Here is a 57,201-nt window from a genome sequence, read left to right on the forward strand (position 1 = left end):
CGACAGCCACCGACTGCCGTCGTCGACGTCGAGGAGCGTGAGCGTCAGTTCGACGCGGCGCTCGGTTCCTTCGGCGGTCTTGAGGACGTACTCGAACTGGTGAGATTCGTCTGTCCGCGGTGTCTCGAGGGTCATCGACAGGGTGTCCCCGTCCGAGGGACCCCCGTCACTGATCACCTCGACGAAGGACGCGCCCTCGAGTTCGGCCGGTTCGTACCCGAACACGTCGGCGTACGCCCGATTGACGTCCTCGAATCGTTCGGTCTCGGGATCCACGATCGCGACGCCCTCGGTGAGTTCCTCGAAAACTCGCGTATAGAGAGAGGATTCAGACATCCAAGTAGCGGCATTTCGTACCGTCTCACCATATATCTGAATAAAACTATCTTGACATGCCTGGCGTGGTGATGCTTCTCCGTTCGTTTCCGGATCGGTTCTTCCACTACGAGATGGGTGACGCCGACCGCCGTCGTCGAGCCGTCGGCCTACGCCTCGGCGCCGTAGGTTTCCTCGAGATACGCGACGATGTCGTTACTTTCGGCCATTCCCTCGACGCCGTGGGCCTCGTCGACGATGACCGGAACGCCGGTCTGGCCGCTGACGGCCTCGACCTCGGTGCGCTCGTTGCGAGCCGCCGGAACCTGGACGATGTGGTACTCGAGGTTCAGGTCCTCGAGCTTGGTTCGGACTTTCGCACAGAACGGACAGCCGGGCAGTTCGTATAAGGTAATGTCTGTCATGTCTGAAAAACGGGGCTCGATCGAGAAGAAAGACGTGGTTGCGGCAGTCGATTACTCGTCAGCCGAGCATCCCACTCGTATAGACGTAGAAGTAGCCCACGAGCGCCAGCGCCATCAGCCACTGGCCGAGGCGCACGTCCTCGAGTTCGCCGGTGGCGGCCTTGATGATCGGGTACACGATGATCCCGGCAGCGAGGCCGTTCGCAATGGAGTACGTGAGTGGCATGATCGTGATCGTCAGCCCAGCCGACACCGCCCAGGCCGGGTCCTGCCACTCGACGTCGAGGACGCCCTCGAGCATGATGATGCCGACGACGACCAGTGCGATGAAGGAGGCGTAGGCGGGGATCAGCGCGATGAGCGGGATCAACACCAGCGTGGCGAGAAAGAGGAGGCCAACGACGAACGCGGTCATGCCCGTGCGACCGCCCTCCTCGACGCCCGTCGAGGACTCGATGAACGTCGTCACGGTCGAGGTGCCGACCATCGCCCCGACGGTGGTGCCGATCGCGTCGGCCATTAGCGGCTGGTCCATGTCCGGGAGGTTCCCGTCCTCGTCGAGGAAGCCGCCGAACTGGGAGACGCCGATGAGCGTCCCGGCGGTGTCGAAGAAGTCGACGAAGAAGAACGTGAAGACGACCAGCGTGAACGTCAGTGGGTCAACGTCCTGCAGGCCGTCGACGAACGCGAAGAGCAGGGGCGAGATGTCGTACTGCGGGGAGGTGACGACGGCGAACGTGAGGCCGCCATCTTCACCGACGAGCGCCTCCGGTAGCACTGTCGTGCCGGCGAGTCCGGTCAGGTAAACGAGCCAGCCGAGCCCGGTCGTGGCGACGATACCGACGATGATCGACCCCTTGATGGCTCGTGCCCAGAGCACGAACGTGAGCAACAGACCGAACAGCCCGAGCAGTGCCGCAGGATTCGTCGCGAGGCCGCCGAGGGCCACCGCCGTCTCGGGGTCGGCGACGACGATCGACATCTCCTGCAGGCCGATGAACAGCAGGAAGATACCGATACCGGCGCCGACGGCCATCTTGACTGGTTCAGGGAACAGTCGGATAACGTACTCTCGAGCGCCGATCGCGGTGATGGCGATGAAGATGATCCCCTCGACGAACACCGCCGCGAGCGCCGTCTCCCAGGGAATGCCCATGCCGAGGACGACGGTGTACGCGAAGAAGGCGTTCAGTCCCATCCCGGGCGCGAGGCCGAACGGCCGGTTGGCGTAGAACGCCATCACGAAGATGGCGACCGCCGAGGCGATGATCGTCCCGATGGCGATCATCTGGACGGTTGCGATGTCTCCGTATCCCGGAATGTCGATCGCATCGGCCAGAATGAACGGGTTGACGAGGATGATGTACGACATCGCGAGGAACGTCGTGATCCCCGCGACCGATTCGGTGCGCAGGTCCGTGTCGTGAGCCCGGAAGTCGAAGTACTCCGCGAGCGTGTCGGTTGCCCCCATGTTGGACGTTCGAGCATAGGTGAGGGGGGTCGCTTAAACCTTCCCGTCTCGATGTGACCACCTATACGCATACTTGCATACTCGAGCCGTCTCGCAGGCAGTCTTCACCATTACCTGTCACTGAAACTCAAACTCGAGGACACGTTCTATCGCTTGCCCGACACGCTCGCCCGACCGGACGCGTGCCGTGTCACGGACCAACATATTTCACCCCTGCCCGCGTACCGCTATCGCATGAAGTTCATCATCGTCGGGTACGGTCGGGTGGGCGCGCGAACGGCCCGCATTCTCGCGGAGGAGGGCCACGACGTCGTCATCCTGGACAACGACCAGAAACGTCTCGAGCGCGCCGACGGCGAGGGGTTCGACGGCGTGCAGGGAGACGGCGCCGACGAGGATGCACTGCTCGAGGCGGGCATCGAGACGGCCGACGCTATCGGCGCGATGACGCCCGATCTGAACGTCAACTTCGCGGCGTGTATGGTCGGCAAACACTACGGCTGTCGGACCGTCTTGCGGATCGACGAGGACTACCGGGAGGACATCTACGAGAAGTACGCCGCGGACGTCGACGAGATCATCTACCCCGAGCGACTCGGTGCCGCCGGCGCGAAGACCGCGCTCCTTGGTGGGGACTTCAACGTCGTCGCTGACCTGGCCCAGAACCTGCACCTGACCGTTCTCGAGATCGCCGAAGGGTCGCCGGCGGTCGGCAAGCGACTCAGCGAACTCGAGTTACCCGAAGGCTCGCGCATCTACGCCCACGGACGGGAGACGGAGTCGCTGACGATTCCGCTCCCGGGGACGGCGCTGGCCGCCGGTGACGAGGTAGCGGTGATCACCGAGACGGACGCCATCGAGCAGGTTCGGTCGACGTTGCTGGCTGAAACCTGAGTCGACGCCGAAAGAGGGGGTACGTGCAGGCACACACCGGGGAAGGATGGGAACTGATACCGTCAGGGTGGTGCGTGCCTCGAATGTACTTACTCACCGATCGGGCATAAAACTGAGTCAGACGGCCGTGTGACAGCGGTCAGACGCGTTCGCTACTCACTCGTCGACCCGAAACACGAGCACGTTCTGGTGGACCATCGACGGCACGAACGAGAACGGGTAGCCGTATACGTGGAGATCTTTCGATGGATCGTACCAGATCAGGTTCGCCGCGAGCGTCATCGGCGCTGCGTCCTGGATCGCTCGAGCGAGATCGGCGGCCAGGAACGCGTAGGATTGTTCGCGGTACATGTCGCCGATGAAGACGACGGCGTACCGGCCGGGCCTGAGGACCCTCGAGAATTGGGCGAATCGCTCGCCCATCTCGGCGAGCCAGTCGGCTTTCGACTGGCCGCTCGAGTCGGCGTGCTGTGCGTCACCTCCATCGTCGCTCCCACTCTTACTCTCACGGCCACCGACATCGTCGCCGCCACTGCCGTCGGCATCGGCGTTGACGGCGTCGACGTCGGCATCGAACGCCCCCAACTTACTCTCTCGAGTCGCCCGCCGGTTTCGCGTCTGCTCGCGCTCGTCCATATCCCAGTAAGGAACGTCGGTCAGGAGCAAATCGACCGAGTTCTCGGAGAGGTCCTGGACCAGGTCCGCACAGTCGCCCTCGCGGACGTCCTGGGCAGCCAGCGGCGCCTCACCGCGTTCCCGGCGCTCCTCGTTTTCCCGCTCGAGCGCCGTCTCGTAGACCTCGATCCACCGGGCGTTGCGCTCGAAGCCGATGGCCTCCCGCAGGCCGGTTCCCTCGTGTTCGCAGAGACTCGCACCCAGTAGCGTGCCGCCGACGCCCGCGAACGGGTCGAGGACGGTCTCGCCCGCCTTGCTGAACCGATCGACGAGGTCCGCACAGAGCCGCGGGGGTTTCTGGCCCCCGTGCTCGCTCCGCAGGTCGTGCTGGAGGTCCGGCGGATACGCCTCGGGGATCACCGACTTCGTAGCGAACTTCCACTCCCGACCGGTGAGGTCGTTGAGCCGGTTTCGCTCGTCGTAGATCCCCCGGCCCTCGAGGTAGGTCTGGTGGTCGGCCAGTTCGTCGGTGTTGACCACGTCGCCGTCCTCGACGGGGAGGGACTCCTCGCGCGCCCGCTCGGCGTCGAAGTCGCCATCGTCGTCGGTGAACAGGCGGCTCTGGCGGTGCCCGTTCTCGCCGCCTGCGTCGCCGTCGTCGGCCATACCTCGAGTCCTCACCGGTCGGGCATAAGCGCTTTCGCTCGCGGATCGGTGTCGGACCAGTGTCGACGCCGACGCTTATCCGGTCGGCAGTGGAAGGTCACCCGTGTCTTTGCTCGGACCTGCGGCGTCGACCCTCGTCGGTCTGGTCGCGCTCTGGCTGGGGGCGCGGTGGCTCGTCACCGCGGCCTCCCGACTCGCTCGAGCGGCGGGCATCCCACCGCTGATCGTCGGTCTCACCGTCGTCGCCTTCGGGACGTCGGCACCCGAGATCGTCGTGGGCGTCGAGGCGGCCCTCGAGGGACGCGGCGCCATCGCCGTCGGCAACGTGGTCGGATCGAACGCGTTCAACCTGGGCGCGATTCTGGGTACACTGGCGATCATCAGTCCGTTTCGCGTCGCCGACACCCTCGTCCGGCGAGACGCCGTCGCGATGGCGGCGGCGACCGGGGTCGGGATCGCGGTTCTGGTCAATCTGTACGTCTCGCGCACAGAGGGTCTCATTCTCCTCGCGTGTCTGGTCATCTATATGTCCTGGCTTGCCCGATCCGCACGCGGTTCCGACGTCGACGTTGGCGAAGCCGAGCGCTCGGGAACGAACCGCCATCCCGGGGTCGACGCGCTCGTCCTCGTCGTCGGCCTGGTCCTGGTCGGTCTCGGCGGCCGGTTGCTCGTTCAGGGCGCGGTCGAACTCGCTCGCGCCGGGGGCGTCTCGGAGTGGCTCATCGGCGTGACGGTGGTTGCAGGGGGAACCTCCCTCCCCGAAGCGGCAGCATCCGTCGTCGCGGCGCGGCGCGCCGAGGTCGGCATCGCGGCCGGGAACGTCGTCGGGTCGAATGTGTTCAACCTGCTGGGCGTGCTCGGCATCTCCGCGATGGCCGCACCGCTGGCCGTCGACCTGAGTGTTCGCTCGGGACTGTGGTGGCTCGCCGCGTTGACTGCCGTTTCGGCGGTCCTCCTGGCGACCGGTCGTCGGCTGACCCGTCTCGAGGGCGTCGCGCTCGTACTCTCGGTGGCGGGCTACTGGGTGCTGGCGGCGGGTTGAGTGGGGTTCGACTCGAGCCTCGGTGGCTCCTCGAGCCACTCGTCCATCGTCGTCGCTCGAGGTGACATTGGTGTTAGCGAGGGCCTTTGTGCGAGCGCCCCCTCTATTCGATTATGAACATGCTCGTCGACGGCGAGTGGCGAACCGACGCGTCCGAGACTACGAACGAGGAGGGGGCCTTCGAGCGCCAGACGACGACCTTCCGCGACGAGGTACGGGACGAGCCGGACGCCCGCTTCCAGCCCGAAGCCGGGCGCTACCACCTCTACGTCTCCTACGCGTGCCCGTGGGCCCACCGGACGCTCCTGGTGCGATCGCTGAAGGGTCTCGAGGACGCAATCTCCGTCTCGGTCGTCGACCCCTATCGCGCCGAGGACGGCTGGCAGTTCACGCCCGAGAAGGACGGGTGCACCGTCGACCACGTCCACGGGGCGGACTACCTCCGGGAACTCTACGTGCGCGCCGACCCGGACGCGACCTGTCGCGTCACGGTGCCGGTGCTCTGGGACACGAAGGAAGACACCATCGTCAACAACGAGTCCGAAGAGATCATCCGCATGCTCGATACCGAGTTCGACGACCTGGCGACCAAGGACGTCGACCTCTACCCCGAGGGCTACCGCGAGGAGGTCGACGAGATCATCGAGGCGATCTACGAGCCGATCAACAATGGCGTCTACCGGGCCGGGTTCGCGACGAAGCAGGAGCCGTACGAGGAGGCCGTCGACGACCTCTTCGATGCGCTCGCACACTGGGACGACGTGCTCGCCGAGCAGCGCTACCTCGCCGGTGATCGCCTGACCGAGGCCGACGTCTGCCTGTTCACGACCCTCGTGCGATTCGACCAAGTATACCACACGCACTTCATGTGTAACGTCAAGTTCATTCGCGAGTTCGAGAACCTCTGGCCGTACCTGCGCGACCTCTACCAGACGCCCGGTGTCGCAGAGACGGTCGAGATGGACCACATCAAAGAACACTACTACACGACCCACCCGGACGTGAACCCGCACGGTATCGTCGCCCGCGGCCCCGACCTCGAGTTCGAGACGCCACACGACCGGGACGCGCTCGCTGGAGAGCCACCCGCGGCGCTGGCGTCGTCGCTCGACTAACCTGTCCAGTTCGCGATCGTTTTACCCTCCATTCGAATCGGTCACCGACGATTCCGCGCTCGCCGATCCGAAACGCATCGTGACTACTCGTCCCTACTCGTCCTCGAACTCGAGCGCCGCCGAGTTGATGCAGTAGCGCTGGCCGGTGGGCTCGGGGCCGTCCTCGAAGATGTGCCCGAGGTGGCCGCCACAGTTGGCACACAGGACTTCGGTGCGGTGCATGCCGTGGCTGGTGTCGACGCGCGTCTCGACCACGTCGTCGTCGGCGTCGTAGAAACTCGGCCAGCCACACCCCGAGTGGTACTTCGTGTCGGACTCGAAGAGCGTGGCTCCACAGCCCGCACACGAGTAGGAGCCGTCCTCCTCGTGATCGACGTACTCGCCGGAGAACGGGCGCTCGGTCCCGGCCTCCCGGAGAACGCGGTACTGCTCGTCGGTCAGGCGCTCACGCCACTCCTCGTCGGTCAGCGCTCGCTCGTCGGATTCCTGGCTCATAGGTCCAGTAGGGGCGTCGGACTCAAGAGTCTGTCTGCGACGGTGCGACAGGTGACGCGCACTAGCGCCCCGTCATCACGTTCGTGCTCTCGCACTCCGGACACTGGGTCATCCGCCCGAGGCCGGGCACCTCCAGGCGAACCCACGCGTCGTCACCGCCGGGCGCTTCGAAGCCGCAGTTCAGGCAGCGCGAGTGTCGACCGGAGGGGGATTGCATCGCCATACTCGAGCTATGATAGATAATGGCATAGTCGTTTTCGCGACCTCGAGTGACTCTCTTCGCTCGTGATTGGTCCGCCGGCTACCGTCGGTTTATACTATAAATTATATAGTGAGACAGAAGACGCTCTTTGTCGGACCGAATCAGGCGTGACCTGGATAATCCCGCTCGAATCGGTCCTCGAGGTCGCCGTACTCGAACTGCACGAGGACGGGGCGTCCGTGGGGACAGGCGTAGGGGTTCTCGCAGTCGTCGAGCGCCTCGAGCAGGTCCAGGACGGATCCCTCAGAGAGCGAGGTGTTGCCGGTGATCGACGGATAGCAGGCCAGGTCGGCGAGGAAGTCGTCGGCCAGCGCGTCGACCGTCTCGGCGCCCGCCTCGCGGTCGCCGTCGAGGAACGAGGCAAGGATGTCCCGGAGCTGGGCCGGCTCGAGGGTCTTCTCGAGGACGGCGGGGACCGTCGTAACGGCGACTGTGCGGTCGTCGACGCGGTCGGCGGAAAAGCCCAGGCGCACGAGCGCGTCCCGGTAGTGCTCGAAGACCTCGGCCTCGACAGCAGTGAGCTCGAGTTCGACGGGCGAGGCGAGCGCCTGGGCCGTCGGATCGTCGGCGAACGCTCGCTGGAGGCGCTCGTAGTTGACGCGCTCGTCGGCGGCGTGCTGGTCGATCAGGACGAGTCCCTCGGGCGTCTCACAGACGACGTAGGTGTCCTTCAGCTGGCCGAGTACCCGCAGGGAGGGCAAGGAGTCGTACTCGAGCGCGTCGGTGGCCGTCCCGCCCGCTAGCGTCCGCTGGTCGGTCGACGGGGTGATCGAGCGCGACGGGTCGCTCGAGGCGGCGTGTCGGGATCGGTCTCTTGCGTCTGTCGTCTCCGTTGCGTCCGTCGCGTCCGACGTATCCGACGTTCGATTCGTCTGTTCGGATGCCCTCGAGGGATCGGAACGGCTCGCCTCCAGGTCGGACGAAGGAGTCGACGGCGACGTTTCTGGCCGACTCGAGGCGTTCGTTCGTGACCCGTCCGACGACTGCCCAGTTTCGGGTGCCTCTGGTGCCTTGGAGCCGTCTGCCTGGGTTGCGGATGCCTCGCTCGAGTTGTCCCGGCGGTCGACCGAACGCGAGCCGACGGCATCGCTCGAGACCGAGGAGTTCGACGGCTCCGAACCGCTCGACTCGCCTGCCTCGGTTTCGTTAGCCGTCCCCGCGAGCGTTCCGTCCTCGTACTCGTCGGGTCCGACTGTCGCCTCGTCGGGCGCCGAGCGCCCTCTCGGCGCTCGCGAGCGGAGTAACCCGTGCTCGAGCAGCGCGTCCTCCACGGCCGACTCGACCGCCCGGCGGACGGCGTCGTCGTCGTCGAACCGAACCTCGCGCTTGCGTGGGTGGACGTTCACGTCGACGGCGTCGCCGGGGACCTCGAGGAAGAGCACGACGAAGGGGTAGCGGTCCCCGCCGAGCTGGCCGCCGTAGGCGTCCATGACCCCCTCGCGGATGGCCTCGGAGGTGACCGCCCGACCGTTGACGTAGGTCGCGAGGTAATCCCGGCTGGCCCGGTTCGTCTCCGGGTGGGAGACGGTTCCCGAGACCGTCTCGAGCGGGCCGACCGGGAGCTCCTCGGCTTCGGCCTCGACGTCGATCATCGATCGGGCGACCTCCCGGCCGTAGACCGCGAGGATGGCGGCCTGCAGGTCGTCCTGGCCCGTCGTGGCGAACACCTCGCGCCCGTCGTGGGTGAGCGAGAGCGCCACGTCCGGGTTGGCGAGGGCGTAGCGGGTGACGATCTGGTTGACGTGGGCGAACTCTGTTGCGGTGGTCTTGAGGAACTTCCGTCGGGCGGGGGTGTTGTAGAAGAGGTCCTCGACGACGACGGTGGTTCCCTCCGGGCAGCCGGTCGGCTCGACGGCGACGACGTCGCCGCCCTCGTAGACGAGTTCGGTTCCCGTCGGGGATTCGTCGGCGGTTCCGTCGGCTCGAGGACGGGTCCGAATCGTCAGCTTCGACACCGAACCGATGGTGTGGAGCGCCTCCCCTCGAAAGCCCAGGCTCTCGACGCCGCTCTCGAGGTCCTCGAGGCCCGTGATCTTGCTCGTCGTGTGCTGGCGAACCGCCCGGCGGACGTCCGTCTCGGTCATCCCGCGGCCGTCGTCGCTGACCCGGATGGACTCGGTGCCGCCTTTCTCGATCGTCACCTCGATGCGGGTGGCGTCGGCGTCGAGGGCGTTCTCGACCAGTTCCTTGACCGCGCTGGCGGGCCGTTCGACGACCTCTCCGGCGGCGATCCGGGCGACGGTGTGCTCGTCGAGTTGGTGGATGGTCGGCTGACCGTCAGTCGATCGATCGTCCGGTACTCGGTCGTCTGCGTCGTCCGAGTCGTCGGTTGGATCGTCAGATGGGGTGTCGATTGTGTCGTCGGTCATGGATCAACCCTCGAGCAGCGCGTCGGTACGGTCGGTGATCGCCTCTCGGCCCGCCTCAGGAACGGTGACGAGCGGCGGACGAACCGCGCCGGAGGGGAGCCACCCACGGTGGTCGAGGGCGGCTTTGGTCGCGGGAGCGAATCCGTAGGTTCCGCACGCCTCGAACAGCCCAGAGATCGACGCCTGGAGCGCCTCTCCGCGCTCGGTTTCGGCGGTCTCGAGCACCTCGGCGTACGCCTCCGGCGCGACGTTCGAGAGCGCGTTCACGCCGCCGTCGGCGCCCATTCGGAGAGAAGGGACGAGCAACGTGTCGAATCCCTGCAGACACAGAAATTCTTCGGGCGTCCGGCGCATCGCCGCCAGGAAGTACTCGAAGTCGCCGCTCGAGTCCTTCAGGCCGACGACGTTTGCGTGACTGGCGACTGCCTCGAGCGTCTCGAGGGCGATGGGCTGGCCCGTACACGACGGGATGTTGTAGAGGACGAGCGGGAGTGGCGACCGGTCGGCCACCGCCTCGAAGAATCGGCGGTCACCAGCGGGGTCGTTCGCCGCGTGGAAGTACGGCGGAACGACCACCGCGACGTCGGCGCCGACCTCGGCGGCCGCTTCGGCGTACTCAACCGTCTCCGGGACGCTGGTCGCGGCGGCGCCGGCGAGCACCGGCACCTCGCCGTCGGCTCGCTCCACCGTGACCTCGACGACTCGACGCCGTTCGTTGGGCGAGAGGCTCGCGAACTCGCCGGTCGTCCCGCAGGGAAAGAGCCCGTCGATGCCGCCCTCGAGGAGCGCGTCGACGAGCGACCCCAGCGATTCTTCGTCGACCGATCCCGATTCGTCGAACGGCGTCACAATCGGGCACGTGACGCCCTCGAGTGCCTGCTGGAAAGTCATGTATGGTTGTTTCTGAGCGGACGCAAAAGGGTATCGACGGGAATTCGACTGGGTTCGTGACCCTCGCAGGTGCGTCGAACGATGGTCCTGTGTGAGCGATAATTCAACGCTTTTCGGCGTTCCTTCCGGAATTGTTCTCGGTGATGTCTGTTCGAATCGCCAGTATCTATTTATTTCCTGAACGTAGCTTTGCGGTATGGTTGCAACCAACACAGAAACAGCATCGAGTCGATCCCTCTGGAATCGGATCACGGCCATCGGTCCCGCGCTCATCCTGGCGGCCGTCGTCGTCGGACCGGGCAGTATCGCGCTGAGTACGATCGCCGGGAGCCTCTACGGCTACCAGCTACTGTGGGTGCCGATAATCGCGACGATCTTCATGATCACGTACACGTGGATGGCCGCACGGATTGGCCTCGCCACCGGGGAAACGCTCCTCGAGACCGCCCGAGAGAAGTACGGGAATGGCCTCGCGACGGTTGGCGGTGTCTTCGGCTTCCTCGCTATTCTCGCGTTTCAAGCCGGGAACAACGCGGGCATCGGATTCGCGACGAACGCGTTAGTCGGCTACGACGTCAGGCTCTGGGCCGCCGTGTTCTCCCTCGCGGCGATCGGTTTCATCTGGTTGCCGAACCTGTACGACAAGATCGAACTCCTCATCAAACTCGTCGTCGGGATCATGCTCGTCGCGTTCGTCGGGACGCTCGCCATCGTCGGGTTCGACGTTCCCGCGGCTGCCGGCGGTCTGATCCCGTCGGTCCCGAACGTCGACGCGCTCTTCCTCGCGCTCGGAATGGCGGCAACGACGTTCTCGATTGCTGCCGCGGCCTACCAGACGTATCTCGTCCGGGAGAAAGAGTGGGGCCCGGACCAGCTCGCCGAGAAGGGGTCGGATAGCATTCTCGGTATCGCCGTCCTCGGGCTCATCGTGACGGTCATTATGCTGACGAGCGCGAGCGTTATTCACGGCGAGACCGATCCAGTCTTCGATGCCGTCGGCATGGCCTCCCAGCTCGAGCCCGTCGCCGGTTCGGGCGCGTTCTACCTCTTTACGCTCGGCTTCTTCTTCGCCGCGCTCTCCTCGCTGGTCGTCAACGCGATCCTCGGAGCGACGCTTCTCGCCGACGGGTTCGGTCAGGATCCGACGATGGACGGCCGACCCGTCAAGACGTGGGCGACTCTTGCCGTTCTCTTCGGCCTCGCCGTCGTGATCGTGTACCAGGAAGACCCAATCCAACTCCTTCGGATAGCGCAGGCGGTTGCCGTGATCGCGTTCCCGATCCTCGGCTTCCTGATTCTCGGCATCGCGAACGACGAGGAGTTTATGGGCCCGTACACGAACGGGTTGATCGTCAACGTCCTCGGGATCGTCGGCTACCTTGCGATCATCGGTATCGTCCTCAACTATCTGCGCGAAGTGATCACGTTCCTCTAACCCACTGTCGACCAGGATCAATCACTCACGACCTGTTTTCACCCGCGAACGGGTTGCCTCGAACTGTCAGTGACCGCTATCGTTCACGTTCCGTACGAATGCTTGTATAGGTGGTGACCACCAACGATATCGCCATGCATTCGACCGACGACGAGGGTCATATCGATCCGGCGGTCAGTGACGCCATTGACGCACTCGCGAACGACCGCCGCCTCGAGATCCTGTTCGCGCTGGCCGACCGCGAGTGGGAGGTGCAGGAGAACGGGCACGTCATGTCGTTTACCGACCTGTACGACGCGGTCGACGTTGACAGCACGTCCCAGTTCTCCTACCACCTCAAGCACCTCGTCGGCCGATTCGTCGCCGAAATGGACGGTGGGTACCAACTCACGTACGCCGGCGATAAGATCGTTCGCGCCGTTCGGTCGGGCCTGTACGAGGCGACGTTGACGTTCGAGGCCGTCGACGTCGACGGCGTGTGCCCGTTCTGTCGAGAAGCCGCGCTCGTCGCGGACTCACTCGAGGAGCGGTTCGTCGTCCGGTGTACGGCGTGTGACTCGATGCTCCTGGCCGATGCCTTTCCGCGCAGTCAGGCGGCACACCGATCGCCGTCCGAAATCGCCGAGAGTTTCGGCTGCGGCATCTGGAGTACGGCCGTCGCGGTCGACGGTGGCGTCTGCCCAGAGTGTAACGGCGTTGTCGACGCCTCCGTCGACTCCCACGAGCGCGTCGGTCTGGTCGTGCACACGGTCGACCACACCTGTCGCGAGTGTCGCACGATGATCCACCTGCCGATAGAGGTGTTCGTCGCGCTCCACCCCGCAACCGCAGCGTTCCTCCACCGACACGGCATCTCGATTCTCGAGACGCCACTCTGGGAACTGTTCGGACACTTCACGTCCAAGAACTGGACGACCGATGTCCGATCGGCGTCGCCACTCGAGGCCCGATTCGAACTCTCGTGTGGTGACGAGACGCTCGTCCTCGAGATGGGCGACGACCTCGAGGTTACCCCGGTTGCGGATACCCCGGAGATTAGTCCGGAATCGAACAAATAAGTAAAAATTGATTCGAACACGAGGATCGAAAATGCACCACAACGTTGGTGAAACCTGCGTCACGCTTGCTCAAACGTATTTGAGTAGCATCGTTGTCAATATGTAAGAACTATAACAATACTTTTCACGTCTCGAGCGAAGGCGTACGTGATGAGCGCTATTACACACGATCGCGACCGGCGACTACCCTTCGGCGGAGGGCGCTAGCGTGGCCGCAATCGAACTCGACGGACTGACGAAACGCTTCGGCGACGTCCTGGCCGTCGACGACTTCGACCTGACGGTCGAGGAGGGCGAAATCTTCGGCTTCCTGGGCCCGAACGGAGCCGGCAAGTCGACGACAATCGACATCCTGCTCGACTTCACGCGACCAACCGACGGCACCGCAACGGTACTCGGTTACGACGCGCAGAAGGAGAGCCTCGCCGTCCGCCAGCGGACCGGCGTCTTGCCCGACGGCTACCACGTCTACGACCGCCTAACGGGCCGCCGGCACCTCGAGTTCGTCGTCGAGTTGAAGGCGGTCGACGAGGACGTCGACGCCTTGCTCGAGCGCGTGGGGCTCGCCGAGGCGGCCGACCGCAAGGCAGGCGGCTACTCGAAGGGAATGCGCCAGCGACTCGTGCTCGCCATGGCGCTCGTCGGTGATCCCGATCTGTTGATCCTCGACGAACCCTCCACCGGCCTCGACCCCAACGGTGCCAGGGAGATGCGCGAGATCATTCGCCGGGAGAACGAACGCGGGACGACGATCTTCTTCTCGAGTCACATCATGGAGCAGGTTGAAGCGATCTGCGACCGCGTCGCTATCATCAACCGCGGCCGACTGGTCGCAGTCGACACTGTGGAGGGGTTGCGCGACGCGACCGAGACGTCGACGACCCTGTCGATTTCGGTCTCGAACGTCGACGACGCGCTTCTCGAGACTGTCGCTGGGCTCGAGGGTGTCACCGACGTCGCGCTCAAGGAGGGGCGACTCCGGGTGGTTCTGTCCGGCGGGTCGAAGTTCGACGTGTTGAACACGCTCGACGACGCCGGCGCAGACGTCGGAGACTTCTCCGTCGACGAATCCTCGCTCGAGGATCTGTTCGTGCGGTACACGACCGAAGATCAGGAGGTGCGAGCATGAACACGAGGTGGGCTGCCGTCGCAAGGAAGGACTTCCAGGACGCCGTGCAGTCGCGGGCGCTGTGGGCCCTGCTCGCCGCGTTCGTGCTGTTCTCGTTGCTCACGACGTACGCCTACGTCGAACTCCCCGAGGCGTTCGGGGCGGCCGGCGACGTTTCGTTCGGCGGACTGGTGTTCTTCCTGGCGGGGATCTCCAGCCTGTTCGTCGCGCTGGCGGCGATCGTCGTCTGTTACAAGTCCGTCGCCGGGGAGCGCGAACTGGGCAGTATCAAACTCCTGCTCGCGCTTCCGGTCACCCGGCGAGACGTGTTCCTCGGCAAGGTGATCGGCCGGGCCGCCGTAATCGCGGCCACGCTCGGCGTTGGATTGCTCATCGGCCTCGGATTCGGCTCCGTGTTGCTCGGAACGGTCGAGCTCGTCCCGCTGGTGACGTTCGTGCTCGCCGCGGTGGTCTTCGCCGGCGTCTACGCGGCGATCGTCGTCGGCCTCTCGGCGACCACGTCGTCGACGTCGCGGGCGACGACGCTCGCGCTCGGCTTCTTCGTCGTGTTCGAACTGGCCTGGGACGTGGTGCCGCTCGCGCTCGTCTACGTCGCGAACGGCTTCTCGCTCCCCCAGCAGATGCCCGACTGGATGTTCATCGCGACTCAGATACCGCCCTCTGCGGCGTACTTCTCGGCGCTCGTCGCACTGCTACCGGGGGTCGCCGACGAGGCCAACGCCCAGACCCAGGCCGCCGGCTTCGATGTGGCCTACGCGACGCCGACGGTCGGGTTCGCCGTGCTCGCGTTCTGGGTAGTCGTTCCGCTGGCGATCGGTTACTACCGATTCGACGGAACGGACCTCTGATCGGGCCCGGATCCGGTCGTCCGGCCCACACCTCGAGCCGAGTTGACTCGCCGCTCGCTCCACTCGTTCGGCCCTTGCACCTATATCCTCGTAGTTTGTGTCTTCTGCTATGAACGATTCGTCAGAGCTGATTTCGGTTCTTCACGTCGACGACGACCCGCACTTTGCCGATCTAGCGTCGACGTTTCTGGAACGAACCGACCCGCAGCTCGACGTCGTTTCCGCGTCGAACCCACCGGACGGACTCCAGTTGCTCGCGGAGTCGCGAATCGATTGCGTGGTCTCCGACTACGACATGCCCCACACGAACGGAATCGAATTCCTCGAGCGGCTCCGACGCGACCACCCGGAGCTTCCCTTCATCCTCTACACGGGGAAGGGGAGCGAGGAGATCGCCAGCGACGCCATTTCCGCCGGTGTCACGGACTACCTGCAAAAAGAGCGCGGAACGAGTCAGTACGCCGTGCTGGCGAACCGCATTCGAAACGCCGTCGAACAATCTCGCGCGAAGCGAGCGACCAGGGAATCTCAGACGAAACTCACACAAATCGCGGCGAAAGCCGACGACGTCCTCTACATGTTTTCCGCAGACTGGACCGACCTCCTCTTCGTCAATTCCGCCTACGAGGACCTCTGGGGGGACTCGATCGAGGCGCTGGAGGCCGACCCGAAACGATTTCTCGAGCGGATTCACCCCGACGACCGAGATCGCGTTCGGGAGGTGATGCAGACCGTCTCCGAGGGGCGTTCCGAAACGATCGAGTACCGGGTTGTGGTCGACGGTGAACGACGCTGGGTTCGAGCCGACAGCAAACCCATCCTCGATTCGACCGGCGAACCCGATCGAATCGTCGGATTTGTTCGAAACATTACGGCACAGAAACGCCGCGAAGACCAGCTTCGCTCGAGTCGGGCGCGACTCGAAGCGCTGTTCGAGAACTCACCAGACATGATCGCGGTCCACGACGCCGAAGGCAGGATCCGTGACGTGAACGACCGATTCGCCGAAGCGCTGGGATACGCGGCGGCCGACCTCGTCGGCCTGCCAGTCTGGGAGATCGACACGACTGTCGAACCCGATCAGGCCCGGGCCTTCTGGTCGGGATTGCCGACGAACGACCCCCGTCGGTTCGAGGCGGAACTCCAGCGCCGAGACGGGACGACGTTTCCCGTCGAAGTCCACTTGATCCGACTGGATCTGGATGGAAAAGACCGATTCGTCGCGATGGATCGGGACATCTCGGATCAGAAGATCAGAGAGCGCGAACTGCTCCGGCAGAACGAACGATTGGACCGGTTCGCCAGCGTCGTCTCACACGACCTCCGCAACCCGTTACAGGTAGCCCAGGGGCGACTCGAGTTGCTCGGGGCGGACTGTGAGAGCGACCACCTGGCCGATCTGGACGCTGCACTCGAGCGCATGAACGCCCTGGTCGACGATTTACTCACACTCGCTCACGAGGGCGGCGCGGCCGTTGATCTCGAAGCAGTCGACCTGACCGATCTCGCCGAGGCCTGCTGGGCTACGGTGCGGACAGAGGCCGCGATACTCGACGCCGACTCGGCGCCTGCGGTACGCGCGAACCGACAGCAGCTTCGACAGCTCCTCGAAAACCTCTTCCGTAACGCGGTCGAGCACGGCGGCGATGCGGTTACCGTGACGGTTGGCGGGCTCGAGAACGGGTTCTACGTCGCGGACGACGGCCGTGGGATCCCTGACGGTGAACGAGAGAGTGTTTTCGAGTCGGGGTACTCGACGTCAACGGAGGGGACCGGGTACGGTCTGTCGATCGTCGACCGAATTGCCGACCTGCACGAGTGGGAGCGACGAGTCGTTGAATCGTCGGCCGGTGGCGTTCGTATCGACGTTTCGAACGTCGAGACGTGCTAGAGCGATCGAGGGCTCGAGTCGTATCGGACCGTCACCTGAGACTACTGAACCGGCCGAACACACGAGGCGTACTACCCTCGTGTCGGCCCGTGCTCACTCCTCGTTCTCGAGCCGTCGTTTCCACTCCTGGACCGTTGCCATCAGCTCGACGGGTGGCGTACTGTTCACGTCGAGCGATTCGAGGTCCTCGAGGACGGCCGCGGCGTCGGGGTCGGTTGCTGGCTCCGCGTCTGCGGTCGGCTCCGGGTCGCCGCCGTCAGCGTTCGCCGGTCCCCGAAAACTCCCGCTCGAGACGTCGAACACCGTCTGAACGGGCTCGCTCGAGCCCCCGCCCTTCGCTTCGATGGCCTTCTCCTCGCGCAGGCGCTCGAGGACGTCGCGGGCGCGGTCGACGACGGGAGCGGGAACGCCCGCGAGGTCCGCGACGTGAATCCCGTAGGAGCGATCGGTCGGGCCGTCGCGAACGGTTCGCAGGAAAGTCACGTCGCCGTCGCGCTCGTCGGCCGCGACGTGGACGTTCGCCACGCGGGGCAGGTGGTCGGCCAGCCCGGTCAGTTCGTGGTAGTGGGTCGCGAAGAGCGTCTTCGCCCGAATCTCGTTGTGGAGGTACTCGGTGGCCGCCCAAGCGATGGAGATGCCGTCGTAGGTGGCGGTTCCCCGCCCCACTTCGTCCAGGATGACGAGCGACTCATCGGTTGCGGCGTGCAGGATGTTCGAGAGTTCGCTCATCTCGACCATGAACGTCGAGCGCCCCTGGGCTAACTCGTCGAGGGCGCCGACACGGGTGAAGATGCCGTCGACCAGACCGATCTCGGCCTCTCGGGCAGGGACGAAACTGCCGATCTGAGCCAATAGGACGATGCAGGCGACCTGGCGCATGTACGTCGACTTCCCGGACATGTTGGGGCCGGTCACCACCAGAAAGCCGCGGTCGGAGTCCATCGCGACGTCGTTCGGAACGAACTCGGTCGTCTGCTCGACGACGGGGTGGCGACCCTGGGTGATCTCGAGGTCCTGCCCCCGGTGGAGCACGGGACGAACCCAGCCGTTCTCGGCGGCGTGACTCGCCAGGCTCGAGAGCGCGTCGACCGTCGCGAGCGTGCGTCCGACGTCCTGGAGGAGGGCTGCTCGCTCCGCGACGTCTTGGCGAAGCTGCTGGAACAGCTCGTACTCGAGGTCGCCGCGCTGTTCCTCGATCCTGAGGATTTCGCGTTCTTTGTCCTCGAGTTCGTCGGTCGTGAACCGTTTGGAGTTCTTGAGCTGTTTGATCTCCTCGTAGTGGTCGGGCACGCCGTCGGCCGCCGACCGCCCGACCTGAATGTAGTAGCCGTCGGTCTTGTTCCGGTCGACGGTGACGTGGCTGAGCCCGTGCTGGCGCTTCTCGCGGTCGGCCAGCGTGTCGAGCCACTGCTCGAGTTCGTCGTAGCGCTCGATAAGATCGTCGAGGTCGTCGTCGTAGCCCTTCTTCAACAACTCGCCCTGGCGCACCGTCGACGGCGGGTCCTCGGCCAGCGCGTCCGCCAGCGTCTCGCGGAGGTCGGCGGCCCGTTCGCGATCGACTCGATTCACGACGGTCGACAGCGGCGAGTCGGCCAGGTCGGGCGTCGACTCGACGACTTCGACCACCCGGGGAACCAGCGCGAGGGTGTCCCGCACCGCGAGCAGGTCCCGCGCGTCTGCGCTCCCGTGAGTCGCCCGCGAGGCCAGGCGCTCGAGGTCGTAGGCCCCCCCGAGCACGTCCTGGAGTTCGTCGCGGGCGAGCGCGGCGGTGGCGAGGGCGCCGACGCTCGCCTGTCGCTCCTCGAGCACCTCGAGCGAGCGTCGGGGGCGCTGGAGCCACTCCTTGAGCAACCGCCCCCCGGCACTGGTCTTCGTGTGGTCGATAGTCGAGAACAGGGAGCCGTCGCGGTCCCCGTGCATGGTCTCGGTCAGCTCGAGGTTGCGCTGGGTGGTCACGTCGAGGGTGACGTGGTCGTCCCCGCGGTGGGTCTGGAGGCGGGTCATCGACGCGAGCACGCCCGCGCCGGTCTCTTCGACGTAGGCGAGGATGGCGCCCGCAGCGGCGAGCGCGGATTCGGGGAGGTCGAGTCGGTCGACGGTCTCGGCCCCGAAGTGGTCGCGCACCCGGTGGGCCGCCCGTTTCGGGGCGAACGCCTCCGTCTCGTGGAGGGTGAGGCGGGCCTCGAGTCGGTCGCGGAGCTGTGCGAGGAAGTCGTCGTCGGTCCGCACGTCGGGGCCGGGCAGGACCTCGACGGGGGCGAAGCGATAGAGTTCGGTCATCGCCTCGTCGACGTCCTCGGCACCGGCGACGAGGAATCGGCCCGTCGTGACGTCTGCGAAGGCGAGGCCGTACGCGGTTCGGCTTTCGGCGCTGGAACTCGAGTCCGAGCCCTGGTCCGCGACCACCGCCGCGAGGTACTGCGCGTCGGCGTCACTCGTCTCCACGAACGTCCCCGGCGTCACCACGCGAACGATTTCGCGGGCGTGGCCGTCGTCAGTCTCGTACTGGTCGGCGACGGCGACGCGGTAACCGCGCTCGACGAGCGCCTTGAGGTACGGGGTGAGGTCGGCCAGCGGGACGCCCGCCATCGGGTACGACTGGCCCTGGGATGATTTGGAGGTCACCTTGAGCTCGAGTTCCTCGCCGACGAGTTCGGCGTCGTCGCCGAAGAACTCGTAGAAGTCGCCACACTGCATCGCCAGCACGTCCGCGTCGGTGTCGGCTTTCAGAGAGAGAAACTCGCCGACGATCCCCGTCGCCTCGGTCATACTGGCTCGAGCGTGTTCCGACGAGTAAAGTCCTCCGGGTTGGGGAAGGGCTCGAGAGCGGGCGGTCGAACGAGAGGCAGGCGAATCGTTAGACTCTCGGCTCGAGTCGTCCGAGACTCGCTCCGCCGTCGAAATCTCAAACTCCAAAAGATATAGTATTGGTCTCGCAGTGGAGGTCGACCCCCGCGCACGATGTCTTTCGATGGGCGCCTCGGTCCCAATCCCTGCCGACCCTGCCGATAACAACCAGTGGCAGCGTTCGCGTCGGAACCGCTCGAGCGATCCACACACCATCAAAACGTTTTTATTCCACTCGGCGATATCCAGAGGTACGATGGTAGGTGTCTACTTTACAGGGCCGTCCGCCCGTTTCTAATTCCCACCTACCGCTCGTTGTGTCGACACGAACGTCCCAGCGAGCGGCGCACACGACGCCCAGCGGTACGAGTACGGACGCGACGATGCGAATCCGCGTACCGTTTCCCCGAAGACACCGTCCGAACGCATCCACTCGATAGCGACACCCACATACAGATCCACCATGGCAAACTCAGAATCCGAATCCGAATCCGCACAGTCACCGATCAGCGTCGTCCTCCCCGACGGCTCCGAACTCGAGGTCTCCCCCGACGCCACCGTCGAGGACTGCGCCTACGAGATCGGGCCTGGCCTCGGCCGCGACACGGTCGCCGGCAAACTCGACGGCGAACTCGTCGCCAAGGAGGCCCCCGTCTACGACGAGGCGCGACTCGAGATTGTCACTGACCAGTCCGACGAGTACCTCGACGTCCTCCGTCACTCCGCGGCCCACTGTCTGGCCCAGGCTGTCGAGCGCCACTTCGACGACGTGAAACTCGCCATCGGCCCGCCAACGGAGGAGGGCTTCTACTACGACTTCGACGACCTCGAGGTCGACGAGAGCGACTTCTCGGCACTCGAGGCCGAGATCGAGGACATCATCGAGGCCGACTACGACATCGAGCGCGAGGAAGTCTCGGTCGCGGAGGCCGAGGACCGACTGGCCGACGAATCGTACAAACTCGAGTTGCTCGACGAATTGGCCGAAGAGGGCGAACAGGTTACCTTCTACAGCCAGGGCGAGTGGGAGGACCTCTGTGCCGGCCCGCACCTCGAGTCGACGGGCGAGATCGGCGTCGTCAAACTGCTCGAGATCGCGGGCGCCTACTGGCGCGGCAACGAGGAGAACCCGATGCAGACCCGGATCTACGGGACGGCCTTCGAGGACGAGTCCGATCTAGAGGACTACCTCGAGCGCCGTGAGGAGGCCAAAGAGCGCGATCACCGCAAAATCGGCAACGAGATGGACCTGTTCTCGATCCAGGACGTGACGGGTCCCGGGCTTCCCCTCTATCACCCGCCGGGGAAGACGATCCTGCGGGAACTCGAGGGCTTCGTCGAGGACCTGAACGAAGACGCGGGCTACGACTACGTCGAGACGCCCCACGTGTTCAAGACGGACCTCTGGCACAAGTCCGGCCACTACGAGAACTACGAGGACGACATGTTCATCTTCGACGTGGGCGACGACGAGTTCGGCCTGAAGCCGATGAACTGTCCTGGCCACGCCGCCATCTTCCAGGACCACTCCTGGAGTTACCGCGACCTGCCGATCCGGTACGCCGAGAACGGCAAAGTGTATCGGAAAGAACAGCGCGGCGAACTCTCCGGCCTCTCGCGAGTCTGGGCGTTCACGATCGACGACGGCCACCTGTTCGTCCGCCCCGATCAGATCGAGCGCGAGGTCGAGCAAATCATGGACGTCATCGACGAGGTACTCTCGACGTTCGACCTCGAGTACGAGGTCGCGCTCGCGACGCGCCCAGAGAAGAGCGTGGGGAGCGACGAGATCTGGGATAAAGCGGAGGCCCAACTCGAGTCCGTCCTCGAGAAACGAAACGTGGACTACGACCTCGAGGCCGGCGACGGCGCGTTCTACGGCCCGAAGATCGACTACGCCTTTGAGGACGCCATCGGTCGCCACTGGGACGGCCCGACGGTCCAACTGGACTTCAACATGCCCGATCGCTTCGACCTCGACTACGTCGGCGAGGACAACGAGGCCCACGAGCCGGTCATGATCCACCGGGCGCTCTACGGCAGTTACGAGCGCTTCTTCATGATGCTCATCGAGCACTACGAAGGGAACTTCCCGTTCTGGCTCGCTCCCGAGCAGGTGCGCGTCCTGCCCATCTCCGACGACAACCTCGGCTACGCCCACCGCGTCGCCAACGAGTTCGGCGACTTCCGCACGGAGGTCGACCACCGGGACAGCACCCTCGAGCGCAAGATCCGTGCGGCTCACGACGACCGCGTCCCCTACCAGATCATCGTCGGTGACAACGAGGAAGAAGCTGGGAACATCTCGGTCCGTGACCGCTTCGAGGACCAGGAGTACGACGTCGAAATCGACGAATTCCGGGCGCACCTCGAGGCCGAGCGCGACGAGAAACGGTCGGCGCCGGACTTTCTCGCGGAGTAGGTCTCCGACGGGTCGCCCCGCATCTTCTCGGGTCTCGATGCGCCTCGAGTCCGATCAGGTCGCCGAATTTGATCAGGTCACTGAATCCGAGTTGCTTCGGTCGCTCGAGAGCCGCCGAAACGTTCGAACGCCGACGAAGCGTGGCGTCGAGGCGGCGTACCGCTCGTAGGCCTCGCCGTACTGCTCGCGGAGCCACGGCTCCTCGGCCAGCGGCAGGAGGAGCCACCAGCAGACGTACAGGGCGCAGAGCGCCGACACGAGCGCGGAGTTCGCCAGCAGCGCGAATCCGACCGTAGCGACGAGGTAGGCGACGTACTGCGGGTTCCTCGAGTAGCGGTACCAGCCGCCGGTTCGCAACTCGCCCGTCAGGCCAACGGTCTCCTCGCTTCCCAGATCGCGTCCTGCGGCGAGTGCGGCGACGAAGCTGGGGACGAAGAGCACGAGGCCGGCGACGAGCGTCGGCGTTCGCGGGAGGCCCAGGCTGTTCCAATCGAGGACGGCTACCGCGAGCAGAAATACGGAAAACGTCTGCGCGAGCGTCCACTGGGCGTAAAACCGCCAGTCGCGCTCGCCGGGCGGCCAGTAGTCGGCGCGACCGGCGATCGTCGCGAGCACACCGACGAAATTGAGCGACAACGCGCTCGCGGCGACGACGAACGCGAGTCGTTCCGGTGCGTCGAGCGGAATCCAATCGACCATGGTCGTCGGTTGCGCCGCGGGTTCGATCGGCGTTATCACGAATTGACTAGTGTATTTATACCTATCTGGCCGCTCGAGACGAACCAGCCGTGAAGACACTCTCCGTGGCACTCTCCCAGCCCGACTGGATGCTCCACCCGATGCAGCGATTCATCAGGGACGGCGACGCCGTTCGCTACGAGGAACTCCAGGCCTGGAACGTCGACGCTCGCCAGGACGGCCTCGAGTACGAACTCTTCTACGTCGAGGCCGACCGCGAGCCCTACGAGGAGGCGCTCGAGTCCACGGAATCGATCCGGTGGTGCGATCTGACGCCGATCGACGACGACTCGTTTTACCTCTACGTCTGCCAGGAGACGCGCGAGGAGGACGTCCGCTGGCGCGAGGCGTTCGCCGCGCTCGACCTCGTCGTGGTCCCGCCGATCACCTACGACGAATCTGCGGATTTCGGAATGACCGTCGTCGGCACGGGCGAGAACTTGCAGGCGATGCTCGAGGGTCTACCCGAGTCCATCGACGTCACCGTTCGCTCGATCGGCGAGTATGACCGTCGCTACGCCCCCATCGCGGACGCGCTCACCGACCGCCAGCTCGAGGCCGTCGCCGCGGGCGTCGACGTCGGTTACTTCGAGGTGCCCCGCGAGGCCGGCATCGCGGCCGTCGCCAGGGAACTGGGCTGTGCCTCGAGCACGGCGTCGCGCCTGCTCCAGCGAGCCCAGGCCCGCCTCGCGCGGCGGCTGGTGGCCCGGTATCACCGGTAGCCGGATCGCGCCCTCGAGGCCGATTTACCCACGCATGTGGTGGTCTCTCGCGAACATACCGATCGAAATATACATACTTGTGGAATCGTGCTTACACGCATGAACCGAGCCGAAAAAGCCGCGCTCCAGCTGCGAGCGGTCGACGTGTTGCGAATGCTCAAGGAAACCCGGACGTACGACGAACTCGCCGAAGCGACCGGCCTGCCGGCGGGCGACCTCAACCGTTACGTCAACGGACACGTACTCCCCGGTACCGAACGCGCCCGCGAGGTGGTCGAGGAGGTCGGTCGCGAGGCGCTGGCGGCCGAACTCGAGGCCCGCATCCAGGTCGACTCGGAAGGGTACGTCGACAACTCCGGGGCCGTCTTCGACCAGCCGTTTCTCGACCTCGCCGCGCCCGTCGTGGCCGACGCCTTCGACTTCGAGCGCCCCGACGTCGTGCTGACGGCCGCCACCGACGGCATCACGCTGGCCGCCTCGCTCGCCAGCTACTACGGAACCCGCTGTGCGTACGCGAAGAAACGCAAGGAGACTGCCGTCGAGGACTTCTTCGAGGCTCGCGAACGCCTCGAGTCGGGCATCGAACTCACCTACTACCTGCCCGCGGCCGCGATCGACCCGGACGACTCCGTCCTGGTCGTCGACGACCTGATCCGGTCCGGCGAGACCCAGGAACTGCTCCTGGACATCGTGGAAACGGCGGGGGCGGAGGTCGCCGGGGTCTTCGCGCTCATCGCTGCTGGAAGCGACGGCATCGAGCGTGCTGAGGGTCGCACGGAGGCGCCGGTCGGGTCGTTGACGACGGTTTGAGGTTGGTTTTCGCTCTCGTCGTCTCTATCTCCTCCACTCTCGCTCTCGTCTCCCCGCTCTCACCCTCTCTCTCTCTTTGCCCTCCTTTCGCTCTCAATCTTGCTTCCCCCTCACTCGACCCACGCTTTCACCTCACTCGCCTCACTCGAGCATCTCTTCGGTGATCGTGTTCGGCAGGAGCTCCCCGAGGGTGTACTCACTGGGCGGGTCGTCGTCGCCCTCGTCACAGTAGACGACGAGGTCGTCGTCAGCGAACTCCGCAAGCGTCTGGCGGCACATCCCACAGGGGGTGACGCCGTCGCGACGACCCGAACTGACGGCGAGTCGGGCAAAGTCGCGATGGCCGTTCTTGACGGCTTCAGCGATGGCGACCTCCTCGGCGTGGAGGCTGTTGCTGTAGTTCGCGTTCTCGAGGTTACAACCGACGAAGACCTCGCCGTCGACCGTCTCGAGCGCCGCGCCGACGGGGTACTTGGAGTAGGGAACGTGGGCTCGAGATTGGACGTCGCGGGCGGCCTCGATGAGTGAATCCATAGCTGTGGCCCACGATTCGGCGGGGAGGTATCAAAGCGTTTCGTCGGGATACGAACGCCTGCCAGCGTTTCCCACCGAGTGGGAGCCACTGGCGGGAGGTATGTGATCACAGGGTGACGATTACGTATGAGCCAGGTAGTATCCGACGGACATCCGTGCGGTATCAGCGACAGGGAGGGTGGCTGCAATCCCGAGCGTATCGTCTCCCTCCTCTCCGAGGACACCGCTCGCGAGCTGTATCGCTACGCGGACGGTCCGACGATCGTCAGCGAGTTCGCTGAGGCGCTCGAGCTACCGCTCAACACGACCTATCGAACCGTCTCCCGACTCGAGGACGCCGGACTGTTGCGCTCGGTGAGTCGGACCGACCCAGCGAAGTACGTCCGCGCGGCCGACCACGTCTCAGTGAGCTACGACGACCCGATCAGGATCACGTGCGTGCGTGGTGGATTGTCGCTGTACTGCGATCTGTAGACTCGGTCGCCAGCGTCTTTTTCCTGTACCGGACGCCCCACGGCCGGGTTACCGGTGGTCGGCCACCGCCGACTCGATTACCTCACGCGCGTCCGAGACGAGCGCGTCGACGTCGTCGCTCTCGGCGTACAGGCGGACGTAGGGTTCAGTGCCGCTCGGGCGGACAAGCAGCCACGAGGCGTCGGGAAACTCGAGGCGGACCCCGTAGTCAGTGTCGACTGCCGCCTCGTCGAACGCCGCCGGCAGCGTCGACTCGAGGGTCGCCATCGCGGGGCCTTTCGCGGACTCCGGGCAATCGACCGAGACCTTGCGGTAGGGTCGTTCGGTGACGGGGTCGCGCAGGGCCTCGAGCGACCCGGCCTCGAGGGTGAGCGCGCCGACGACGGCCGCGCTTGTGACGCCGTCGATCCAGCCGCCGGAGGCGGTGTGGATGTGTTTCCAGGGTTCGGCGGCGAAGACGACTTCGGTGTCCCCCGCGGTACCGTCTCCGGCAGCCGCTGCCTCGACCCGGGCAATTCCCTCGTGGAGCGAGCCCAGTCGAACTCGCTCGACGCGGCCGCCGGCCTCACGAACGCGCTCGTCGATTCTGGCGGAGGCGTTGGGCGTCGTGACGACGACCGGGTCGTCTGCGTCGCTCGTTTCGGCGTAGTGGGCGGCGACGACCGCCAGGATCGTGTCCTCGTGGACGACCTCGCCGTCGCCGTTCAGGACGACGAGTCGGTCGGCGTCCCCGTCGTGGGCGAGCCCCAGGTGGAACGAGCCCTCGGCCAGGAACGCCGAAAAGTCCGTCAGCGTCTCCGCGGTGGGCTTGCTCTCCCGGGCGGGGAAGTGGCCGTCGACGGTCGCGTTGATCGCCACCACGTCGGCGCCGAGGATATCGAGCACCTGCGGGGTCGCCAGCGCGCCGACGCCGTTGCCGCAGTCGACGGCGACCGACAGACCCGCGAGCGGGCGGTCGTCCTCGGCGGGGAACCGCTCTCGGACGTAGTCCACCACGGCTCGCCGGTACCCCTCGAGGACGTCGCCGCGTCGCGGTTTCCCCCACTCGTCCCACGGGGCGAGGTCGGGCGTTTCGACGACCGATTCGATCGCCTTCTCGGCCTCGCGGTCGTACTCGACGCCGTCGACGAACAGTTTGATCCCGTTGTCGGCGGGCGGGTTGTGACTCGCCGTGATCATGACGCCGCGACGCCCCTGTGAGGCGAACGCGAGCGCGGGCGTCGGCACCTGGCCGACGCGTTCGACGTTCGATCCGGCGCTCTCGAGGCCGGCCTCGAGCGCGGCAGCCAGTGCGGGGCCGGTCTCCCGGCCGTCCCGACCGACGACGAAGGATTCGCCCGGCGAGCCAGCGGCCTGGCCGACCGCGAGCGCGAGCGACGGCGTCACCGTGTCGGCGACGGGGCCGCGAATACCGGCGGTTCCAAAGAGGGTCATGCGGGTGTGTTGCTCGAGGAGGTACTTAGCGACACCGTCTCGAGGAGTTTCGTCGGCTGGCGTCGATACCGTTACGAACCCCGCCGTCCTCTCCTCTCCTTCGGCGCGACTGCAGGCATCACGCTTTTTGACGTCACCGATGGACCCTCGAGCATGTCCAACGAACGCCCGCAGGCGACCGAGCTCAGACAGGGAATGACCGTCCGGATCGTGCAGGGAGACCAGGACGTCCAGTCGACCGACCAGGAGCCGATCGTCGGCGAGATCGGCACCGTCATCGGCGACGACCCGGATGGACCAGAAGTCGAGCTAAAGAACGGGGCCGTAGGACACGTCCTCGAGGTCGTGGCCGACACGTAGAATTGACGACCCCATCGAAACCAGGCTTTCGGGCACCAACGACGGACCGTTCGTCGAGCCGTCGGTATCAGAGGGACAGTTCCTCGATTGCCCGCACGAATCTCCACAGGAGGTATACGAGGAAGACCGCTACCGTGTAGCCGAACCAGAGCAGTATCTCCTGTGACCACAGTACCGAGGCCGCCATCACAGCAAAAAGTATCAAGCCGAGTAACGCTATTTCGTACGTATTCTGTCTCCCCATCGTTCCCTCAACTATTCATTTGGAACACTAATAATTTCCTATATAAACCTGGTTTCATGACGTTACTCCCACCGCCGTTTCGCTAGCCGTTCGACAGCCGGAGTGGATTCACTGGGCCCTCGGGAGTCGACGGTCCGTTCACGCCCAGGCACGCTCGAGTTCCGCGAGCGTCGCTTCGATCTCGTTCTCGAGAAACGTCGCCATGTCGTGGGTTTCGTCGTCGATACCTCGCTGGGTGTGCAACGAATCGAGGTGCGAGACGGCGACGAAGGCGCGGTACGCTGGCGCTCGAGCCTCGAACCCGCTCGAGAGAGGGCGTACCGACTCGTATCCGTCCCGAAAGACGGCTTCCGCGTCCTCGGGCGTCTCCCACCGGGGACCGTGAAAAAGCGGGATCGCGGCTCGCCAGTAGTCCCACTCGCCGTCGCCGACGAGGGCGTGTTCGAAGTCGATGACGCACGACGGGTCGCCGGCGCGGACGGAGACGTGTTCGGGGGTGAACCAGCCGTGGAGCAGCGACGACTGTCGACGATCAGCGTCGTTGAACCGCAGCGAGTGACGCGCGAGGAACGCTCGCGCGTCGTCGACGACCGTTGCGTACCCCGTACCCGAGACGGCGTCTTCGTACACCGCGAGCAGGTCGTCGAGCGCGTCGCTCCACGTTGCGTCGACCGGGGAATCGACTGCGAGATCGGCGTCCGGCCCCGTCGGGTCCCCGTCGACCGTCAGGAGTCCCGGTCGGTCGAACGTCGCCGCCTCGCGGAGTCGCGCGAGGGTTCGGCCGGCGGCCCGAAGCCACTCGGGCTCGAGTCGACACGTCGCCGGGGGATCCGCGGGAGCGTCGTCCCGGTAGGCGGCCACGAATCCACCGGCTCCGACGGCGAGAACCGTCGGAACGGGAACGTCGGTTTCACGGCTTACGTGCCGGAGCACGCGACCCTCGACCGCGGCGTTCGCGCGGGGGCCGCGATCGACTTTCACCACCGCTCGCCGGCCGTCGACGCTGACCTCGTAGACGGCGTGCGGTGGAACGGCGTGGATGACGTCGAGCACCCGGTACGTCGCTGCGGTCGACTCGAGCAGATCGTGGCCGTGCTGCGGGAGTTCCATCTGTGGGACTTCCTCGTTTCCGTACGGAAGAAGGGCTGACGATACCGTTCACTGTTTCCGCAAGACCTGTCCGTATTTACGTGGTATTCGGGAGCGAGCGATTAGCTCTCCTCGGTCTCGAAACGATCGATTCTCGTGCGGTATCTCGTTTTTCGTCCGTCGACTCGAGTGACGGCTGGGTCGCTACCGATCCAGATACGCCATCGCCTCCTCGTCGCTCACCTGGTTGAACCGGCGGTAGAACTGACCGACCGCGCGAAAGCCTGCCGGCGTCTGGAGTGCGACGACCGCGTCGGCTTCGTCTTCGAGGTTGGAAATCGAATCCGGCGAGCCGACGGGAACAGCGAGGGTGACGTGGGCCGCACCCGCCTCACGTACTTGGCGCAGACAGGCGATGGCCGTCGCCCCCGTTGCGACCCCGTCGTCGACCACGACGACGCGCTTTCCCTCGAGGTCGGGAAGCGTTCCTGCCTCGCCCTCGTCGCGGTAGCGAGCCGCCTTCGTCGCCGCGTTTTCGGCTTCCTGCTCGCGCACGTCCTCGAGATAGTCCTCGGAGACCGAGAGGTGCTCGACGAGCGAGTCGTTGAGCCAGACCGCGCCGTCGCTCGCGACGGCCCCGATGGCGAGTTCGGGGTTCGACGGCGCTCCCATCTTTCGCGCGACGACGACGTCGAGTTCGGCTTCGAGCGCGTCGGCTACCGGTCGGGCGATGGGAAGGGCTCCACGCGGAATGCCGAGGACGACGTCGGCCTCGACGCCCCGTCGTTCGAGTTCGGTGGCGACCTGGTTCCCGGCGTCGGCTCTGTCCGCGAACATGGATACCGGTACGGGCTCGAGTGACTTGGTTATTCGCGGCGGAGCGCCTCGATCGGATCGACCCTGGCCGCCCGCCAGGCGGGGTAGAGCCCGGACAGCACGCCGACGCCAACGCCGACTGCGACCGCGATGGCAATCCACTCGAGCGGGTACACCATCGGCCACCCGAGAACCGAGACGGCCAGGTAGCCGACTCCGACGCCGAGGGCGACGCCGAAGACCGCGCCGACGGCGCCGAGAATCACCGACTCGACGAGGAACAGCTGGACGATATCCCGTTTTCGGGCACCGACAGCCTTCATGATCCCGATCTCGCGGGTTCGTTCGGTCACGCTGACGATCATGATGTTGGCGATGCCAATCGAGCCGACGACCAGCGAGATGGCGGCAATGCCGCCGATGAAGACCGTGAGCTGGTCGATGATGCCGGTCACCTGATCGATCGCGTCCTGGATCGTCTGCACCTCGATCCGGTCGCCGTCGTTCTTGAGTTCTCGTGCGTCCGAGTCGCTCTCGAAGTACTCGACGACGTCGTCCTGGACGGAGTCGACGGTCTCGAGCCCGCTCGCCTGGACCTCGAGCGTCGGATAGGCCCGCTCCATCGTTCCGCGGGGCGTCTCGACCGTGACGTTGTAGTGGGACTCGAGGGGCAGGTAGACTGCGGGCTGAACGGGTTGCCCCGTGAGGTCCTCATCGACGACGCCGACGACAGTGACGGTGGTCCGCGAGCCGTCCTCGAGGGCAACGGTGAGCTCATCTCCGACCGTCACGTTCTCCTCGAACAGTTGCGCGGCACCGGTGTTGACGACGGCCTCGTCGCCCCCGGTGAAAGTCTCGCCCTCGGTGAGCGTGTACAGGTCGTCGTCCTCGAATCGCTCCCCGCTGGTCGCGATGGCCGTGAAACCGCCGGTGACGCGGTCGTCCCCGCGGGTTAACTGGACGGCCGAGAGGTCCCCGAGCGGCGCGACGTAGGCGACGTCGTCCATGGACTCGATGGTCTCGACGTCGGTTTCGGTGTAGATCGGCGAGTCGACGATCATGATGCCGGTGCCCGCCTCCGGCGAGGTCTGGGTCTGGACCTGCATGATTGGCGCGTTCTCCTCGCCGACGTCGCCGAGGATGTCGTCGGTGAACGCGCCCCCGAGGATCATGAACGTGATGACCGAGGCGATGCCGATGATGACGCCGAGGGTGGTCAGCGTCGAGCGAAGTTTGTGCCCGGCTATCGACCGCCAACTGATGCGGAAGCTCTCCCGGAGGTTCATCGATCTCCCTCCGCGCCATCGGTGCCGGACGGCTGGCCATCGAGGTGCTCGATCTCGTCGATTCGGCCGTCGACGAGGTGGACGATCCGGTCGGCGTGTTCAGCGACCGATCGCTCGTGGGTCACCATGAGAATCGTCCGGCCGGCCTCGTTGAGGGCGTGAAAGAGGGCCATGATCTCGGCCCCCGTCTCGGTGTCGAGGTTTCCAGTCGGCTCGTCCGCGAGGACGAGCGCGGGTTCGTTCGCGAGCGCGCGGGCGATGGCGACCCGCTGGCGCTGGCCGCCCGATAACTCGTTTGGCGCGTGGTCGAGTCGATCGCCGAGGTCGACCCGCTCGAGCAGCGAGCGCGCCCAATCTCGCCGGCTCTCGTCGACGGCGTCGTGAAACACCATCGGGAGGGTGACGTTCTCGGCAGCGGTCAGCCGGGGCATGAGATTGAACGTCTGGAAGACGAACCCGATTTCGGTGCCTCGAAGTCGTGCGCGCTCGGTTCCGGCGAGCTCCGCGACGGACGTTCCGTCGATTTCGACGGTTCCCTCGTCCGGCGTGTCCAGGCAACCGAGCAGGTTCATCAGCGTACTCTTCCCCGACCCGCTCGGCCCCATGACGGCCGTGAACGACCCCTCGGGGAGCGCGAGGGAGACGCCGTCGAGGGCGTGGACGGGTTCGCCCAGATGGTACGTCCGACGTACGTCGGTCGCGGCGACGACCGGACCGGAGTCCTGATCGACGGGCGCTTCGGGCATAGACATGCGCCCAGGTTGTCATCTACGACGTATTATACTATTGATCTGTCTCCGTAGAATTAGAACGGCCCTCGTTTCGTTCGATCCGCATCGCGTCGTGAGGTACCGCCGAATCGCCGAACTGGTTTACTGGTCCCGAGCGTTGTAGACGACGTCGACCTCGGCGTCGCCGAGTAGCGTGAAGTCCTCGAGGTCGCCGTCGAACCAGTAGGCGTCGAGCCAGTTGCCGACGGCGCCGCGGACGGTACGGTCCTCGAGCAGGTCGCCCTCGTCGACCGAGGCGTTTCGATAGTCGGCCTTGCGAACGCACCCGTCCACCTGGAGGGAGTACGTCGACGGACCATCGGCGTTCGTCCCGTCAACGACGAACACGTGGGGGAGGAGTTCGTCGTCGCCGGTCTCGTCGGGATCGACCGTCTCGTCGTTGAATCGAACCGCCGCCGCACCGTCGGTGAAGGTCACGTCGGTGAGTGCGCCGGAGAACCGGTATCGCTGGGTGCCGTCGAGGATCGAACTCTGGACGGTCGTCCCCGAGCGGACCGTTACCTCGTCGTCGTCGTTGCCTTCGTACGCGATCGTTCCCTCGACCGTGACCTCGTAGCTCGCGGGTTCGCCGGTGCCCTCGATCTCGAGGACGTTCGGCAGGTCCTCGCCGTACTCGCCGGGGTCGACTTCCTCGCCGTTGAGGGAAACGGCACCGGGGCCGTCGACGGTCAGCTGCTCGAGGTCGCCGTCGAAGCGGAACGCGTCCTTCCAGTTCGCGACGGTTCCGTGGACGTGACCGTCCGTAATTGCGTCGGCGTCGTCGATCGTCGCCCCCTCGTAATTCGACGGGACGACCTCGCCGTCGACGACGAACTCGTAGCGGGTGACGTCCGCGTCCGCGCCCTCGACGAGGAGCACGTTCTCGAGACTGTCGTCGAACTCGCTGGGATCGATCTCGACGCCGTTGACGCGAACCGCGGCGTCCCCGTCGAGCTGGAGGCTCTCGAGTTCGCCGTCGAAGCGGTAGGCGTCGAGGTAGTTCGCGACGACGCCCTCGGCGCTCGATCCGTCGACCGTCGATTCCTCGTCGATCGTCGCCCCCTCGTCCGTGGACGACTCGAGGTCGCCGGTCACGGTGAACGCGTAGTCGGTGGTCGCCGTGGACGCGTCGCGACCGTCGAAGACGATGACGTTGGGGAGGTCCGCCGGCTCCGCCGAGTCGCGCTGGTCGGTCGCGCGTTCGATCCGACTCTCACCGCTGTTCGCGTTTCCCGACGCGGCCGCCTCCGCGCTAGTGGGACAGCCCTCGGGGACGACGTCTTCGGGCGACGTGCCGTTGCCCGACTCGAGGTCGATCGAGCCTCCTGCTCGTCTGAAGCCCCCGCTGTAGCCGGTGTCGTACTGCGTGTTCACCATCCGAACGGTGGAGGAGCCGCCGTTGGCGCCGACGACGACGGAGTAGTGACGGCCGTTCATCGCGAGGTTGCAGTCTTCCACGACGACGTCGCCGGGTGCCCAGGCCCAGATGCCGCGGCCGTCTTTGTGCGCGCCCGTGTTCACGGCCGTGCAGTTCGTGACCGTCCCCTCGCCGAGTCGGAAGTGCGATACCCAGGAGTCCCGGGAGTAACAGTTCGAGATGTCGACCGTTCCGCCGGCGCCGTTGTATCCCGGCGCGGAGCAGTAAAACGAGTTGTCGCCCATCTCCGAAATGTTGACCCGATCGATCTCGATGTGGCCGCTGTGCTGGGGGGCGACCCACAGACCGACGCCGTGGCGGTGGCCGTCCGTCGCGCCGTCGCCCAGGTAGACGTTCTCGATTCTGGAGGTGCCACCCTGACGATCGGAGACGCCGAAGGCGGCGTTCTCGCTCGTGACGCGGCCCTCGATCCCTACGTTTCGGATCGTCCAGTTCGTGCCGTGGGCGGCGATAGTGACCGTTGCCCCGTCGGCGGTGACGTCGACGAGCGTGTTCTCGAGCGTCTCGTTCGACTCGACACGGATTACTTCACGTTGTCCTGCGGGGACCGTGACCACGTCGTAGTCGGCCGCCGCAGCGTTGCCGGTGGCGGCGGCGAGTGCCGGACCCGCCACCGCGCTCGCGGACGCGAGCTTGAGGTAGCTTCGTCGATCGAGTAACGTGGTATTACCGTCTCGCGGGACGTTCCCGTCGTGTCCCGCAGCCGAATCGTCGTCCAGTACCGAAGAGTCGCGTGCCATGCGTTCGGGTAATGCGAGGATACTGGTTTAAATCTTCCGTAGATAGAATCGATTGAATTTACAGAGAATAACAGGAATCGGAACGTACCCTTTCGAAAGCAAGAACGATTACTCACAATAGTTTATACGATCGACGGCGCAACGGACGGTAGTAATTGTATTTTACTGCTCGAGACGCGTCTTGACGGCCGAACGAGGCGATAGACTGGCTGCCGTGACCTTCGCCCACCGATGAACGAGTGAGCGCCGCCTCGAGTGTAATCCTGGGTTACGACGGGTCGTTCCAGTGACCTATCGAGCGCGGAGGTGGTTTCGGCGCGTTCGAGCGAGTTCCGCGTCGCTCGAATGGGACACTGGAGTGGCAGGTGCCGTCAGAGCGATGGAACGCAGAATGAGAGTCGCGTTGGCGACGTGGAGGGCCGCTACGGTCGCTACGTCAGCAAAACGGGGCGACTCAGTTCCCGTTCGCCGCGTCCTCGGCCGTCTCGGGGACGCCGTCGGGAATCGTCGGCTCGGGGTCGTTCCCAACGCCGTCGCCGAAGTCGACGCTCGAGCCGGCGGTCTCGTTGACCCCGCCGTGAAAGTCCGTGCTGTAGTCGGTGTCGGTCACCGTCACCGACGTCCCGCTCCCGTTCGCGCCCGCGTCGATCGCGTAGTTGTGGCCGCCAAGCTCGAGCTGGCAGTTGTCGATCTCGCAATCGCCGGGCGCCCACACCCAGATGCCGCGGCCGCCGTAGCCGTCGCGGTCGACGTGGACGCTCGAGTTCGTGACGGCGCTGCCCGCCGAGCCGATTCGGAAGTTCGCCACGTAGTTGTTCGCGGCGTAGCACTTGTCGATGTGGATCGTGCCGCCACCCTTGCCGGCCGGCGCGGAGGCGTAGATGCCGTTGTCCGGGAAGTTCTGGACGTTGACGTTCTTGAAGTCGATGTGGCCGCTGTGTTCCGGGGAGACCCAGAAGGCGGTCTCGTCGGTAGCTTCCGAGCCGTGAATCGCGCCGTCGGCCACGTACACGTTTTCTATGGTCGAGGTGTTGCCACCCTGGTCGGAAATCCCGAAGGCTGCGTCGGGAGACCCGACGTCGAACTCACCCTTGATACCGACGTTGCGGATCGTCCAGTCGGTCGCGTGGGCCGCGATGGTCACGCGCGCGCCCTCGGCCGTACAGTCGAACAGGACGTTCTCGAGCGTCTCGCCATCTCCGACGGTGACCTGGTGGTCTTCGCCGGGGTCGAGGGTCACCGTTTCGTAGTCGCTCTCTGCCGCCGCGGCGTCAGCAACGCCACCGAAGACGCCCGCTGCGACCGCGGCCGTCGCGATCGATCGAACGTAGGAACGACGGCTTACCAGCGAGTTTCGAAGGGTAGTCGAAGATTCAACGTCGGTAGTGGGGGACTTCTGCGCCATGCACTTGCGTAACCCGGCCTTTCGCACATAAACTTTTTCTTATCACACTCATTAAATTTATGTAGTTTACTTCGAACTGTTGGGTTCGTCCACGTATTTTTGAACGATTATTCGTGGGTTGAAGAGTTTCAGAGACAACCGACCATCGGACTGGACTGCGAATAATGGCTCGTTACCGCCGATTTGGGTCGTGTGCGTCGATAGTGTTGAGACGAAACCGTCGCTTCCCGTTCGAACCGCTCGAGCGTACTCGAGAATTACCCGACGGTTACCTCGGTGAAACGGTCGGGAACGCCTCGGTTTTGGCGCTTCCTACTGTCGGTGACCCGCTGGCGGACTTCTCGCACTCGATACGGTCCGTTCCCGCACGGGCGAACAAGAACAACAATCACTAAACCGCCCTCCCCCTCCTTGGGCATATGCGAGCCGAGCCGCAGTCGTTCGATCGGGTACTCTCCTCTATGTGCACCGAGCCACACCCGGTCGCTCGAGAGGCCGCCGTCCGCTTTCTCGCGACCAATCCCGGCGATCCCGGCACCTATCCGCAGGTTTCGGAACTCGAGCGCGAGGCCGTCTCGCGCCTCGGCGACGTCGCCGGACTCGCCGAGGCGTCGGGGTACGTCGCCAGCGGCGGCACCGAGGCGAACCTTCAGGCCGTCAGAATCGCTCGCGAGCGCGCCGACGATGACCGTCCGAATGTCGTGATGCCCGAGTCCGCCCACTTCAGTTTCCGGAAAGCCGCGACCGTGCTCGAGGTCGACCTCCGCGTCGTCCCGACCGAGGACGACCACCGCGTCGACCTCGAGGCCGTTCGCCAGGCCATTGACGAGGAGACCGCCCTGATCGTCGGGGTCGCCGGATCGACGGAGTACGGACGCGTCGATCCTATCCCGGAACTCGGCGAGGTCGCTCGAGAGGTGGACGCGCTCTTTCACGTCGACGCCGCCTGGGGCGGCTTCGTCCTCCCCTTCACGGACTACGAGTGGAACTTCGCGCACGCGAGCGTGGACACGATGACTATCGATCCGCACAAGATGGGCCAGGCGGCCGTCCCGGCAGGCGGCCTCCTCGTCCAGGACGAGACCCTGCTCGACGAACTCGCCGTCGACACGCCCTACCTCGAGACGACCTCGCAGGCCACGCTCACCGGCACGCGGTCGGGGGCGGGCGTCGCCAGTACGGTCGCCGCGCTCGAGGAACTCTGGCCCGGCGGGTACGCCGCCCAGTACGAGCGCTCGCAGGCGAACGCCGAGTGGCTGGCCGACGAACTCGAGGCACTCGGCTATGACGTCGTCGAGCCGACGCTCCCGCTGATCGCGGCGGACGTCCCGACGCCGACGTTCGAGGCGCTTCGCGAGGCAGGCTGGCGAATTTCTCGGACCGGGTCGGGCGAACTGCGCGTGGTGTGTATGCCGCACGTAACGCGAGCGATGCTCGAGGCGTTCCTCGCGGACCTGGCCGAACTGACGTCGCAGGCGGCGGTACCGGTCTCGAGTTGCGACTGAGAAGGCCGCTCGAGTATCGCGTCACGCAGTCTTCCGGGATCTCCTGTCGACGACACTCCCTCTCCCGAGTCACCCGTGTCGAACTGGTTTCCGGCTTTCCGGCGGAGACAGGGTTGTTCGCTCGAGGGGCGCTCGCCGGACGAGACGACCGACCGTTTCGCCACGACCGCGGGCAATTAAGCGTCGACGTCCCCTTCGTCAAGTAGATGCTCCGAGTCGACGAGAGCGTTCGGCAGGTCTGGCGGCGAGCGTTGCGCCTGGGCTGGCCCGTCGCTGTCCAGCAGACGCTGACGACCCTGATGCGGACCGTCGACGTCATCGTCACCGGCCTGTTTTCGCCCGCGGCAGTCGCCGCGGTCGGCCTCGCGGACCTCTACGGGCAACTGCCCCTCCGGATCGGACTCGGCCTCGGAACCGGCGCCATCGCACTCTCGAGCCAGGACACGGGCCGGGGCGCGGAACGCACGCGCGACCGCGCGATTACCCAGGCGCTGCTCATCGGCGCCCTCTGTGGCGTCCCCCTCGCCATCGTCGGGCTGGTCGCCAGCCACTGGCTGATCGCCGTGCTCGGGGCGGAGGCGGCGGTCGTGCGTCTCGGCGGGCTCTACCTGGCGATCGTCTTCGCTGCCGCGCCGATGCGCATCGTCGGGCTCGTCGGGGCGAACGCGCTACAGGGCGCCGGCGACACGCGGACGCCGATGATCGTCAACGGCGGGGCGAACGGGCTCAACGTCGTGTTGACGGTCGCGCTCGGACTCGGTATCTGGGTCGCCCCCGACATGGGAATCGTCGGCGTGGCCGTCGCCACGGCGGCCAGTCGAACCGTCGAGGCCGGCGCAGTCGTCGCGGCCATCGCGAGCCCCTGGACACCGGTTTCGCTCGCTCGGCCGCGGGACCTCACCATTACCCGCCAGCTATTCGCCGTCAGCCTGCCGAACGTCGCCGAGGGGATGAGCACCTCGCTCGCGAACTTCCCGTTCAACGCCCTGATCCTCCTGTTCGGCACCGAGGCGAACGCGGCCTACCACATCGGTCGCCGCATCTATCAACAATTTACGGGCCCGCTCTATCGCTCGAGTTCGACCGTCTCGAGCATCATCGTCGGCCAGACGCTCGGCGAGGGCGAGCCCGCAGCGGCGCGTCACGCCGCCCGGTCGATTCTGGCCCTCGGGATCGTGACCCTCGGCATCTCGGGCGTCCTGCTGTTCGCAGCCGCACGACCGCTCGTGTGGGTGTTCACGCGCGATCCGCTAACCGCGAGCTACGCCGTCGAGTTCACGCGCGTGTTCGCCGTCTCGATGCTGTTCTTCGGGATCTTCTTTCCCATCGCTGGCTCCCTGCGCGGGGCTGGCGACACCCGGACGCCGTTCTACGCCCGCCTCAGCGGGACGGTCGTCTTCATGCTCGGCGGGTCGTACCTGCTAGGGGTCACCCTCGAGTACGGGCTCTTCGGCGTCTACGTCGGCATTGTCCTGTGTTACGTCTGCTGGGCAGCGGTGGCCCTGGCCGGGTTCCACTGGGGTGACTGGACCGGACTCGCCGCCTCGATGATGGCCGAACGGGCCGAGACCAGCGGCGGCAGCGACGACTGAGTGGAGAGAATCGAACGACTGATCGGCGGCGCCTCGGCCCAGGGATCCCGTGCAAACCGAACGCTGGAAAAACGACGTCGTCTCCGACCGTCAGAAGAACGTTCCCTGGATGAACTCGACGTACTCCTGAATTGCGAGCGCCAGCGTGACGAGGAGGGCGATCGGCACGACGTACTTCACGACGTTGATCCAGTAGGTGTCGAACCCACCGTTTCCGCCGCGCCCCTGGCCGAGTTCCTCGAGGGCGTCGGAGGCGTACACCCACCCGATGAATAGCGAGAGCACGAGTCCGCCAGCGATCAGCAAGATGTTGTTCGCAAATTTGTCGTAGGCGTCGAGGTAGTTCAGGTCCATCGCCGTTGGCAGGCCGATGACGAAGATGATCGCCGCCAGCCCCAGCGTCGCCGGGAGACGTGCGATGTCGAAGGTATCGACCACGAACGAGACCACCATCTCGAGGATGCTGAACGCGCTGGTGAGCGCGGCGACCGCCAGCATGATGAAGAAGACACCGCCCACGAGATGGCCGGCGGGCATGGTCTCGAACGCGGCCGCGAGACTGATGAAGACGGCGCCAGCCCCGCCGCCGTCTTGCACCAGATCCTGGCCCTGAGAGGCGAGGAACGGGAAGGTGACCAGCCCCGCCAGGATCGCGATGAACGTGTCGATGGCAACGATGATGAGCGAGTCGTTGAGCAGATTTCGATCTTCGCCGAGATAGGAGGAGTAGGTGATCATGACACCCATCCCGAGTGACAGCGTGAAGAACGCCTGTCCGGCCGCGGCGGGTAGAATGTTCACGGCATCGGAGGCGAACGTGTCGACGTTCGGCGAGAGGTAAAACTCGTACCCCGGGCCGGTGTCGGGTAGCGTGGCGGCGTAGACCGCGAGGATCACGAGGAGCACGATGACGCTCGGCACCATCAATTTGGCCGCTCGCTCGAGGCCGTCACGAACGCCCAGCGAGACGATGCCGGCGACGAGCGCCATGAAGATAGCGTGGTAGATTATGGCATTCGTGCCGGACGCCGTCTGCACGAAGAACGCTCCCGTGTCGCCGGTGTACCCGCCCGAAAAGCTGGCCACGATGTACTGGAGCACCCACCCGCCGACGACGCTGTAGTACGAGAGGATGATGAAGCCCGCTAACGCGCCGATGGCTCCCGCGAACTTCCAGGACGGGTGGCCGAGGCGTCTGAACGCGCCGACCGGATTCCGTTCCGACCGTCGCCCGATGACGAACTCAACGAGCATCACCGGGAGGCCGATGAGCGCGACGAGAGCCAGGTAAACGACGACGAACACGGCGCCACCCGACTCACCAGTCAGGAAGGGGAACCGCCAGATGTTTCCAAGTCCCACTGCGCTACCGACAGCGGCGAGGATGAACCCCGTCCGCGTTGCCCAGGTATCACGTACCATGGGTGTGCGTTTCCAGGTAATTGATTAAATACCTATTGAACTCCCATCGACGCAGTCTGTCGATTAATTATTTATTGTTGTTTGACGAGTGGGTCTGGTTGAGGTGGACAGCCTCCCACCGACGACGGGATCGTCGGGAATTTCGGCATCGATCCTCGAGCAGCCTCGGTCCGCGACGAGACTCGAGAACGGTCCGTCGCCTGGCATGGACCGTCTCGACGCCCTCGAGCCGGCAGGAATTGCCCACTCCACGCGGCGAAAACCGGCGGGTTTTACGCCCGCGGGCGAGTGGTGACGAGTATGAGCCACGACGACTTCCCGACGGACCGCCCCGCGGTGGTGACCTGCGGGTTGCCCTACGCCAACGGCAACCTTCACATCGGTCACCTCCGAGGCTACATTGGCGCCGACGCGTTCAACCGCGCCCTCGAGACGCTGGGTCAGGAGACAGCCTACGTCAGCGGTTCGGACATGCACGGCACGCCGATCGCCGTCACCGCCGAGAAGGAGGGCGTCGACCCCGAAGAGTTCGCCCTGCGATTTCACGAACGGTACCTGGAGACGTTCCCGAAGTTCGACGTCGACTTCGACAACTACGGCCACACCCACGACGAGACGAATGTCGAACTCACCCAGGAAATCGTCCGCACCTTGGACGAGGAGGGGTACGTCTACGAGGACGAGGTGCTCGTCGCGTACGACCCGAAAGCCGACGACTATCTGCCCGACCGCTACGTCGAGGGCACCTGTCCCTACTGCGGCGCGAAGGCCCGCGGCGACGAGTGCGACGAGGGCTGTCAGCGCCACCTCGAGCCGGGCGAAATCGAGAACCCGACGAGCGTCCGCACGGGGAACCCGGCGGAGTACCGCGAGCGAACCCACAAGTTCTTCCGAGTCTCGGAGTTCGCCGACTACCTGACAGAGTTCCTGGACGGCCTCGAGGGCACCGACAACGCCCGCAACCAGCCTCGCCAGTGGATCGAGGAGGGGCTCCAGGACTGGTGTCTCACCCGTGATATGGAGTGGGGGATCGACTATCCCGATACCGACATCGGCGACGGTGGTGCCGAGGACATCGTCCTCTACGTCTGGGTCGACGCACCGATCGAGTACATCTCGAGCACGAAGCAGTACACGGAACGCGTCGGGAGCGACGAGTACGACTGGGAGCGTGTGTGGAAGGACGATGGAGAAATCGTCCACGTCATCGGTCGAGACATCATCCAGCACCACACCGTCTTCTGGCCGGCGATGCTCGAGGGCGCGGGCTACAACGCCCCCCGAGCGGTGGCCGCGACGGGCTTCATCACCATCGACGGCAAGGGGCTCTCCACCAGCCGGAATCGCGCCATCTGGGCCAGGGAGTACCTCGAGGAGGGATTCCACCCAGACCTCCTGCGGTACTACCTGACGACGACCGGCGGCCTCCAGCAGGACATCGACTTCACCTGGACGGCGTTCCAGGAGAAGGTCAACGGCGAGCTCGTCGGGACGATCGGCAACTTCTGGTACCGCTCGCTGCTGTTCGCCCAGCGGAATTTCGAGGGGACGCCCGACGCAGCCGTTTCAGATGAGGTCCGGGAACGCATCGAGGGCGCCATCGGCGAGTTCCGCGAGGCGGTCAACGACTACTCCCTCCGCAACGTCGGCCTCGCCGCGACCCGCCTCGCCCAGTTCGGCAACGAGTACATCCAGCGCAACGAGCCCTGGAAGCTCGAGGACGGCGACCCCGAACAGGCCCAGGTCATCCGCGACTGCGTCCAGGTCGCGAAGGCCGTCGGCGTCCTGCTTGAGCCGATCGCCCCCGGCAAGGCCCAGGCCCTCTGGGAGCAACTCGGCGAGGACGGCGCCGTCGCGGACACCCACCTCGAGGACGCCCTCGAGGCGCCGCCGCGGACCTTCGGGGAACCCGGCGAACTCTTCGAGAAGATCGAGGACGAGGGCGTCGACGAACTCGAGGCGAAGCTCGAGGAGAAGATTGCGGCGGCCGCTGAAGACGCGGATGCGGACGAGGGCCAGGAACCCAAAACCGAAACCGAAAGTGACGAACCCGACGAGTGCGAGGGTGGCGACATGAGCGACGCAGACGTCACGGAAGCGGACGCCGACTCTGACACCAGCGACCTCGAGCCCCTGCTCGAGGACCGAATCGGCTTCGAGGACTTCCAGGAGCTGGACATTCGCGTCGGCCAAATCGAGGCCGCCGAGGGCATCGAGGGCGCTGACGACCTGGCTCGCCTCGAGGTCGACATTGGCTTCGAGACCCGCCAGGTCGTCGCCGGAATCAAGCGACTCCACGACCTCGAGTCGCTGCCGGGGACGAAGTGCGTCCTGCTGGCGAACATGGAACCCGCCGAACTGTTCGGCGTCGAGTCGAACGGCATGATCCTCGCGGCGGGCGAGGAGGCAGACCTGTTGACGACCCACGGCGACGCCGGCCTCGGCGAGAAGATTCGATAGCGCCGCCGACTCGAGGGGAACCGACCCGACCTGAGGGATTGTCTTTTCGCCGGATTCAGGAGTAACGACGTGCTGACGCCAGAATCGGGTGCCGGCTGAACCAGTTCAGCGGGTTGAGACCAGAATCGAGTGGACGCACTCGAGTAACGAGGCGGTTATACCGTCTCGACGTTTACCCTCCGCAATGAGTGCGAAGGAAGCGGGGACGGAGGAGCCAATCACGATCCTGCTGGTCGAACCGAACCCGGGCGATACGCGACTCTTCACGGAATCGCTGCACGAGGCGAAACTCGCGAACCGTCTGTACACGGTGACCAACGGCGAAGACGCGCTCGACTTTCTCCATGGACGCGGCGAGTACGAATCGAACGCCTGTCCGGACCTCGTCTTGCTCGAGCCGCAGTTGCCGGGAAAAAGCGGGATGGAGATCCTCTCGGAACTGAACGACGAGCCGGCGCTCGCCGAGATTCCGGTCGTCGTCCTCACGGGGTCGGACGCCGAAGAGGACATCGTCAAGTCCCAGGACGTCGACGCAGATCACTACATCCAGAAACCGGTTACCCCGGACGACTTCTTCCAGTTCGTCCGGTCGATCGAGGATTTCTGGTTCGCGATCGTGCAGGAACCGACCAACTAGGGCCGAGGTCGCTCTCCAGGTGTCGCTGCCGGATGCTTCGACACTCGAGGTTCCGTCCACCGCTCGTCGCTCATCGTTCATCGCATGTCCTCGTTCTCGACGCACGTCCTCGTTGCTTGTCTTCAACGTTCGTCGTTCGTCGGCGGATAGCACACGCAAGGCCAAACGACACGGGCGAGATCATTGTATATCCTCACGGATACTATCATGGTCGCCCAGAAACACAGTGGAGACGACAGGCCGTCCGCCGAGCGCGAGACCTCGAGGGGTGACGTCGGCCGTGATCCGTCGGCCGTCACCGTCGCCGAGGAGGGCGACGAGCCCAGGACGCTCCTGCCGGACGGCGGCGAAGCAGAGGCAGAGACAGACGACTCTTCCGATTCCGACGACGAAGACGCGAACGCCGAGGACGGCGAGGACTCGAGTGATGCAGCGGACGAGTCCGAAAGCGCCGACGAAGCAACTGACGACGGAGAACCCGACGACTCGGAAGATCAGGACGGATCGGCTGACGACGACGAAGCGTCCGAGAACGGTGACGGTGAAGGCGACGAAGCGGACGAGGGTGACGACGAGAGCGAGGACGGCGGCGAGGCAGACGAAGAAGAAGAGGCAGAGGAAGAAGCAGAAGACGAGAGCGAGGAACCCGGCGAAGAACACGACCGCGACGCCGAGGAGGTCTACGAGAGCGAGGACGCCACCGGCGTCGCTCACCTCGACCTGGACGGCCTCTTTCTGGACGTCCTCGGGCTCGAGGTGAACCTGAACGAAGTGACCCTCGACGTCTCGGCCCGACCGGGCGACAACAACCTGCTCGGTAACCTGTTGTCGTCGGTAACCGGCCTCCTCGATAGCCTGGGGTCGCCGCTCGAGAGCATCTCGAACGCGCTCGGGAAGATCCCCGGTGGGCTCAAGAGCGCCGCGACCGGTCTCCTCGGCGGATTGCGGGACCGACTCGGCGGACTCCTGCCCGGAATCGGTTCGGGCGAGAGTGACGGCGACGAAGACGAGGAAGCCGAGGACGGCGAGGAAAGCGAGGGCGGCATCCTCTCCTCGATCGCCGACTGGTTCCGCGGCCTCGGCCGTTCGATCGTCGACACCCTTCGCAACCCGCTCGAGCGAGCCATCTCCTCGCTGCCGATCGAGCAGGTACTCGCGACGATCGTCCGGTCGGTCCTCGAGCAGGTGATCGAACGGATGGAAGCCGCGTCGGAAGGCGACGGCGACGAGAGCGCCGAGGAATCGGATAGTGAAGAGGAGAGTCCGGATCAGGAGCAGGACCAGGAAGCGGAGGCAACTGCATGACCGACGACACACTGACCCAACGCGTCGACGTGGACGAGATCATCGACGGCATCGACTTCGAATCGCTGCTCAAGGGCACCTCCCTCGAGGACGAGTTCGACTCGGAGGAACCGATCGGGCCCGAGCTAGGCGGACTCATCGGTGCGACGGTCGGCCGGACGGTCGGCAAGGAGGTTGGCCGACTGCTCGGTGACGTCATCGTGGATTCGATCCTCGAGGGCGACGAGGAGGAATCCGAGGAGACGGACGACGCTGACGAGTCGGCGAAAGACGAGGCCGAATCGGACGAGGCGGCCGACGGTGAGAACGGCGAGAACGATTCCGAAGGCAGCGAGTCAGACGAGGACAGTGAGGGCGGAGAAGACAGCGAAAGTAGCGAAGACAACGAGGACAGTGAGGACGGCGAGAGTAACGAGGATGACGCCGAAGACACTGACGAAAATGATGAGTCGTGACGCCCCCTTCCGCGCTCAACGAACGATTCGAGGGAAACTGTCACCCGAGGTGGAACGACGAAAGAAGCGGATCGACCGTCGCCGAGCCGTCCACGGAGGGATCTGAATGAGCGACGACCCCACACTGCAGGATATCGTCGTCGAGGAAGCCCTCGAGTACGTCGACATTGAGTCCGTGATTAACGGAGACGGTATCGGCGACAAGGTCGAGGCCGGCGAAATCGGCGCCGCCGCTGGCGCACGGATCGGCGAGCAGTTCGGTCGCTCGATCGGCGAACGCCTCGGCCGGGCGATCCAGGAGACGGCTACCGACGCGATGGAGGAGGGCCTGAGTCTCCGTACGTTCCTCGAGGAACTCGTCGTGTCGCTCCGGAACGCGATCGCCGCCTGGCTCGAGGAGTTCGGCCAGGAGGGGTTGGCCGAGCGGGTCGCCGCCGGCGAAGCGGGAGGCGACGTGGGAGTCGCGGACGAGGCCGGTGACGAACTCGACGAGTCCGACGAGGGGATGGGTGACGAGACCGACGACTCTACGGCCGAGGAAGGATCCACCGATTCGGACGAAGAAGAAGAAACGGAATCGGACGAGGGCGGCGAGGCCGAAACGGACACCGAAGCGATCGTCGAGAACGGCCCTCCCTCCCTCGACACACTCGAGGACTTGCGCCGGGAAACCCTCGAGGACGTCCTGGAGATGCTCTCCTACCGGGACCTCCAGTCGGTCGCGAAGGACGTCGGCGTGAAGGCGAACCTCAAGGGCGATGAGATGCGCGAGCAGATCGTCGATGCTGTAATCGACGAGGAGTCCTGATTAGCACGACCAGCGAGGTGAGTTCCACCTATGACTACAGAAACGGACGACCGAATCACGACACTGTTGACCGACACTCGAGCGGCGCTCGACGACCTCGGCATTCGCGAGGCGGAGGACGAAAGCGATGCGGGCGGTGACGGCGGTGACGAGGGGCGACCACTCGAACTGACCGCCGACCTCGAAGGCGGCGCCCAGGATAGCCTTCCGGAGCCGATTTCGTCTACCGACCTGCCGTCGCTCGCGGAGGAAGCACACGAACTCGTCGAGGAGGGTGACGTCCAGTCGCTGCTCGAGCGCGTCGGCCTGGATACCCTTCCCGACGGGTCTACGCCGTCGTCGCTTCCCGAGGCGATCGCGAACGGCGACCCCGGCCAGGTCGCCACGCTGCGGGCTCTCCAGCGGTTGGCCTCGCTCGCTGATCCCGATTCAGATTCAGATCCCGACCTGGACGACGCGAACTCGCTCGAGGAGACGGTGCTGGATCTGTACGGCCTCCTCACGAAGAGCGTCGCGGTCGAAACAGGTGACGATGAGGCCAGCGAGGCCGACACCGATGCGAGCGAGGATGCCGAGGAACCCGACGAGGAGGGTGGTGAAGCGGCTGGAGACGAGACGGACGAGGACGAGTCGGACGAAGACGAGGTGGATGAGGAGAAGGGCGAAGACGAGATGGACGAGGAAGGCGAAGCGGACCAGAAGGACGAAGACGAGACGGACGAGAGCGAGGAATCCACGTCGGAGTCCGATAGCGAACCAGTGGAAGCCACCGATGAGACTGACAGCGACGAAACAGAGGAGGCCGACGAAACTGACGACGACGGCGACCTCGAGGACTCCATTTCGTCAGCCCTCAAGGATGCAGTCGGCGGGTTCGGTGACGAAGTCGAATCCCTGAAAGCGGGGCTCGAGGCGGCGGGTCTCGGTGACGACGAGGAGGCGGATGCCGAGGACGAAGCAGATCCTGAGGACGAGGAGGCGAATGGAGACGATACCGACGAGGAGGACGGCGATGAAGGAGACGAGGCCGAAGAAGACAAAGAAGACGACGGCCTCCTGAGCACCGGAGACGACGGCGGCCCCTTCGGCGGCTCGAGCAGCGGCCGCAGGCGCGGGACGATGTACTCGACTGTCGCCCGATCGCCCTCGAAACGAGCGGACATGAACGCGACGACCCGTCACTCGACGATGCCGAAACGAAACTGAGGCCGTCGATCGATCCAACAGGTACACGTCGGTGGACCCACTTTGGGCGGCTAATGGACGTTTCACGGGCGCTCGAGTCGACGAAGTTCTCGAAACCCGAACTCGCCGTCTTCGTCTCCGGCGTCGTCAGTATGGGTCTCGAGATTCTCGCGCTGCGCATCGTCGCACCGCAGTTCGGGAGTCACATTTACACGGTCGGCGGTCTGTTGACGGTCTTTCTGGCTGGACTGAGTCTGGGCTACTGGCAGGGCGGGCGAGCGGCGGAGCGAGCCTCGAACAGCCAGATGCGGTGGTTGTTGTTCGCCACGGCGATCTACATCGCGATCATCATTTACACGAGCGACATGCTGCTGTACGCGACGGCAGCCATCCCGCTCTCGCCGCGGTACGCCTCGCTCCCGTCGATCATCATCCTCTTCGGGCCGCCGACGTACCTCCTCGGGTTCATCAGCCCCTACGCGGCGGAACTGTCGGCCAAGGAGGGGATCGGCGAGGCCTCCGGACACATCTACGCGCTCGGGACCATCGGGAGCATCGTCGGCTCCGGCGTGACGACGTACATGCTCATCCCGTCGCTGTCGATCACGCAGATTAGCCTCTTCTTCGGGTTCGTGCTCGTCGGAACAGCCGTCGTCGTGTCGCTCCCGCGGCCGTCGAGGCGGACGCTCGCCATCGTCACCGTCGTCTCGCTTCTGCTGGCCGGTGCCGCCACCAGTAGCTCCATCGGCCTCGACCCCCGTGGCGACGTCGTCTACCAGACCCAGACTGCCCACCAGCAACTCGAGGTGGTAGACAACGGCGACGTCCGAACGCTGTACCTCGACGACACGCGCCACAGCGCGCGGGATCTGAACGATCCCGACCGGCACGTCTTCGAGTACACGCGGTACTTTCACTTGCCGATGCTCATGGCCGAGAGCCCCGAGTCGGTCGACCGGGTGTTGTTCATCGGTGGTGGTGGCTACACCGGACCACAGGACTTCGAGCGCCAGTACGACGTCGAAATAGACGTCGTCGAAATAGACGAGGAGGTGACCGCCACTGCCGAGACCTACTTCGGCCTCGAGCAGTCAGCGGACCTCCAGGCACACACCGTCGACGGGCGATCGTTCCTCCAGAACAGCGACGAGACCTACGACCTGATCGTCCTGGACGCGTTCAAGCGCGACCAGGTGCCCTTCGAATTGACGACGGTAGAGTTCATGCAACTGGTCGACGAGCACCTGAGCGAGAACGGCGTCCTCATCTCGAACGTCATCTCTGCGCCCAGCGGCCCGGCCTCGCAGTTCTATCGCGCCGAGTACGCGACCATGGACGAGGTCTTCCCACAGGTGTACAGCTTCCGTACGTCCGATACCGGAGCAGTCCAGAACATCCAGGTTGTCGCGACCAAGAACGCCACGCGCTACTCGGAAGCCGACCTCCAGGCGCGAAACCGGAACACCGACCTTCCGATCGATCTCTCCGGGGAGATCGAGAATTACATGGCCGAACCGAACACCGACGACGTGCCGGTGCTCACCGACGACCGGGCGGCGGTCAACGAGTTGCTCGACCCGATGCTCGGCCAACAGTACGTGATCGAGGAGACGGCCGACGACGGGGCGTCCGGGACGGGTTCGGGTTCGGGTTCGGGTTCGGGTTCGGGTTCGGGCCCGGGTGACGACGCCGACGAAACGAACGCCACTGACGGCACGAACTCGAGCGAAGGCGATACTGGCGGAAACACCTCGAGTCTGGCGCCGCTCGCGCGAGCGTCGTGATCGATCGATACGGCCATATTCGCGGTCGAGACCGCCATCGCGACCACATTCGAACCAGTAACCACTATCCGAAAGCCCGCGACACCAGCGCGTTCTCGAGAATTCGAACTCGTCGGCGTCGCTACAGCGGGAACTCGCCGCCGACGATACCGTCCGCGATCAGCGACGCGTACTCGACGTATGGCTCCCAATCCGACGCATCCCCGGCCTCGAGTCGGTCGCGATGGAGGTCCTCCCACACGACCGCGAGCGAGAACGCTGCCAGTGCACGGTAGAACCGCTTGTGTTCGAACTCGAACCCCGTCGCCGCCTCGTAGCGAGCGACCAGGTCCCGCCGACTGGGACTGCCGGGTTTCGCCGTGAACGGGCTGAGGCCGCGCTCGTTTTGCTCCCGCAACTGCCGGAGGGCGTGCTCGTGTTCGTCCCCGTGTCGCGCCTCGAGCGCCTCGAGCGACGGTCGCCAGTCGTTCGCGTCTCGCCACCGGAGCAGCAGGTAGCCCAGGTCGACCAGCGGGTCGTCGAGCGCGGCCGTTTCCCAGTCGAGGACGCCGGTAATTTCGGGTCGGTCTGTGCCAGCGAAGAGCACGTTCCCCGGTCTGAAGTCGCCGTGGACGAGCGTCGTCCTCGTCTCCGTCGGCGCGTGTTCCTGGAGCCACTCGGCAACTGACCGGAGCGTCGGAACCTCGTGACCCGTCACCTGGACCGTCTCCTCGAGTCGTTCTACGGCGCGGTCGACGCGGGCCCGCGGCGTCAGCCGGTGACAGACGTCCGCGAACGGCTCAGGGTCGACCGCGTGGATATCGGCGAGCGTCTCGACGAGTCGCGCGGCCACCCGTTCTCGCGACTGCGGCGTCCGAAAGCGCTCGGGGAGGTCCTCGCCGAGGGGAATCGGTTCGCCCTCGAGTGCAGTCATCAGGTAGAACGGATCGCCGAAGATCGATTCGTCTTCGCCGTACAGAACGGGAACTGGCGCGAGAACCGAGGTCTCGCGAAGCCGCTCCATCACCGCGTACTCCCGTCGCAGGTCGTTCATGTAGCTCGCATCTCGCAACTTGTTCGGCTTTCGCAGCACGTACGGGCCGCTGGCGTCGTCGTTCAACACCTCGAGAATCAGATTGAGGCCGTCGTCGACGACCTCGAGTCCGGTCACGCTCGTTCCCAGTTCGGCGGCGAGGACGGATTCGAGGCGGTCGACGTCGAGGTTCACGTCGTCGCTGGCGTCCACGTCACCGTCGCCGTCGGCGTCCACGTCGCTGTCGTTCATACGACGACCACTCTCCGGTATTTAAAAACACTCCCGGCTGTGTGGTTGTGATTCTCGAGCACTCTGCACTATACTTTCTATAGTCATATACGCGCCGCAACCGCTGGACCAGTCGACGACGCCGCTCACTCGGCGTCCGCCTCGAGTGCGGACTCTCTGTCGACCGCAGTCTCCCTGTCGAGCGCGTCGAGCAGTCCTGGCTCGAGGGCGTAGGTGCCGTCCGCCCGGCGGTCGACGACGTCGCGGGTTCGAAGCTCCGAGAGGAGGCTCTGGACGGCGACGGGCGAGCGGCCGACCGACTCCGCCGTCGCGGTCGTCGAGAGCGGCCCGTCGATGGCGACCGTCTCGATGACGCGTCGGGCAGTCGGTTCGTCACACCGGGAGTCGTCACAGGCCGCCGTGACGCGGGTCGAAATCTCCTCGAGGGCCAGCAGGTCCTCGATGGTGTCGCGTTCATCGGGGACTATCATGTCGAGGTCGATCGGTCCCGTCGCGGGGTCGTCCGCCGCGCCGGTCTCGAGGATGTCGTCCTCGCTCGCGTCGTCGACGGGCGTGTAGCCGAACGTGAGATCGTCGCCGTCGGCGTGAAGAATCGGCGTCTCTTCGCTCTCCGCCGCCTCCGATTCCGCCTTCTCGTTCGCGTTTCCGTTCCCGTCCGCGTTCCCGCCACCGTCGGCCGCCGCTCCGTCGCCGCCGTCTACTATCCCTTCGTCACCCGAATCCGCGGGCTCGAGCCACAACTCGAGTTCGCGACAGCGCTCGCGAAGTTCCTCGTTCTCGGCCTCGAGACACTCGAGGTCGTCGTCTCGGTTCTCGAGTTCCCGCTCGCGTGACTCGAGTCGCTCGCGGAGGTCGTCGTTCTCCTCCTCGAGTTCCTCGCGCTCGGCCTCGAGTTCCTCGATTCGTTCCTCGAGGTCGACCAGTTCGTCGTGCAGTCGGCGCATGTCGCCGCCCGTCTCCGGAAACGTCGTCTGGACGGGTTCGGCCTGGGAGAGCGCGTCGGCCATCTGCCGGGCGGCCTCGGAGACGTCACGCGCCGAAGAGAGTTCGTCCTCGAGGGTCTCGATTCTGGAATCTTTCCTGTCGAGGCGCTTCTCGAGTTCGTCGATGCGGTCCTCTTCGCGATCCTTGCGCTCGGAGATGGTCTGGAGGTCGTCGACGAGCGCGTCGGAGACGGACTTGAGTTCGGGCCGCTCGAAGTCGTCCAGGCCGGGTGTCGCCCCGGCGTCGAAGGTGCGCTTGCGTCGGAACTGGATCTTGCGGACGCCTGCGTCCATCCAGTCGGTCTGGATGAACGCCTGGCCGTCGTCGAGCTCGGAGACCAGTTCGGCGTACTTCGAATCGATGATCCGTCCGACGACGTTGGTGTCGTTCTCCCAGGTGAGCCGGTGCCAGACGAGCCAGTTTGCCTGCGTGATGAAGTCCTTCTTGACGTCGGCGGGGCGCTGGCTGATCCCCAGGATGCCCAGCCCGTGCTTGCGCCCGCGCTTGCCGATCTTGATCAGCAGTCGGCCGGTCTCGCCGAGACCGCCGCCCTCGGGGATGTACTCGTGGACCTCCTCGACCACCAGCAGGAACGGCTTTTTCAGTTTCTTCTCCTTGACGAACAGCTGTCGGGCGGTCTCTCGCAGGAGTTCGTCGGCCTCCTCCTCGTCCAGGTAGCCCGAGACGTCGAGGATGACGGGGACGTTCTCTTCGAGCGCCAGCGAGGCCATCTGCTCGGCGTGTTCGGGCCCGATCTGGATGTCACACTCCTCGTCAGCGCCCGCGTGGAGCATCTCGTACTCCTCTTTCAGTCCGTAGTACTCGCCGTCGGTGTCGACGATCAGGAGCGGAAAGCCGGCCTCGAGGAGTTCCTCGGCGATCACCGATGCCGTATTGGACTTCCCCGATCCGGACTTTCCGGTGACGAACCCGCGACCGGTCAGCAACTCGACGACAGGGAGCGTCACGTCGGTGCCGTCGGCCGCTTCGCCGACCGTCACCTCCCGCGTCTCGCTCACCGTCTCCTCACCTCGTCTCGCCTGCGCGAACGCTGCATAGTTCACACTGCCCTCGGGTTCCCTTGAAGGTTCGCCTCGCGTGACACTCGCCGCGTCCGACGAGTGTGAACGCTTGACAACCCTGGGAAACGATTATGTCACTCCCCCCAGATGTGTAGGGTAGCCGATCGTCACAGATCGCGACCGACCATGACCACCACGACCCACCCGATTCCCGCGTTCGCCCCGATGAGTGGCAACGCGGGCGTCGCCACCGACGTCGACACCGTCACCGGCACTGCCGGTCGGTGTGTCGACGTCGCTGGCTGGGACGTCACCAGCGTCTCCGGACGCTATGGCGTCGCCAGGACTTCCGGCGTTGCCGGACTGAAGGGTCGTGGACGGGCACTCGGTCACCCGACCCCGATTTCGTCGAATCTCGACGGAATCTCCGTCCGCGCCGCGTAGGTCCATTCTCCCGGCCGGACGGTTTGTACGCGTTGCCGACCCACTATCGCTCGAGGTCGGTCCGTCGATCCCATCCGTTCTGCCGGCGAGCCTGGACCGCGCGGTTTCCCCCGGTGGTGGACACCGCGCGGTCGTCAGCGTTCCCGATTCCCGGGCACGTGCGACCGCCCCCGAGTTCGACTCTCGGCGGGGGACTATGGCACGATACCAGACCGTCGTGGCGAAACTCGCCGTGCGCGTTCCCGTGAACGCGACCGGCGACCTCGTCACCGCAGGCGCACGAATCGTCGAACGAGTCGCGGCCGTCGAGCGCGTCGACGACGCGACCGTCCGCGGCCTCGAGCCCGGCCTGAACGACACGACCGTCACGCTCGAAACCCGACTCGTCCTCGTGGGCGACCGGGGCGAGGACCTGGCCGTCGTGAGACGTGAGTTGAACGAGGGTGTCGGCGTGACCGTCCAGGAGGTGGCAACCGTCGAGGTCGAACTCGAGACCGAGGCCGACCTCGAGACGGACGCCGAGGAGGAGGTCGACTTGCAGGTGGCGCCTCGAGCGTAGAGTGAGCGGAAGCGGTCGACCGAAGACTCGAGCGACGTTGGTCCTCGACGACGCCGTCAGAACTATTCGTCGGCGGCTTCAGACGACGTATTGGACTCCGTTTCTGTCTCCGCTTCCGTCTCGAGATTCCGCTCGACCGTCTCCTCGTGAACCGTCAGCCCTTGCCGGCCGAGGTGCTGCAACTGGCGGCGGGCGAACTCCTCCTCTCGCGTTCCGCGGGTCGCCAGCACGTACATCAGCGCGCCCCCAGCGGGACGCATCGTTCGGCCTGCTCGCTGGGTGCCCTGCCGTCTCGAGCCGCCGAGCCCCGACGCCACGATGGCCAGATCGGCACTCGGCAGGTCGATCCCCTCGTCGCCGACCCGCGAGAGCACGAGCGTGTCGATCTCGTCGTGGCGGAACGAGTCCAGGAGCCGCTGGCGCTCGAGGTGGGGCGTCTCGCCGCTGAGGAAGGGAGCGTCGAGCGCCGCCGCGAGGTCCCGGCCCTGCTCGAGGTAGTCGACGAAGACGAGCGCGCGGGCGCCCGGATGCGACGCCAGAAGGTAGCGCACCTCGGCGACCTTGCCGGGATTCGTCGCCGCCAGCTGGTAGCGCTCCCGCCCCTCCGCCGACCCGTACGCGTTTTGATGTTCGTCGTCGCCCCAGGGCACGTACCGAATCTCGAGTTCGGGTTCGGCGACGAAGTCGGCCTCGAACAGCGCCTCCCAGTCGGTGCCGATCGGTGGTCCGATCAGGGTGAAGATGTCCGCGGCGCGGTCGTCCTCACGGAGCGGCGAGGCCGAGAGGCCGAGGCGGTGGCGCGACTGGAGGTGCGTGCTCCGGCGGTAGACGTCCGAAGGGACGTGCTGGCACTCGTCGAACACCACCAGCCCCCACTCGCGGTCGTCGAAGAGCGAGCGGTGGCGGTCCATCCCGGCGATCTGGTAGGTCGCGATGGTCACCGGGCGAATCTCCTTGCGGCCGCCGTGGTACTGGCCGACCTGCTCGGGTTCCAGACTCGTGACGTCGAGCACCGTCTGGGCCCACTGGCGGGCGAGGTCGCGGCTCGGGACCAGCACGAGGGTCTCGCCGCCGACTTCCTCCATCGTGGCGATCGCGGCGATCGTCTTGCCGCTGCCGGGCGGACCGACGAAGACGCCGGATCCGGCCTCGAGGAAGCGATCCACCCAGGTTCGCTGGTACTCCCGCAGGGAGACCTCGAGTCCGACCTCGAGGGCGTCCCCCGACTCGAGGTCGCGGTCGTCCCGGACGGGGTAGCCCGCCTCGTAGAGGATCCGCTTGATGGCCGCCTCCGATCCCTCGCGCACCCAGTCCTCGGTGTCGGAAATCGGCGCGTGGACGTGCTCTTCGTCGAGTTTCTGTCGGGCGACGTTGCCCATGATCTCCGCGCTCCGGGCCTCGAGCACGGTGTAGTCGTCGGGGTGGGTGACGAGCCTGAACTGGCGGGCGCGATCCCACTGGCTCTCGACCCAGGACTCGAGCGCGTCCGAGCGCTGGCCCAGGGCCTGTCGCATCGTTCGCTGGAGGCCGTCAAACGAGTCGTGCGGGGCCTGCCAGACGTCCTCCGGGCGGACGACGTAGCGGTAGCCGCCTTCACCGTTGCCGTCTGCGAGGTGGGCGAACTGGGAGAGTTGCGCACGGGTGAACTGATCGGGGCGGTCGACGATAATCTCGCGGCGCTTCGGGAAGACGACAACCCGCTCGCGTTCGGTCAGGTCCTCGAGTTCGGCCGGGAACCAGACCACGGGGTCCCTGGAGACGGCCAGGCGCTCCAGGTCGCCCCGCTCCGCGAGCGCCTCGAGGTCGTCGGTCACCTCGCTGTGGGGTCGCTCGAGGTGTCTGGCGAGTTCGGAAGCGGTGAGCAACGGGCGGCCGGCCCGCTGGCAGGCGTCGTGGAACGCCGAGAGCGAGAGGGACGGGTGGGCGTCGTCGGGGTCTGTCACTCCATCCCCGCGAGTGGAGTCGTGAGCGTCGTCGGCGTCTGCGGCGTCGTCAGTCACTGGATAGGCTACCGGACTCGGTGATAAACCGATTTCGCTCGAGCGCCACGGCTCGAGGGCAGGGTGGTCGGAGCCGCACAAAACGGCTGCAGTGGCAGCCGGGCGCACAGCGGTAGGTGGTGGTGGTGGTATGCGCCAGCGCAATTTTTAGCACACGGCGACATAACGATTGTGGTGTTTCAGCGGTCGAGGCAAACGGCTTTACCGCGTGCTGGCGTATTCGAACCCATGTATCGCGCGATCCTGCCCGAAGGCCAGATCATCTGTGCGCGCTACGAACACACCGATACGGGCGTCGAGTTGTTCGACGAGGACGACGCGTTCGTCGCGTTCGTGCCGTACAACTCGCTTCACGCGTTGCTCGACGAGGACGTCTACAGCGGAGAGGAACGTTCGGTCATGTGAAATATAACGTGGTCGCGTCGACGAACACTCGTGATCGCTCCATCTCCAGATCGCTTCAAACTGTCTTCAGTCCGCTTCAGAACTGGAACAACACCCGCTCGAGTACCGCCGCGGCTGCAACGCCTAGGCTTCGACGCTCTGATCGATCGCGTCGAGTTGCTCCCGGTAGCGGTTCCTGACGGTGACGACGGTCGTCTGGGCCGTCTCTGCGACCGCTCGCTGGGGGATCGTTTCGTTACACAGGAGTCCGGCGGCGTAGATGGCCGCGGCGGCGAACCCGGTCGGAGACTTCCCCGAGTGCAGCCCCTGCTCGGTCGTCGCGTCGATGATCTCGACCGCCTTCGACTCGACGTCCGTGCCGACGTCGAGTTCCGAGCAGAATCTGGGGACGAACTGGCGCGGGTTCGTCGGCTCGAGATTGATGTTCAGTTCGTCGGCGATGTAGCGATAGGTCCGTCCGATCTCGCGCTGATCGACCCGCGAAACGGCCGTCACCTCCTCGAGACTCCGTGGAATGCCCTCCTCCCGGCAGGCGGTGTACAGCGCCGAGGTGGCGACTCCCTCGATGGAGCGCCCGCGGATGAGGTCCCGGTCGAGTGCCCGCCGGTAGATGACGCTGGCGGTCTCTTTGACCGAGTTAGGGAGGCCGAGGGCGCTCACCATGCGGTCGATTTCGGAGAGGGCGTACTTGAGGTTGCGCTCGCCGGCGTTCTTCGTGCGGATGCGTTCCTGCCAGACGCGAAGCCGGTGGAGCTGTCCGTGCTTGTCAGCCGACATCGTATGGCCGTTCGCGTCCCGATTGCGCCAGTCGATGGTGGTCGTAAGTCCCCGGTCGTGCATCGACTGGGTGAGCGGCGCGCCGACGCGAGAGAGCTGGTCGTGTTCTTTGGCGTTGAACGCCCGCCACTCGGGGCCGTAGTCGATGGGTTCGTCGCTCAGGACGAGACCGCACTCCCGGCAGACCAGCTCGCCGCGGTCGGGATCGCTCACGACCGTGTTCGTCTCACAATCCGGACACTGGCCGCTGTTCGTCCGCTGTGATTCCTGTCGTGTGCGTTCGGTGACGGACCGCGTCATTAGTAGGCGGTGAGAACCCAGCCGTCTTTGTAAGGGGGTCACATGGTTTCGAGAGTAACAGGGACTTTCCGCCGGCTACGGCGCTACCTTCGGCAGGTTGGCGCTCGACGCGCGTCGGTAGGCGGGGTCGACGGATGCCCCGCACCGGCGGATCGAACGTCGGACCGACCCTGGCCAGAGGCCGGTTCAACCTTAGCCACACGCCGGTGCGACTCCGGCCGCGTACGAGCACGCTGACTGTGGCTACAGCTCGGTAAATGACGACTGAGAGGAGTAACGGTCGGCTTCGATGACGAACCGACCACGACCGTTAAGCGGTCGGTTCTCGAGAAGGACGCGCGTGTTGCTGGATAGAGTCCACCCGCTCGTCGAGGACGGACGTACCGGCCAACGTGGTCCCGAGGAGCCCTCGCTAGCCCGTTTTCGATCGCCCCGCAGGGCGCGCCTCGACCGACCCCCGTCTCCGCGGAACGGCGGTCGGTCGGCCCAGTATGCGCTCGATACAGCCCCTATCGCCGATACAAATGGTGCATCGGGCGAGTCGCGATTCGACCGACTCGAGCGAGAGCCGTCTCGACCCTCGCTCGAGCCGAGAAGCGGCGACGTACCGGCTTCGCAAGCGATGCAAAACGTGACCGCGTTTAAGACTGATACCGTTGGCGTAGAAACTGGTGTGTCAAACGTGATTGCGAGTATCCCTTCGCCGGGACAGCGGTCTCCCTCGGCGGAGCCAAGCGGCTCTGTGGTGGCAGTAAACGATCAACTACGGTGGACGGAACCGACTCGTACCCGACTTCGAAGCCGGTCGAGCCAGGCGCGATTTGTCGGTGCTCGAGCGCGACCGGCCGCGTTCGGGCGTCGAGTTCCCGGCGGGAGGTGCCGGTGATGTCCTCCATCGATACGTCCCTTCCCGAGGAGATAACCTCCGTTACGGCGAACGGTACCGACGAAACGCTCTCGAAAGACGTCATCTTCGAGTTGCTGAAAAACCGGCGACGGCGAGAGGTACTCGCGTACTTACTCGAGGCCGAGGAGACGGTAACGCTGGGTGAACTCGCCGAACAGATCGCAGCCTGGGAGAACGACACCGACGTCAACGCGCTGAGTTCCGATCAGCGAAAACGAGTCTACGTCGCCCTCTACCAGACGCATCTGCCGAAGATGGACGACGCGGGTATCGTCGATTACGACCAGGATCGCGGTCTCATCACCCTGGCTGACAACGCGGATTTACTGGTCATGT

Annotated in this window: 50 protein-coding genes (2 of these 50 cut by a window edge); 26 read left to right on the forward strand and 24 right to left on the reverse strand. The window is 65.3% G+C overall.

The window, feature by feature from the left end:
• The 3 genes from ACFQS4_RS06785 to ACFQS4_RS06795 form a co-directional block, all read right to left on the reverse strand.
• Window positions 1–336 carry the 5' portion of a PAS domain S-box protein gene (locus tag ACFQS4_RS06785; RefSeq protein WP_497902887.1) on the reverse strand. 126 nt of this gene lie to the left of the window's left edge, so only the first 336 of its 462 coding nucleotides appear in the window; the start codon lies at window positions 334–336; the stop codon falls past the left edge of the window.
• Window positions 337–485: 149 nt separating this feature from the next.
• Window positions 486–740, reverse strand: coding sequence for a glutathione S-transferase N-terminal domain-containing protein (locus ACFQS4_RS06790; protein ID WP_497902888.1), 255 nt, complete (start codon window positions 738–740; stop codon window positions 486–488).
• Window positions 741–798: 58 nt separating this feature from the next.
• Window positions 799–2,211 carry an NCS2 family permease gene (locus tag ACFQS4_RS06795; RefSeq protein ID WP_497902889.1) on the reverse strand — a complete coding sequence of 471 codons (1,413 nt, stop codon included), beginning with the start codon at window positions 2,209–2,211 and terminating at the stop codon, window positions 799–801.
• 234 nt (window positions 2,212–2,445) lie between these two features.
• Here ACFQS4_RS06795 and ACFQS4_RS06800 point away from each other — a divergent pair, with 234 nt between their 5' ends.
• Entirely contained in the window at window positions 2,446–3,105 is a 660-nt protein-coding gene (locus tag ACFQS4_RS06800) for a potassium channel family protein (protein ID WP_253433472.1), read from the forward strand.
• Between the two features lie 156 nt (window positions 3,106–3,261).
• Here ACFQS4_RS06800 and ACFQS4_RS06805 read toward each other — a convergent pair whose 3' ends face one another.
• Entirely contained in the window at window positions 3,262–4,386 is a 1,125-nt protein-coding gene (locus tag ACFQS4_RS06805) for a DNA methyltransferase (protein ID WP_497902890.1), read from the reverse strand.
• A 103-nt stretch (window positions 4,387–4,489) separates the two neighbouring features.
• On the opposite strand from ACFQS4_RS06805, the gene ACFQS4_RS06810 reads away from it, so the two are divergent.
• Window positions 4,490–5,428, forward strand: a complete 939-nt coding sequence (locus tag ACFQS4_RS06810; RefSeq protein ID WP_497902891.1) for a calcium/sodium antiporter — start codon at window positions 4,490–4,492, stop codon at window positions 5,426–5,428.
• A 113-nt stretch (window positions 5,429–5,541) separates the two neighbouring features.
• Window positions 5,542–6,543 carry a glutathione S-transferase family protein gene (locus ACFQS4_RS06815; protein ID WP_497902892.1) on the forward strand — a complete coding sequence of 334 codons (1,002 nt, stop codon included), beginning with the start codon at window positions 5,542–5,544 and terminating at the stop codon, window positions 6,541–6,543.
• Window positions 6,544–6,636: 93 nt separating this feature from the next.
• On the opposite strand, the gene msrB is transcribed toward ACFQS4_RS06815, so the two are convergent.
• The 4 genes from msrB to ACFQS4_RS06835 all read right to left on the reverse strand — a co-directional run bounded on the left by msrB (window position 6,637) and on the right by ACFQS4_RS06835 (window position 10,560).
• On the reverse strand, window positions 6,637–7,038 hold the full coding sequence (msrB, locus tag ACFQS4_RS06820) for a peptide-methionine (R)-S-oxide reductase MsrB (RefSeq protein ID WP_497902893.1): 402 nt from the start codon (window positions 7,036–7,038) through the stop codon (window positions 6,637–6,639).
• A 61-nt stretch (window positions 7,039–7,099) separates the two neighbouring features.
• On the reverse strand, window positions 7,100–7,261 hold the full coding sequence (locus tag ACFQS4_RS06825) for a hypothetical protein (protein WP_253433483.1): 162 nt from the start codon (window positions 7,259–7,261) through the stop codon (window positions 7,100–7,102).
• A gap of 140 nt (window positions 7,262–7,401) precedes the next feature.
• On the reverse strand, window positions 7,402–9,669 hold the full coding sequence (gene mutL / locus ACFQS4_RS06830) for a DNA mismatch repair endonuclease MutL (protein WP_497902894.1): 2,268 nt from the start codon (window positions 9,667–9,669) through the stop codon (window positions 7,402–7,404).
• A 3-nt stretch (window positions 9,670–9,672) separates the two neighbouring features.
• Window positions 9,673–10,560 carry a dihydrodipicolinate synthase family protein gene (locus ACFQS4_RS06835; RefSeq protein WP_497902895.1) on the reverse strand — a complete coding sequence of 296 codons (888 nt, stop codon included), beginning with the start codon at window positions 10,558–10,560 and terminating at the stop codon, window positions 9,673–9,675.
• A 196-nt stretch (window positions 10,561–10,756) separates the two neighbouring features.
• Here ACFQS4_RS06835 and ACFQS4_RS06840 point away from each other — a divergent pair, with 196 nt between their 5' ends.
• The 5 genes from ACFQS4_RS06840 (at window position 10,757) to ACFQS4_RS06860 (ending at window position 16,921) form a co-directional block, all read left to right on the forward strand.
• The gene (locus tag ACFQS4_RS06840; protein ID WP_497902896.1) at window positions 10,757–11,995 is read left to right on the forward strand and encodes an Nramp family divalent metal transporter; all 1,239 of its coding nucleotides are present in this window, start codon (window positions 10,757–10,759) and stop codon (window positions 11,993–11,995) included.
• 113 nt (window positions 11,996–12,108) lie between these two features.
• Entirely contained in the window at window positions 12,109–13,053 is a 945-nt protein-coding gene (locus tag ACFQS4_RS06845) for an ArsR/SmtB family transcription factor (RefSeq protein WP_497902897.1), read from the forward strand.
• A gap of 208 nt (window positions 13,054–13,261) precedes the next feature.
• Window positions 13,262–14,182: an ABC transporter ATP-binding protein gene (locus tag ACFQS4_RS06850; RefSeq protein ID WP_497902898.1), complete on the forward strand. Its 921-nt coding sequence runs from the start codon at window positions 13,262–13,264 to the stop codon at window positions 14,180–14,182.
• Complete coding sequence (locus ACFQS4_RS06855) at window positions 14,179–15,030, forward strand: ABC transporter permease subunit (protein WP_497902899.1); 852 nt, start codon at window positions 14,179–14,181, stop codon at window positions 15,028–15,030. The genes ACFQS4_RS06850 and ACFQS4_RS06855 overlap by 4 nt, the downstream gene beginning before the upstream one ends.
• 109 nt (window positions 15,031–15,139) lie before the next feature.
• Entirely contained in the window at window positions 15,140–16,921 is a 1,782-nt protein-coding gene (locus tag ACFQS4_RS06860; RefSeq protein WP_497902900.1) for a PAS domain S-box protein, read from the forward strand.
• Between the two features lie 93 nt (window positions 16,922–17,014).
• On the opposite strand, the gene mutS is transcribed toward ACFQS4_RS06860, so the two are convergent.
• On the reverse strand, window positions 17,015–19,690 hold the full coding sequence (gene mutS, locus ACFQS4_RS06865; protein WP_497902901.1) for a DNA mismatch repair protein MutS: 2,676 nt from the start codon (window positions 19,688–19,690) through the stop codon (window positions 17,015–17,017).
• A gap of 541 nt (window positions 19,691–20,231) precedes the next feature.
• Between mutS and thrS the strand changes: the two genes are divergently transcribed.
• Window positions 20,232–22,190 carry a threonine--tRNA ligase gene (gene thrS / locus ACFQS4_RS06870; protein ID WP_497902902.1) on the forward strand — a complete coding sequence of 653 codons (1,959 nt, stop codon included), beginning with the start codon at window positions 20,232–20,234 and terminating at the stop codon, window positions 22,188–22,190.
• Window positions 22,191–22,262: 72 nt separating this feature from the next.
• Here thrS and ACFQS4_RS06875 read toward each other — a convergent pair whose 3' ends face one another.
• On the reverse strand, window positions 22,263–22,889 hold the full coding sequence (locus ACFQS4_RS06875) for a methyltransferase family protein (RefSeq protein WP_497902903.1): 627 nt from the start codon (window positions 22,887–22,889) through the stop codon (window positions 22,263–22,265).
• 89 nt (window positions 22,890–22,978) lie between these two features.
• Here ACFQS4_RS06875 and ACFQS4_RS06880 point away from each other — a divergent pair, with 89 nt between their 5' ends.
• Both ACFQS4_RS06880 and ACFQS4_RS06885 read left to right on the forward strand, forming a co-directional pair.
• The gene (locus ACFQS4_RS06880; protein ID WP_497902904.1) at window positions 22,979–23,650 is read left to right on the forward strand and encodes a helix-turn-helix domain-containing protein; all 672 of its coding nucleotides are present in this window, start codon (window positions 22,979–22,981) and stop codon (window positions 23,648–23,650) included.
• A gap of 99 nt (window positions 23,651–23,749) precedes the next feature.
• Complete coding sequence (locus ACFQS4_RS06885) at window positions 23,750–24,460, forward strand: phosphoribosyltransferase family protein (protein ID WP_254159958.1); 711 nt, start codon at window positions 23,750–23,752, stop codon at window positions 24,458–24,460.
• Between the two features lie 141 nt (window positions 24,461–24,601).
• Here the strand turns inward: ACFQS4_RS06885 and cdd are convergent, their stop codons facing one another.
• Complete coding sequence (cdd, locus tag ACFQS4_RS06890; protein WP_497902905.1) at window positions 24,602–24,994, reverse strand: cytidine deaminase; 393 nt, start codon at window positions 24,992–24,994, stop codon at window positions 24,602–24,604.
• Window positions 24,995–25,120: 126 nt separating this feature from the next.
• On the opposite strand from cdd, the gene ACFQS4_RS06895 reads away from it, so the two are divergent.
• Window positions 25,121–25,468, forward strand: a complete 348-nt coding sequence (locus tag ACFQS4_RS06895; RefSeq protein WP_497902906.1) for a winged helix-turn-helix domain-containing protein — start codon at window positions 25,121–25,123, stop codon at window positions 25,466–25,468.
• Between the two features lie 48 nt (window positions 25,469–25,516).
• Here ACFQS4_RS06895 and ACFQS4_RS06900 read toward each other — a convergent pair whose 3' ends face one another.
• Complete coding sequence (locus ACFQS4_RS06900; protein ID WP_497902907.1) at window positions 25,517–26,902, reverse strand: phosphohexomutase domain-containing protein; 1,386 nt, start codon at window positions 26,900–26,902, stop codon at window positions 25,517–25,519.
• A gap of 153 nt (window positions 26,903–27,055) precedes the next feature.
• On the opposite strand from ACFQS4_RS06900, the gene ACFQS4_RS06905 reads away from it, so the two are divergent.
• A complete protein-coding gene (locus ACFQS4_RS06905) occupies window positions 27,056–27,262 on the forward strand; it encodes a DUF2196 domain-containing protein (protein WP_497902908.1) in 207 nt (68 codons plus the stop codon).
• A 67-nt stretch (window positions 27,263–27,329) separates the two neighbouring features.
• On the opposite strand, the gene ACFQS4_RS06910 is transcribed toward ACFQS4_RS06905, so the two are convergent.
• The 7 genes from ACFQS4_RS06910 to ACFQS4_RS06940 all read right to left on the reverse strand — a co-directional run bounded on the left by ACFQS4_RS06910 (window position 27,330) and on the right by ACFQS4_RS06940 (window position 35,050).
• A complete protein-coding gene (locus tag ACFQS4_RS06910; RefSeq protein ID WP_497902909.1) occupies window positions 27,330–27,506 on the reverse strand; it encodes a DUF8066 domain-containing protein in 177 nt (58 codons plus the stop codon).
• 138 nt (window positions 27,507–27,644) lie between these two features.
• A complete protein-coding gene (locus ACFQS4_RS06915) occupies window positions 27,645–28,616 on the reverse strand; it encodes a phosphotransferase enzyme family protein (protein ID WP_497902910.1) in 972 nt (323 codons plus the stop codon).
• 183 nt (window positions 28,617–28,799) lie between these two features.
• Window positions 28,800–29,432, reverse strand: a complete 633-nt coding sequence (locus ACFQS4_RS06920; RefSeq protein ID WP_497902911.1) for a phosphoribosyltransferase — start codon at window positions 29,430–29,432, stop codon at window positions 28,800–28,802.
• 29 nt (window positions 29,433–29,461) lie between these two features.
• Entirely contained in the window at window positions 29,462–30,697 is a 1,236-nt protein-coding gene (locus tag ACFQS4_RS06925; protein ID WP_497902912.1) for an ABC transporter permease, read from the reverse strand.
• On the reverse strand, window positions 30,694–31,449 hold the full coding sequence (locus ACFQS4_RS06930; RefSeq protein ID WP_497902913.1) for an ABC transporter ATP-binding protein: 756 nt from the start codon (window positions 31,447–31,449) through the stop codon (window positions 30,694–30,696). The genes ACFQS4_RS06925 and ACFQS4_RS06930 overlap by 4 nt, the downstream gene beginning before the upstream one ends.
• 120 nt (window positions 31,450–31,569) lie before the next feature.
• On the reverse strand, window positions 31,570–33,645 hold the full coding sequence (locus ACFQS4_RS06935; RefSeq protein ID WP_497902914.1) for a right-handed parallel beta-helix repeat-containing protein: 2,076 nt from the start codon (window positions 33,643–33,645) through the stop codon (window positions 31,570–31,572).
• 454 nt (window positions 33,646–34,099) lie between these two features.
• Window positions 34,100–35,050: a hypothetical protein gene (locus ACFQS4_RS06940; RefSeq protein WP_497902915.1), complete on the reverse strand. Its 951-nt coding sequence runs from the start codon at window positions 35,048–35,050 to the stop codon at window positions 34,100–34,102.
• Between the two features lie 419 nt (window positions 35,051–35,469).
• Between ACFQS4_RS06940 and mfnA the strand changes: the two genes are divergently transcribed.
• Window positions 35,470–36,555, forward strand: coding sequence for a tyrosine decarboxylase MfnA (gene mfnA, locus ACFQS4_RS06945; protein ID WP_497902916.1), 1,086 nt, complete (start codon window positions 35,470–35,472; stop codon window positions 36,553–36,555).
• Window positions 36,556–36,761: 206 nt separating this feature from the next.
• Complete coding sequence (locus ACFQS4_RS06950) at window positions 36,762–38,147, forward strand: MATE family efflux transporter (protein ID WP_497902917.1); 1,386 nt, start codon at window positions 36,762–36,764, stop codon at window positions 38,145–38,147.
• 90 nt (window positions 38,148–38,237) lie between these two features.
• Here ACFQS4_RS06950 and ACFQS4_RS06955 read toward each other — a convergent pair whose 3' ends face one another.
• A complete protein-coding gene (locus tag ACFQS4_RS06955) occupies window positions 38,238–39,569 on the reverse strand; it encodes a sodium-dependent transporter (protein ID WP_497902918.1) in 1,332 nt (443 codons plus the stop codon).
• Between the two features lie 300 nt (window positions 39,570–39,869).
• Between ACFQS4_RS06955 and metG the strand changes: the two genes are divergently transcribed.
• The 7 genes from metG (at window position 39,870) to ACFQS4_RS06990 (ending at window position 48,203) form a co-directional block, all read left to right on the forward strand.
• Window positions 39,870–42,029 (forward strand): methionine--tRNA ligase, encoded by a 2,160-nt coding sequence (gene metG / locus ACFQS4_RS06960; RefSeq protein WP_497902920.1) that lies wholly within the window; start codon window positions 39,870–39,872, stop codon window positions 42,027–42,029.
• Window positions 42,030–42,213: 184 nt separating this feature from the next.
• Entirely contained in the window at window positions 42,214–42,666 is a 453-nt protein-coding gene (locus tag ACFQS4_RS06965; protein WP_497902921.1) for a response regulator, read from the forward strand.
• Between the two features lie 207 nt (window positions 42,667–42,873).
• Complete coding sequence (locus ACFQS4_RS06970) at window positions 42,874–43,971, forward strand: hypothetical protein (RefSeq protein ID WP_500192668.1); 1,098 nt, start codon at window positions 42,874–42,876, stop codon at window positions 43,969–43,971.
• Window positions 43,968–44,426 (forward strand): hypothetical protein, encoded by a 459-nt coding sequence (locus tag ACFQS4_RS06975; protein ID WP_497902923.1) that lies wholly within the window; start codon window positions 43,968–43,970, stop codon window positions 44,424–44,426. Before ACFQS4_RS06970 ends, ACFQS4_RS06975 begins: the two co-directional genes overlap by 4 nt.
• A gap of 106 nt (window positions 44,427–44,532) precedes the next feature.
• Window positions 44,533–45,234: a hypothetical protein gene (locus ACFQS4_RS06980; protein ID WP_497902924.1), complete on the forward strand. Its 702-nt coding sequence runs from the start codon at window positions 44,533–44,535 to the stop codon at window positions 45,232–45,234.
• Between the two features lie 30 nt (window positions 45,235–45,264).
• Window positions 45,265–46,440 (forward strand): hypothetical protein, encoded by a 1,176-nt coding sequence (locus tag ACFQS4_RS06985; protein WP_497902925.1) that lies wholly within the window; start codon window positions 45,265–45,267, stop codon window positions 46,438–46,440.
• Between the two features lie 53 nt (window positions 46,441–46,493).
• Window positions 46,494–48,203, forward strand: a complete 1,710-nt coding sequence (locus tag ACFQS4_RS06990) for a spermidine synthase (RefSeq protein ID WP_497902926.1) — start codon at window positions 46,494–46,496, stop codon at window positions 48,201–48,203.
• Window positions 48,204–48,324: 121 nt separating this feature from the next.
• Here the strand turns inward: ACFQS4_RS06990 and ACFQS4_RS06995 are convergent, their stop codons facing one another.
• Window positions 48,325–49,467 (reverse strand): phosphotransferase family protein, encoded by a 1,143-nt coding sequence (locus ACFQS4_RS06995; RefSeq protein ID WP_497902927.1) that lies wholly within the window; start codon window positions 49,465–49,467, stop codon window positions 48,325–48,327.
• A gap of 125 nt (window positions 49,468–49,592) precedes the next feature.
• Window positions 49,593–51,515 carry an ATP-binding protein gene (locus tag ACFQS4_RS07000; RefSeq protein WP_497902928.1) on the reverse strand — a complete coding sequence of 641 codons (1,923 nt, stop codon included), beginning with the start codon at window positions 51,513–51,515 and terminating at the stop codon, window positions 49,593–49,595.
• 144 nt (window positions 51,516–51,659) lie between these two features.
• Between ACFQS4_RS07000 and ACFQS4_RS07005 the strand changes: the two genes are divergently transcribed.
• Both ACFQS4_RS07005 and ACFQS4_RS07010 read left to right on the forward strand, forming a co-directional pair.
• On the forward strand, window positions 51,660–51,917 hold the full coding sequence (locus ACFQS4_RS07005; protein WP_497902929.1) for a hypothetical protein: 258 nt from the start codon (window positions 51,660–51,662) through the stop codon (window positions 51,915–51,917).
• A 196-nt stretch (window positions 51,918–52,113) separates the two neighbouring features.
• Window positions 52,114–52,476, forward strand: a complete 363-nt coding sequence (locus ACFQS4_RS07010; RefSeq protein WP_497902930.1) for a hypothetical protein — start codon at window positions 52,114–52,116, stop codon at window positions 52,474–52,476.
• A gap of 62 nt (window positions 52,477–52,538) precedes the next feature.
• On the opposite strand, the gene ACFQS4_RS07015 is transcribed toward ACFQS4_RS07010, so the two are convergent.
• Window positions 52,539–54,476, reverse strand: coding sequence for a DEAD/DEAH box helicase family protein (locus tag ACFQS4_RS07015; protein ID WP_497902931.1), 1,938 nt, complete (start codon window positions 54,474–54,476; stop codon window positions 52,539–52,541).
• A 228-nt stretch (window positions 54,477–54,704) separates the two neighbouring features.
• Between ACFQS4_RS07015 and ACFQS4_RS07020 the strand changes: the two genes are divergently transcribed.
• Window positions 54,705–54,881, forward strand: coding sequence for a hypothetical protein (locus ACFQS4_RS07020; protein ID WP_497902932.1), 177 nt, complete (start codon window positions 54,705–54,707; stop codon window positions 54,879–54,881).
• Window positions 54,882–55,004: 123 nt separating this feature from the next.
• Here ACFQS4_RS07020 and ACFQS4_RS07025 read toward each other — a convergent pair whose 3' ends face one another.
• Window positions 55,005–55,958 (reverse strand): transcription initiation factor IIB, encoded by a 954-nt coding sequence (locus ACFQS4_RS07025; RefSeq protein WP_497902933.1) that lies wholly within the window; start codon window positions 55,956–55,958, stop codon window positions 55,005–55,007.
• Window positions 55,959–56,843: 885 nt separating this feature from the next.
• On the opposite strand from ACFQS4_RS07025, the gene ACFQS4_RS07030 reads away from it, so the two are divergent.
• On the forward strand, window positions 56,844–57,201 hold the 5' portion of the coding sequence (locus ACFQS4_RS07030) for a DUF7344 domain-containing protein (RefSeq protein WP_497902934.1). It continues 239 nt past the right edge of the window; 358 of the gene's 597 nt are visible here — the first part of the coding sequence; the start codon lies at window positions 56,844–56,846; its stop codon lies beyond the right edge, outside the window.

This window comes from Saliphagus sp. GCM10025317 (assembly GCF_042663665.1).
Taxonomy (GTDB): domain Archaea; phylum Halobacteriota; class Halobacteria; order Halobacteriales; family Natrialbaceae; genus Natronosalvus.

What these genes read in the sequence shown, in the direction of transcription:
- ACFQS4_RS06795 (WP_497902889.1), bottom strand. Translation starts at nt 2,211, where the DNA reads ATGGGGGCAACCGACACGCTCGCGGAGTACTTCGACTTCCGGGCTCAC.
- ACFQS4_RS07020 (WP_497902932.1), top strand. Translation starts at nt 54,705, where the DNA reads ATGTATCGCGCGATCCTGCCCGAAGGCCAGATCATCTGTGCGCGCTAC.
- ACFQS4_RS06800 (WP_253433472.1), top strand. Translation starts at nt 2,446, where the DNA reads ATGAAGTTCATCATCGTCGGGTACGGTCGGGTGGGCGCGCGAACGGCC.
- ACFQS4_RS06940 (WP_497902915.1), bottom strand. Translation starts at nt 35,050, where the DNA reads ATGGCGCAGAAGTCCCCCACTACCGACGTTGAATCTTCGACTACCCTT.
- ACFQS4_RS06805 (WP_497902890.1), bottom strand. Translation starts at nt 4,386, where the DNA reads ATGGCCGACGACGGCGACGCAGGCGGCGAGAACGGGCACCGCCAGAGC.
- ACFQS4_RS06855 (WP_497902899.1), top strand. Translation starts at nt 14,179, where the DNA reads ATGAACACGAGGTGGGCTGCCGTCGCAAGGAAGGACTTCCAGGACGCC.
- mfnA (WP_497902916.1), top strand. Translation starts at nt 35,470, where the DNA reads ATGCGAGCCGAGCCGCAGTCGTTCGATCGGGTACTCTCCTCTATGTGC.
- ACFQS4_RS06905 (WP_497902908.1), top strand. Translation starts at nt 27,056, where the DNA reads ATGTCCAACGAACGCCCGCAGGCGACCGAGCTCAGACAGGGAATGACC.
- ACFQS4_RS06950 (WP_497902917.1), top strand. Translation starts at nt 36,762, where the DNA reads ATGCTCCGAGTCGACGAGAGCGTTCGGCAGGTCTGGCGGCGAGCGTTG.
- ACFQS4_RS06840 (WP_497902896.1), top strand. Translation starts at nt 10,757, where the DNA reads ATGGTTGCAACCAACACAGAAACAGCATCGAGTCGATCCCTCTGGAAT.
- ACFQS4_RS06835 (WP_497902895.1), bottom strand. Translation starts at nt 10,560, where the DNA reads ATGACTTTCCAGCAGGCACTCGAGGGCGTCACGTGCCCGATTGTGACG.
- cdd (WP_497902905.1), bottom strand. Translation starts at nt 24,994, where the DNA reads ATGGATTCACTCATCGAGGCCGCCCGCGACGTCCAATCTCGAGCCCAC.
- msrB (WP_497902893.1), bottom strand. Translation starts at nt 7,038, where the DNA reads ATGAGCCAGGAATCCGACGAGCGAGCGCTGACCGACGAGGAGTGGCGT.
- ACFQS4_RS06955 (WP_497902918.1), bottom strand. Translation starts at nt 39,569, where the DNA reads ATGGTACGTGATACCTGGGCAACGCGGACGGGGTTCATCCTCGCCGCT.
- ACFQS4_RS06895 (WP_497902906.1), top strand. Translation starts at nt 25,121, where the DNA reads ATGAGCCAGGTAGTATCCGACGGACATCCGTGCGGTATCAGCGACAGG.
- mutS (WP_497902901.1), bottom strand. Translation starts at nt 19,690, where the DNA reads ATGACCGAGGCGACGGGGATCGTCGGCGAGTTTCTCTCTCTGAAAGCC.
- ACFQS4_RS07010 (WP_497902930.1), top strand. Translation starts at nt 52,114, where the DNA reads ATGGCACGATACCAGACCGTCGTGGCGAAACTCGCCGTGCGCGTTCCC.
- ACFQS4_RS06875 (WP_497902903.1), bottom strand. Translation starts at nt 22,889, where the DNA reads ATGGTCGATTGGATTCCGCTCGACGCACCGGAACGACTCGCGTTCGTC.
- ACFQS4_RS06925 (WP_497902912.1), bottom strand. Translation starts at nt 30,697, where the DNA reads ATGAACCTCCGGGAGAGCTTCCGCATCAGTTGGCGGTCGATAGCCGGG.
- ACFQS4_RS06790 (WP_497902888.1), bottom strand. Translation starts at nt 740, where the DNA reads ATGACAGACATTACCTTATACGAACTGCCCGGCTGTCCGTTCTGTGCG.
- ACFQS4_RS06815 (WP_497902892.1), top strand. Translation starts at nt 5,542, where the DNA reads ATGAACATGCTCGTCGACGGCGAGTGGCGAACCGACGCGTCCGAGACT.
- ACFQS4_RS06965 (WP_497902921.1), top strand. Translation starts at nt 42,214, where the DNA reads ATGAGTGCGAAGGAAGCGGGGACGGAGGAGCCAATCACGATCCTGCTG.
- ACFQS4_RS06825 (WP_253433483.1), bottom strand. Translation starts at nt 7,261, where the DNA reads ATGGCGATGCAATCCCCCTCCGGTCGACACTCGCGCTGCCTGAACTGC.
- mutL (WP_497902894.1), bottom strand. Translation starts at nt 9,669, where the DNA reads ATGACCGACGACACAATCGACACCCCATCTGACGATCCAACCGACGAC.
- ACFQS4_RS06860 (WP_497902900.1), top strand. Translation starts at nt 15,140, where the DNA reads ATGAACGATTCGTCAGAGCTGATTTCGGTTCTTCACGTCGACGACGAC.
- ACFQS4_RS06885 (WP_254159958.1), top strand. Translation starts at nt 23,750, where the DNA reads ATGAACCGAGCCGAAAAAGCCGCGCTCCAGCTGCGAGCGGTCGACGTG.
- ACFQS4_RS06920 (WP_497902911.1), bottom strand. Translation starts at nt 29,432, where the DNA reads ATGTTCGCGGACAGAGCCGACGCCGGGAACCAGGTCGCCACCGAACTC.
- thrS (WP_497902902.1), top strand. Translation starts at nt 20,232, where the DNA reads ATGGCAAACTCAGAATCCGAATCCGAATCCGCACAGTCACCGATCAGC.
- metG (WP_497902920.1), top strand. Translation starts at nt 39,870, where the DNA reads ATGAGCCACGACGACTTCCCGACGGACCGCCCCGCGGTGGTGACCTGC.
- ACFQS4_RS06935 (WP_497902914.1), bottom strand. Translation starts at nt 33,645, where the DNA reads ATGGCACGCGACTCTTCGGTACTGGACGACGATTCGGCTGCGGGACAC.
- ACFQS4_RS07005 (WP_497902929.1), top strand. Translation starts at nt 51,660, where the DNA reads ATGACCACCACGACCCACCCGATTCCCGCGTTCGCCCCGATGAGTGGC.
- ACFQS4_RS06975 (WP_497902923.1), top strand. Translation starts at nt 43,968, where the DNA reads ATGACCGACGACACACTGACCCAACGCGTCGACGTGGACGAGATCATC.
- ACFQS4_RS06990 (WP_497902926.1), top strand. Translation starts at nt 46,494, where the DNA reads ATGGACGTTTCACGGGCGCTCGAGTCGACGAAGTTCTCGAAACCCGAA.
- ACFQS4_RS06970 (WP_500192668.1), top strand. Translation starts at nt 42,874, where the DNA reads ATGGTCGCCCAGAAACACAGTGGAGACGACAGGCCGTCCGCCGAGCGC.
- ACFQS4_RS06995 (WP_497902927.1), bottom strand. Translation starts at nt 49,467, where the DNA reads ATGAACGACAGCGACGTGGACGCCGACGGCGACGGTGACGTGGACGCC.
- ACFQS4_RS06985 (WP_497902925.1), top strand. Translation starts at nt 45,265, where the DNA reads ATGACTACAGAAACGGACGACCGAATCACGACACTGTTGACCGACACT.
- ACFQS4_RS07025 (WP_497902933.1), bottom strand. Translation starts at nt 55,958, where the DNA reads ATGACGCGGTCCGTCACCGAACGCACACGACAGGAATCACAGCGGACG.
- ACFQS4_RS06980 (WP_497902924.1), top strand. Translation starts at nt 44,533, where the DNA reads ATGAGCGACGACCCCACACTGCAGGATATCGTCGTCGAGGAAGCCCTC.
- ACFQS4_RS06915 (WP_497902910.1), bottom strand. Translation starts at nt 28,616, where the DNA reads ATGGAACTCCCGCAGCACGGCCACGATCTGCTCGAGTCGACCGCAGCG.
- ACFQS4_RS06910 (WP_497902909.1), bottom strand. Translation starts at nt 27,506, where the DNA reads ATGGGGAGACAGAATACGTACGAAATAGCGTTACTCGGCTTGATACTT.
- ACFQS4_RS06900 (WP_497902907.1), bottom strand. Translation starts at nt 26,902, where the DNA reads ATGACCCTCTTTGGAACCGCCGGTATTCGCGGCCCCGTCGCCGACACG.
- ACFQS4_RS06930 (WP_497902913.1), bottom strand. Translation starts at nt 31,449, where the DNA reads ATGTCTATGCCCGAAGCGCCCGTCGATCAGGACTCCGGTCCGGTCGTC.